The 57,671-nt window shown below is 53.8% G+C and carries 44 protein-coding genes (1 of these 44 running past the window's edge); 11 read left to right on the top strand and 33 right to left on the bottom strand.

Annotation, left to right across the window (positions count from 1 at the left end; all coding sequences use genetic code 11):
• A partial coding sequence (locus tag ABNT34_RS03190) for a hypothetical protein (RefSeq protein WP_348728759.1) occupies positions 1 to 326 on the top strand: 326 nt, incomplete at its 5' end.
• Positions 327 to 427: 101 nt separating this feature from the next.
• Here the strand turns inward: ABNT34_RS03190 and ABNT34_RS03195 are convergent.
• Positions 428 to 748, bottom strand: a complete 321-nt coding sequence (locus ABNT34_RS03195) for a hypothetical protein (RefSeq protein ID WP_348728760.1) — start codon at positions 746 to 748, stop codon at positions 428 to 430.
• Positions 749 to 976: 228 nt separating this feature from the next.
• Positions 977 to 2,059, bottom strand: coding sequence for a serine hydrolase domain-containing protein (locus ABNT34_RS03200; RefSeq protein ID WP_348728761.1), 1,083 nt, complete (start codon positions 2,057 to 2,059; stop codon positions 977 to 979).
• Positions 2,060 to 2,338: 279 nt separating this feature from the next.
• Here ABNT34_RS03200 and ABNT34_RS03205 point away from each other — a divergent pair, with 279 nt between their 5' ends.
• Positions 2,339 to 3,325, top strand: a complete 987-nt coding sequence (locus ABNT34_RS03205; protein WP_348728762.1) for an integron integrase — start codon at positions 2,339 to 2,341, stop codon at positions 3,323 to 3,325.
• Positions 3,326 to 3,481: 156 nt separating this feature from the next.
• On the opposite strand, the gene ABNT34_RS03210 is transcribed toward ABNT34_RS03205, so the two are convergent.
• The 3 genes from ABNT34_RS03210 to ABNT34_RS03220 all read right to left on the bottom strand — a co-directional run bounded on the left by ABNT34_RS03210 (position 3,482) and on the right by ABNT34_RS03220 (position 8,100).
• On the bottom strand, positions 3,482 to 4,483 hold the full coding sequence (locus tag ABNT34_RS03210) for a malonyl CoA-ACP transacylase (protein ID WP_348728763.1): 1,002 nt from the start codon (positions 4,481 to 4,483) through the stop codon (positions 3,482 to 3,484).
• Positions 4,480 to 6,678 (bottom strand): thiamine pyrophosphate-dependent enzyme, encoded by a 2,199-nt coding sequence (locus ABNT34_RS03215; RefSeq protein WP_348728764.1) that lies wholly within the window; start codon positions 6,676 to 6,678, stop codon positions 4,480 to 4,482. The genes ABNT34_RS03210 and ABNT34_RS03215 overlap by 4 nt, the downstream gene beginning before the upstream one ends.
• A gap of 246 nt (positions 6,679 to 6,924) precedes the next feature.
• Complete coding sequence (locus ABNT34_RS03220; RefSeq protein ID WP_348728765.1) at positions 6,925 to 8,100, bottom strand: acyl-CoA dehydrogenase; 1,176 nt, start codon at positions 8,098 to 8,100, stop codon at positions 6,925 to 6,927.
• A gap of 126 nt (positions 8,101 to 8,226) precedes the next feature.
• On the opposite strand from ABNT34_RS03220, the gene ABNT34_RS03225 reads away from it, so the two are divergent.
• Positions 8,227 to 9,063 carry a LysR family transcriptional regulator gene (locus ABNT34_RS03225; protein ID WP_348728766.1) on the top strand — a complete coding sequence of 279 codons (837 nt, stop codon included), beginning with the start codon at positions 8,227 to 8,229 and terminating at the stop codon, positions 9,061 to 9,063.
• Between the two features lie 17 nt (positions 9,064 to 9,080).
• On the opposite strand, the gene ABNT34_RS03230 is transcribed toward ABNT34_RS03225, so the two are convergent.
• Positions 9,081 to 10,538, bottom strand: a complete 1,458-nt coding sequence (locus ABNT34_RS03230) for a sugar porter family MFS transporter (protein ID WP_348728767.1) — start codon at positions 10,536 to 10,538, stop codon at positions 9,081 to 9,083.
• Between the two features lie 192 nt (positions 10,539 to 10,730).
• On the opposite strand from ABNT34_RS03230, the gene ABNT34_RS03235 reads away from it, so the two are divergent.
• From ABNT34_RS03235 to ABNT34_RS03255, 5 genes are all read left to right on the top strand, one after another.
• Positions 10,731 to 12,149 carry a glycosyl hydrolase family 8 gene (locus ABNT34_RS03235; RefSeq protein ID WP_348728768.1) on the top strand — a complete coding sequence of 473 codons (1,419 nt, stop codon included), beginning with the start codon at positions 10,731 to 10,733 and terminating at the stop codon, positions 12,147 to 12,149.
• A gap of 103 nt (positions 12,150 to 12,252) precedes the next feature.
• The gene (locus tag ABNT34_RS03240; protein ID WP_348728769.1) at positions 12,253 to 13,731 is read left to right on the top strand and encodes an MFS transporter; all 1,479 of its coding nucleotides are present in this window, start codon (positions 12,253 to 12,255) and stop codon (positions 13,729 to 13,731) included.
• 17 nt (positions 13,732 to 13,748) lie between these two features.
• A complete protein-coding gene (locus ABNT34_RS03245; RefSeq protein WP_348728770.1) occupies positions 13,749 to 14,762 on the top strand; it encodes a glycoside hydrolase family 43 protein in 1,014 nt (337 codons plus the stop codon).
• 79 nt (positions 14,763 to 14,841) lie between these two features.
• Complete coding sequence (locus ABNT34_RS03250; protein ID WP_348728771.1) at positions 14,842 to 17,379, top strand: glycoside hydrolase family 3 N-terminal domain-containing protein; 2,538 nt, start codon at positions 14,842 to 14,844, stop codon at positions 17,377 to 17,379.
• Between the two features lie 57 nt (positions 17,380 to 17,436).
• Positions 17,437 to 20,028, top strand: coding sequence for a glycoside hydrolase family 3 N-terminal domain-containing protein (locus ABNT34_RS03255; RefSeq protein ID WP_348728772.1), 2,592 nt, complete (start codon positions 17,437 to 17,439; stop codon positions 20,026 to 20,028).
• 100 nt (positions 20,029 to 20,128) lie between these two features.
• On the opposite strand, the gene ABNT34_RS03260 is transcribed toward ABNT34_RS03255, so the two are convergent.
• Both ABNT34_RS03260 and ABNT34_RS03265 read right to left on the bottom strand, forming a co-directional pair.
• Positions 20,129 to 22,780, bottom strand: a complete 2,652-nt coding sequence (locus tag ABNT34_RS03260) for a tetratricopeptide repeat protein (RefSeq protein WP_348728774.1) — start codon at positions 22,778 to 22,780, stop codon at positions 20,129 to 20,131.
• Positions 22,767 to 23,990 carry a hypothetical protein gene (locus ABNT34_RS03265; protein ID WP_348728775.1) on the bottom strand — a complete coding sequence of 408 codons (1,224 nt, stop codon included), beginning with the start codon at positions 23,988 to 23,990 and terminating at the stop codon, positions 22,767 to 22,769. Before ABNT34_RS03265 ends, ABNT34_RS03260 begins: the two co-directional genes overlap by 14 nt.
• A gap of 307 nt (positions 23,991 to 24,297) precedes the next feature.
• Between ABNT34_RS03265 and ABNT34_RS03270 the strand changes: the two genes are divergently transcribed.
• Entirely contained in the window at positions 24,298 to 25,044 is a 747-nt protein-coding gene (locus ABNT34_RS03270) for a hypothetical protein (RefSeq protein WP_348728776.1), read from the top strand.
• A 154-nt stretch (positions 25,045 to 25,198) separates the two neighbouring features.
• Positions 25,199 to 27,127, top strand: a complete 1,929-nt coding sequence (locus tag ABNT34_RS03275) for a sialate O-acetylesterase (protein ID WP_348728777.1) — start codon at positions 25,199 to 25,201, stop codon at positions 27,125 to 27,127.
• Between the two features lie 8 nt (positions 27,128 to 27,135).
• On the opposite strand, the gene ABNT34_RS03280 is transcribed toward ABNT34_RS03275, so the two are convergent.
• Both ABNT34_RS03280 and ABNT34_RS03285 read right to left on the bottom strand, forming a co-directional pair.
• Entirely contained in the window at positions 27,136 to 28,008 is an 873-nt protein-coding gene (locus ABNT34_RS03280) for a TIGR02285 family protein (RefSeq protein WP_348728779.1), read from the bottom strand.
• Between the two features lie 76 nt (positions 28,009 to 28,084).
• Positions 28,085 to 28,882: a cytochrome c gene (locus ABNT34_RS03285; RefSeq protein WP_348728780.1), complete on the bottom strand. Its 798-nt coding sequence runs from the start codon at positions 28,880 to 28,882 to the stop codon at positions 28,085 to 28,087.
• 163 nt (positions 28,883 to 29,045) lie between these two features.
• On the opposite strand from ABNT34_RS03285, the gene ABNT34_RS03290 reads away from it, so the two are divergent.
• Positions 29,046 to 29,762, top strand: coding sequence for a class I SAM-dependent methyltransferase (locus ABNT34_RS03290; RefSeq protein WP_348728781.1), 717 nt, complete (start codon positions 29,046 to 29,048; stop codon positions 29,760 to 29,762).
• 3 nt (positions 29,763 to 29,765) lie between these two features.
• Here ABNT34_RS03290 and ABNT34_RS03295 read toward each other — a convergent pair whose 3' ends face one another.
• From ABNT34_RS03295 to ABNT34_RS03405, 23 genes are all read right to left on the bottom strand, one after another.
• Entirely contained in the window at positions 29,766 to 30,608 is an 843-nt protein-coding gene (locus ABNT34_RS03295; RefSeq protein WP_348728782.1) for a transporter substrate-binding domain-containing protein, read from the bottom strand.
• A 137-nt stretch (positions 30,609 to 30,745) separates the two neighbouring features.
• A complete protein-coding gene (pelA, locus tag ABNT34_RS03300) occupies positions 30,746 to 31,948 on the bottom strand; it encodes a pectate lyase (protein WP_348728783.1) in 1,203 nt (400 codons plus the stop codon).
• Positions 31,948 to 35,022, bottom strand: coding sequence for a TonB-dependent receptor (locus ABNT34_RS03305; RefSeq protein WP_348728784.1), 3,075 nt, complete (start codon positions 35,020 to 35,022; stop codon positions 31,948 to 31,950). Before ABNT34_RS03305 ends, pelA begins: the two co-directional genes overlap by 1 nt.
• 197 nt (positions 35,023 to 35,219) lie before the next feature.
• Positions 35,220 to 36,842, bottom strand: a complete 1,623-nt coding sequence (locus tag ABNT34_RS03310) for an NADP-dependent glyceraldehyde-3-phosphate dehydrogenase (protein ID WP_348728786.1) — start codon at positions 36,840 to 36,842, stop codon at positions 35,220 to 35,222.
• An 86-nt stretch (positions 36,843 to 36,928) separates the two neighbouring features.
• Entirely contained in the window at positions 36,929 to 37,888 is a 960-nt protein-coding gene (locus ABNT34_RS03315) for a sugar kinase (protein ID WP_348728787.1), read from the bottom strand.
• A gap of 13 nt (positions 37,889 to 37,901) precedes the next feature.
• On the bottom strand, positions 37,902 to 38,573 hold the full coding sequence (gene eda / locus ABNT34_RS03320) for a bifunctional 4-hydroxy-2-oxoglutarate aldolase/2-dehydro-3-deoxy-phosphogluconate aldolase (RefSeq protein WP_348728788.1): 672 nt from the start codon (positions 38,571 to 38,573) through the stop codon (positions 37,902 to 37,904).
• A complete protein-coding gene (locus ABNT34_RS03325) occupies positions 38,570 to 40,084 on the bottom strand; it encodes a mannitol dehydrogenase family protein (protein ID WP_348728789.1) in 1,515 nt (504 codons plus the stop codon). The genes eda and ABNT34_RS03325 overlap by 4 nt, the downstream gene beginning before the upstream one ends.
• Positions 40,081 to 41,517 carry a glucuronate isomerase gene (gene uxaC, locus ABNT34_RS03330; RefSeq protein WP_348728790.1) on the bottom strand — a complete coding sequence of 479 codons (1,437 nt, stop codon included), beginning with the start codon at positions 41,515 to 41,517 and terminating at the stop codon, positions 40,081 to 40,083. The genes ABNT34_RS03325 and uxaC overlap by 4 nt, the downstream gene beginning before the upstream one ends.
• 76 nt (positions 41,518 to 41,593) lie before the next feature.
• Positions 41,594 to 43,156, bottom strand: a complete 1,563-nt coding sequence (locus tag ABNT34_RS03335; RefSeq protein ID WP_348728791.1) for an altronate dehydratase family protein — start codon at positions 43,154 to 43,156, stop codon at positions 41,594 to 41,596.
• 107 nt (positions 43,157 to 43,263) lie between these two features.
• On the bottom strand, positions 43,264 to 44,745 hold the full coding sequence (locus ABNT34_RS03340) for a glycoside hydrolase family 28 protein (RefSeq protein WP_348728792.1): 1,482 nt from the start codon (positions 44,743 to 44,745) through the stop codon (positions 43,264 to 43,266).
• A gap of 192 nt (positions 44,746 to 44,937) precedes the next feature.
• Complete coding sequence (locus ABNT34_RS03345; RefSeq protein WP_348728794.1) at positions 44,938 to 45,849, bottom strand: LysR family transcriptional regulator; 912 nt, start codon at positions 45,847 to 45,849, stop codon at positions 44,938 to 44,940.
• A gap of 22 nt (positions 45,850 to 45,871) precedes the next feature.
• Entirely contained in the window at positions 45,872 to 46,387 is a 516-nt protein-coding gene (locus ABNT34_RS03350; protein ID WP_348728795.1) for a DUF2938 family protein, read from the bottom strand.
• A gap of 14 nt (positions 46,388 to 46,401) precedes the next feature.
• Entirely contained in the window at positions 46,402 to 46,632 is a 231-nt protein-coding gene (locus ABNT34_RS03355) for a DUF2798 domain-containing protein (protein WP_348728796.1), read from the bottom strand.
• Between the two features lie 230 nt (positions 46,633 to 46,862).
• The gene (locus ABNT34_RS03360; RefSeq protein WP_348728797.1) at positions 46,863 to 48,449 is read right to left on the bottom strand and encodes an MFS transporter; all 1,587 of its coding nucleotides are present in this window, start codon (positions 48,447 to 48,449) and stop codon (positions 46,863 to 46,865) included.
• Between the two features lie 91 nt (positions 48,450 to 48,540).
• Positions 48,541 to 49,035 carry a cupin domain-containing protein gene (locus ABNT34_RS03365; protein ID WP_348728798.1) on the bottom strand — a complete coding sequence of 165 codons (495 nt, stop codon included), beginning with the start codon at positions 49,033 to 49,035 and terminating at the stop codon, positions 48,541 to 48,543.
• 164 nt (positions 49,036 to 49,199) lie between these two features.
• Positions 49,200 to 49,805, bottom strand: a complete 606-nt coding sequence (locus ABNT34_RS03370; RefSeq protein WP_348728800.1) for a class I SAM-dependent methyltransferase — start codon at positions 49,803 to 49,805, stop codon at positions 49,200 to 49,202.
• Positions 49,806 to 49,963: 158 nt separating this feature from the next.
• Entirely contained in the window at positions 49,964 to 52,369 is a 2,406-nt protein-coding gene (locus ABNT34_RS03375) for a TonB-dependent receptor (protein ID WP_348728801.1), read from the bottom strand.
• Positions 52,370 to 52,595: 226 nt separating this feature from the next.
• A complete protein-coding gene (locus tag ABNT34_RS03380; RefSeq protein WP_348728802.1) occupies positions 52,596 to 53,462 on the bottom strand; it encodes a hypothetical protein in 867 nt (288 codons plus the stop codon).
• A gap of 107 nt (positions 53,463 to 53,569) precedes the next feature.
• Positions 53,570 to 53,929, bottom strand: coding sequence for a YbaN family protein (locus tag ABNT34_RS03385; RefSeq protein WP_348728803.1), 360 nt, complete (start codon positions 53,927 to 53,929; stop codon positions 53,570 to 53,572).
• Between the two features lies 1 nt (position 53,930).
• Complete coding sequence (locus ABNT34_RS03390; protein WP_348728805.1) at positions 53,931 to 54,923, bottom strand: LacI family DNA-binding transcriptional regulator; 993 nt, start codon at positions 54,921 to 54,923, stop codon at positions 53,931 to 53,933.
• 180 nt (positions 54,924 to 55,103) lie between these two features.
• Positions 55,104 to 56,399, bottom strand: a complete 1,296-nt coding sequence (locus tag ABNT34_RS03395) for a TRAP transporter large permease (protein ID WP_348728806.1) — start codon at positions 56,397 to 56,399, stop codon at positions 55,104 to 55,106.
• On the bottom strand, positions 56,399 to 56,899 hold the full coding sequence (locus ABNT34_RS03400) for a TRAP transporter small permease (protein WP_348728808.1): 501 nt from the start codon (positions 56,897 to 56,899) through the stop codon (positions 56,399 to 56,401). Before ABNT34_RS03400 ends, ABNT34_RS03395 begins: the two co-directional genes overlap by 1 nt.
• A protein-coding gene (locus ABNT34_RS03405) for a TRAP transporter substrate-binding protein (RefSeq protein ID WP_348728810.1) crosses the window boundary here: on the bottom strand, positions 56,892 to 57,671 show its 3' portion. 267 nt of this gene lie beyond the right edge of the window; only the last 780 of its 1,047 coding nucleotides appear in the window; its start codon lies off the right edge, out of view; the stop codon is at positions 56,892 to 56,894. The genes ABNT34_RS03400 and ABNT34_RS03405 overlap by 8 nt, the downstream gene beginning before the upstream one ends.

A 57,671-nucleotide genomic window follows, 5' to 3' on the forward strand; every position in this document is an offset into this window, starting at 1 on the left:
CTAACGCTGAGCGCACGCGCGGCAACTGCATCGCAGTTGACGTCGCTGCGGCCGAAGGCCGCAAGTGCCGCGATTTGTTAGCCGAGAGCCCGGACAAGGGCAACGCAAAAAACCAAACAACGCCACACGTGCAAATTAAAAACTTACCCCGCAAACAGCTGACTTTTGCAGCTTGCTGCCATAAAACGCTGAGCGGAACCTGTAAACAATTGGTGAACACCAAACTACCAGAAGGGAAACGGAGAACGCAATTTCCGTTTGCACTTTACTCAAGCAACGAACTGCCCGAACAAAGCCACCTCCCTGGTGTTGGCTGCAAAACCTGACGAAAACTTTAAAGCCGATTTACGGCTAACTATTTGCTTTGTGGCGGACAACGCACCGCGTTGGACGTCCCAGCCCCGCAGGGGCGAGCAACAGCAACTTGTTATACAACTTTTGGTTGTTCATTGAGAGTGTTTTTAAAAGACACTTTGAGCGGTTGAAAGAATGAGTAAATCCATAACCCTGGAACAAGAAACAGCCATATCACGCAGGAGAATACAATCCCAAGTACTGGCCCCATGAAAATGCTGTAGAGAAGACCTTCGACACCAGTACGATAAACTCCATTCCATTGAACGGTCTCAGCTCCAAATATCGCTGCAATGCCACATAAAAGAGAAAAGATAGTTAACCCCACTGTAAAACCAATAAATAGAAGTTTGAAAAGTGATTTTTTAGATATTTTTTTGGCAATTACTTCCACGATACATATTCCCTGTTGTTGTATAACGCTCAAAGCAAGCGCGCGGTACGCGTCGCCTTGCCTTTGCTTGTTAGCAACCCACACCGAACTTGCGAGGCTTGCCGCACTGGCAAACCCGAACAACGGCACGCTGCATTTATTTAAAAACTACTCCGGCCAGCTGCGATACGGCGAGCCAGCCGGAACCTGAAAACTGTTTTAACGAAGCCAAGAAGAATAATGCGACAACTAATTCGGCAATATAATGGTCTGGACCGAACGGACAAGCGTGTGCGACCAGACTCCATCCTTATTACCATTGGTCAAATAGGCGACAATATAATGATCATCCAGATTGTCATCGAACAGGATACGCACCCTTACCTTGGTGCCACCATCATGACCAACTTCGTGCCAACGCCCCCACTTACCATAGTCCCAACCATTTGCAAAAAAACCAGTAGCACCATTTTTAAGTTTAAAGGGCTGCCATAGGCGAAGCAGTTCTGCTTTTGACACAACACGCCCATGCGCTACGGCGGACATAAATTTACCTAAATCATCCAGCGTCATGTACGTCCCTACATGTGCGATGCTGTAATCTGGCCATGAGATCGACAGATCAGGCACAACCTGGCCTGCTCCCGCCCGATAGCTTTTAACAAGCCGTGTCTCAGGCACATCAGCAAGATTGAGCCACGTCTCTTGAAGGTTAAGCGGTTCAATGATTTTCTGGCGTAACAGCTCGCGGTAAGGCGTATGTGTTATGGCCTCAAGTACAGCAGCAATCACCAGATTGTTGGTGTTGGTATAGCTTGTGCGCTCACCCGGCGAAAATGCAAGCGGAACGTTGTGTAACTTTGCAAATACAGAATCCACGCTGGCTGGGAACGGGCACGAGAAATCATTGCTGTCAAAATACTCAGGAATGCCCGAAGCATGATTTAGAAACTGCTCGATACGTATACCACGCCAAGAAAGCGGAAGATTGTCGACATAAAGTGAAGCAGGCGCAGAAAAATCAAGTTTTCCCTCTTCCTGTAACTTCATAGCGAGCGTGATATTGAATAGTTTAGTGATGGAGTAGACCGGAAAGACCGTCTTCGGCGTTACCAGCGCACCATCGTCGACCGCTTTGGTACCAATGGCATTGCGATACAAAATCTCGCCGTTGTGAAGTACAAGCACGGCCTGGCTGGGAATCCCATGCTTTTGTGCATTTTCAAACAGTTGAGCATCAATAGCAGCACTATAATCGATAGTTGACGGCTGAGTGCATGCAGTACAAAGAGTCAACAAATAAGGTGAAACAAGCATACTGAATTTAGTCATTTAACATCCATATCAAAAGAGTACATCGTTATTGCACCGACCTAGGTTTTGCAAGCTAACAATTTCATCAAAAGGAAAAACCACGCTTTTAAGCAGGGGTAACCCTTTTGAGTTATTTAACATCCTGCAACGCTACCGTAAAAATTCATCAATCTCAAGCCTTTGGCTACTCGGGCTTTGTGATGGGCTGCGCAAAGCGGGGATAAACCCGCCAAGCTATTTGATAACATAGTTTTTACATTCTACAGTCTTGTTTTGACCCAACGACAAGGATCTGTCATGGCATCGATGTTTTTAACTCAAGTCCGCGACTACATGATGGCGCGGCGCTACGCCAAACGCACCATCGACACCTATCTGCATTGGATTAAGTTTTTTATCCTGTTTCACAAAAAACGGCATCCGGCGCAGTTGGCTGAACCGGAAGTGGAGGCATTTTTAACCTGGCTGGCAGTTGAGCGGCATGTCGCTTTTAAAACGCAGGCCACTGCGTTAAACGCCCTCGCCTTTTTGTATCGCCATATCGTGCAGCGCCCCTTGTCGTTGCAGCTCAATTTTAATCCCGCCAAAACACCGCAGAAATTGCCTGTGGTACTGACCCGTGCCGAAGTTGCCGCTTTGTTGCGCTGGATAGAGCCTAAATACAAATTGTTAGCCCAATTGATGTACGGCAGTGGTCTGCGCTTGATGGAAGCGGTGCGGCTGCGCGTTAAAGATATCGATTTTGATTATTTGTCGGTGATGGTGTGGCAGGGTAAAGGCAATAAAAACCGGCGGGTCACGCTGGCGCTGGAGTTAACCCCCAGCTTGAAACAGCAAATCACGGCAGTGCAGTTATTCTGGCAGGCCGATTTACAGAACCCGGTCTATGCCGGGGTATGGTTGCCTTTTGCGCTCGCGATCAAATATCCCGCCGCGCCAAAAGAGCTCAACTGGCACTACCTATTTCCGTCTGGGCAACTGAGCAAAGATCCGCAAGCAGGCTGTATCCGCCGGCATCATCTCGACGAATCCTGCGTACGGCAAGCCATCAAAATTGCCGCGAAAAAAGCCGGGATTGGCAAAAACGTCACCTGCCATACATTACGTCACTCATTCGCTACACACCTATTAGAATCCGGCGCCGATATTCGCACCGTGCAGGAACAGCTCGGTCATAGCGACGTAAAAACCACGCAGATTTATACCCATGTATTAAGCCGCGGCGGGAATGCAGTAAAAAGCCCGTTGAGTTTGTTGTTGCATGGGGATGGGGGTTCGGTTTGATTTGGATGGGTAGGCACGATCATATGACCACCTGGCTACCCACCGCGGATGGCGTGTGGCGTATGGCGCAGTAATAGCAAAATGTACGGCGGCGCTTCGCTCGCCGATACCTACGCGCTACCTACGGTCAGCTCAAGACCGCAGGTACGCGCCTCACTACAACTGCAGTAAAAACGGCGAAGCGCTCTCTTGCAGTGCCACAAAGTCGGCTTTGCTGCTCAAACCATGCCAATTAATTTCAATCAGACTTTGCGCCACGGCGCCGCCAAGTGCAGTGCCGGGGCCGAGCAGAATCAGCTGGTCCGGCGCGAATTCGCGCACCGCCACTTGCACTGCGGTTTTAAAGTCGTAATCGCTGCTGACCTGGCTTTGGAAGGTGTAATAGCGCAGCAGCTCCGGGTTCACTGGTAAATCCGGCCAGATATGGCCTTGCCCGTCAATCAGCGGCAGTTTCGGCTGATTAAAATACTCAGCGGAAAACCGCGCTAACGCTTGATCAGACGCGTCCTGCATCAGCGGGCTGTGAAAGGCGCTGTGGCCGGCCAGTTGCATCGGGAAGCGCTCGTCGACCGGCGGTAACTGCGCTAAGGCCTGTTTCACCGCTGGTGTGGTGCCCGACAGCACTGCATAACCGCCGTACTGAATCGAGCGGTACATGCCGGGTATTTGTAGCGCTGCCGCCACTGCAGCTAAGCGCGTCGCATCCGGTTGCCAATGTTCGTTTAACACCGGGTAAATCAACTGGCCGCCGGTATCGCCGTTAATACCTTTGCAGTTGGCGGTCAGGCCCGCCATCGCCGACATCATCTCCGTGCCGCTGTCGACATCCCACACACCAGCACAGCTTAACGCCGTGTACCAGCCCATCGAATTACCGGTGACGGCCACCACTTCGTACTCGTCCGGGTTGATGGCGTTAAACTGACAAAGCCCAGTGGCATAAATCAGTGCAGCGTTATTGACCGGTAACTGATGGCGCGCTGGCAAGTATTTGTCGGCGCTGTCGAGCGCGGACACAGTTTCCAGACCCAGTTGCGCCCGCACCCGGTCGATTTGATTTAATAACGTGCTGTCGTAAAACGGCTTTAAACAACCAAATTCATTTTTCTGATAAGTGCCCCGGCCCGGGCAAATCACTACGGCAGTTTTTTTGCTCATTTTTCTGCTCCATGCAACATCAATGCTGCCTCAACAATGGCGCCTTTTGACGGCAACACGTGATAAGCCGCGGCGCCAAGCGGGATAAAACTGTCTTCGGCGCAAAGCCGGCTGATGTGATAGTGGTTTGGCTTGAGCTCGTGCAGCGCGGTAAATAACTCTTCGCTGAGGCTGCCGCGTTTGCGGCATTCATCGACTATCAGCACTTTGCGGCAATCGCCAATCGCAGCGGCGATTTTGTCGGCGTGCAGCGGCACTAAATAACGGATATCCAGCACTCGGGCGCGAATGCCCTGTGCCGCCAGTTCCTGTTGTGCCTGGCGCGACAGATAAAAGCCGTTGGCGTAGCTGACTATCACTAAATCGGCTGCTGCAGTCGCATCCGCTTCCACCACAGCCGGCATACCAAACTCCGGCAACGCCGCATCTGGCGCTGGCAATTCAAAGGTCCAGCCGTTATCGCCGGGTGCATGTAAATCGCGGGTCATATACAGCGCAATCGGCTCTAAAAACACGATTAAACGGTTGTCGCGATACGCCAGCTCAACTGCCTGACGCAGCAATAACGCCGCATCTGCCCCATTCGACGGGCAAATCAGCAGCAGGCCCGGAATGTCGCGGAACACGGCAAAACTGTTGTCGTTGTGGAAATGGCCGCCAAAACCGCGCTGATAAGCCAGGCCGGCGATACGCACCACCATCGGGTTTTGATACTGGCCATTGGAGAAAAACGGCAGCGTCGCCGCTTCACCACGGATTTGGTCTTCGGCGTTATGCACATAAGCCAGGAACTGAATTTCCGGCATCGCCAATAAACCCTGCTGCGCCGCACCAATACCCAGGCCCAAAATACTTTGTTCATCTAGCAGCGTATTAATGACACGGTTCGGGCCATATTGCTGCACCAGCTGCTGCGTCACGCCATAGACACCGCCTTTTTTACCGACGTCTTCGCCCATCATCACAGCCGTTGGGTAGCGGGCGAAAATCTCGTGCAGCGTCCAGTTAATCAGCTTCGCCATATGCTGCGGCTTGCCGAGGTTATGTTTGTCAAAGCCAAGAGCCGCAGTTCGGTCTGCCAAAGGCAGCGCTGGTTTGCCGCTTGGTGGCGGCACTATGGATTTCATCACCGAAGCCGCATCTGGCAGCTTCGGCCTTTGCGTCGCTTCAAACGCGACGCGGGCAATTTGCTGGTCCAGATGTTCAATCTGCGCCGCCAGCTGCGCTGCGGTTTCGACATTGCGACTTAACAGCAGCGCCGTGGCATACAGCAGCGGGTCTTGCTCCAGTTCGCCTTCGATTTGTTCTTTTTTCCGATACGCCACTTCAGCGTCGGCACCAGCATGGCCAAACAGCCGGTAAGTTTTTAAATGCAGCAGCGCCGGTTTGCGTTTGCTGCGGACAAACTCGACCGCCGCCTGCGCCGCGCTGTACACGTCGCCTAAATCACGGGAATCGGCGGTAAAAGTCTGCATATGCGGCGACAAACTATGCGCTATCCAGCCGCACGGCGTCGGCGTCGAAATACCTAAGCCATTGTCTTCACACAAAAACAGCACCGGCACCGGCACATGTTGGTAATCCGCCCAGCAAGCGGCGTTAATGGCGCCCTGCGCGGTGGAATGATTCGCCGAGGCATCGCCAAAACTACAAACCGCAATAGCGCCATGCGGCCAGTTGCCGTCGATGCCAAGCCGTTCAGATAAATCGATAGCAAAACCAGTGGCGACGGCTTTAGGTAAATGTGAGGCAATAGTTGAAGTTTGTGGCGGCACGCAGAGCGGCAAACTGCCCAATACCTTATGGCGACCGCCGGAGATCGGGTCTTCGCTCGACGCGGCAAAGCTCAGCAGCATGTCATACAGCGGTGTGCTGCCGTTTAACTGCTTGCTGCGCTCGACAAAAAAGGCGCCGCTGCGATAGTGCAAAAACGCCGGATCGGTGCGGTTTAACACATGCGCCACCACCGCATTGGCTTCGTGGCCGCTACTGCCGATGGTGTAAAAACTCTGGCCTTTGGCCTGCAGCAGCCGCGAGCGTAAATCCAGCAGCCGGCTTTGTAACATCGACTGAAAAATTTGCGCCAGCACGGGCGTTGGCAGATGGTCAGCGCCGGAGACAGGGGTTGGCAGGCGGCCATCACGCACGCGCTGGATGTAGCTTAAAGCCCATGGATGGAATTCTTGCTGGCTCATCGGAAGTCCTTGGTTTTATTGTTTTAGTTGCCAAAGCAATCACTGGGAGCCAAGCCCGGAGCAAAGCGGTGGCGGGTTTGTAACGCAGACACGCCGTGAACCCATCCATGGGGGCTCCTCTGCGGCTTCCCTGCCGCAGAGGGTCTGCTTTTACAAATCCCGCACCGCTCTGTGGTCGCGTTATCTTCGTTGAGATTATCCAAACAGCGATTTCACAGCTCACCAGTCTCTCAAAATCAAAAAAGATCAGAAAAACGCCTGCAACCCGGTAATAGCACGCCCCAAAATCAGCGCGTGCACATCATGCGTGCCTTCATAGGTGTTGACCGCTTCGAGGTTCATCACGTGGCGGATGACATGGTATTCGTCGGCGATGCCGTTGCCGCCATGCATATCGCGGGCGATGCGCGCGATTTCCAGCGCTTTGCCGCAGGAATTGCGTTTAATCATGCTGATGGTTTCAACCGGCAGCTGACCGGCGTCCATCAGGCGGCCGGCTTGCAGACAGCCGAGCAGGCCTAAGTTGATATCGGTTTGCATATCGGCCAGCTTTTTCTGAATGAGCTGGGTTTGCGCTAAAGGCCGGCCGAATTGTTGCCGGTCCAGCGTGTATTGGCGGGCGGCGTGGAAGCAGAATTCGGCGGCGCCCAGTGCGCCCCAGGCGATGCCGTAACGGGCTTTGTTCAGGCAACCAAAGGGGCCGGATAAACCGCTGGCGTTGGGTAGTAACTGTTCTTCCGGCACAAAAACTTCGTCCATGACGATTTCGCCGGTGATGGACGCACGTAAGGAGAACTTGCCCTCAATTTTCGGTGCGCTGAGGCCTTTCCAGCCTTTTTCTAAGATAAAACCACGAATGACGCCGTCTAACTTGGCCCAGACCACAAACACATCAGCGACCGGGCTGTTGGTGATCCACATTTTGCTGCCGGAAAGAGAATAACCGCCGTCGACTTTTTTCGCCGTCGTGCGCATGCTGGCCGGGTCTGAACCGGCGTCTGGTTCGGTGAGGCCAAAGCAGCCAATCCATTCACCGGTGGCGAGTTTCGGCAGATATTTCATCCGCTGCGCTTCACTGCCGTAGGCGTGAATTGGATGCATAACCAAACTCGATTGCACCGACATCGCGCTGCGATAGCCGCTGTCGACCCGCTCCACTTCGCGCGCGACCAGACCATAACTGACGTAATTAACGCCGGCACAGCCGTATTTTTCTGGCAGCGTCGCGCCCAATAAACCAAGTTCCCCCAGTTCGCGCATGATCTCGACATCAAAGTGTTCATGGCGGTTGGCCAACAGCACCCGGCTCATCAGCCGGTCCTGACAATAATCATGGGCGGCTTGTTGGATCATCCGTTCTTCGTCGGTTAACAAAGCCTGGAAAGAAAACGGGTCTTGCCAGTTAAATGCGGTTTTGCTCATCAGAAAGGCTCCGGTACGGGCGTTGGGCTGATATTTTCAGCCGCGCTAAGATGTTGATTGCCATCTTATTGACGGCGGGTTTAAAGTTAAATCATATAGAAACTGTCACACCTATAGGAATTCCCTATGGACACACGTCAGCTGGCTTATTTTGTCGCGGTTTATGAGCAGCGTAGCATCAGTGCGGCGGCGCGCCAGCTGGATATCGCCCAGCCGTCAGTGTCCAGTGCGTTGCAGCAGCTGGAACAGCAACTCGGCACTTTGTTGTTTATCCGTCTGCCTAAAGGGGTACAACCGACGGAGGATGCCGAACGCTTGTATGTGCAAGCTTGTCAGTTGCTGAGTCAAATGCAGGCGCTGCAGGCGTCTTTTAACAAACCGGCGAAGCGGCTGTTGTTTCGGCTGGGATTAGTCAAAGCACTGGGTGTCGAGCGGATGAGCCAGCTGCTGAAAGAATTTAACAGCCAGCTGCCAGGGCTGGAGCTACATCTGGTCGAGCCGGACGAGCCTTGTGATGCGCGCATTATTAATATCCGCCAGCTCAAAGCCGGCGAGTTGTATCAGCCACTTTGGACCGACTCTTATGTGCTGGCGCTGCCGGCGCAGCACCCGTTATGCACGCAAGCCGAGATCCAGCTCGCTGATTTTAAAAAGTTACCGCTGATTAAACGCACGCCGTGCGAAGCCTGGGACCAGGTCGCGCTCGCACTCAGTAAAGCCAATATCAAACCGCAAATTCGCGCCAATATTCACACCATCGAATACGCCATCGGCCTGGTCGGTGCCGGTATCGGCTGTGCGCTGCTGCCAGATTTTGAGATGCAGAAATTCCGCCCCGACCTGCAATACCGCGCCATCCAGGGCCCGCTACTTACCCGTGAACTGGTGCTGGCTTTTGATAAAAACCAGCAACATCAGATTGCGGTGAAGCTGTTGTGTGAGATTGCTTCTCGTAGCAGCTAGGAGCTGGCCGTGCAGGCTTACTCCATCTCTTCCAGCTCTTTACCTTTGGTTTCATGCACCAGTTTCAGCACAAAAAACACCGACAGCAGCGCGCCCAGTGCATACAAACCATAAGCACCGGCCAGACCAATACCGGTCAAAAGCAGCGGGAAAGTCATCGTGATCAGGAAGTTACACAGCCACTGCGCCAAACCACTGACGGCAAGGCCCACGCCGCGGATTTGGTTCGGAAACATCTCACCGAGCATCACCCACATCACCGGGCCCCAGGACAGGTTAAAGAAAAACACATAGGCATTGGCACTGACCAGCGCCAGCGTGCCATAGTCGCCGAGCAGCAGGTTGCCGGCGGCATCCTGATCGGCATTGGCAAAGGCATAGACCACCAGTGCCAGCGTCAGCGTCATGCCAACTGAACCCCATAATAACAGCGGCTTGCGGCCAATGCGGTCAATCACTAACAGCGTCAGCACACAAGCCGCGATACTGATGCCGCCGCTGATGACGTTAATCAACAGCGCGTCAGATTCGGAAAATCCGACCGCCTGCCACAGCACGGCGCCGTAATAAAACACCACGTTAATGCCAACTAACTGCTGAAAACTGGCAAGGCCAATGCCGACCCAGACCAGTTTGCGTAATTTGCCGGTCACCGGGTCGAGTAAATCGCTGAGGCGCGGCGCATGGTCGGCTTGCAGCGATTGACGAATTTCCGCCACTTTGCGCTGCGCCGCCGCCTGACCATACAGCCGCTGCAGCACCTCAGCGCCGGCTTGGTCGCGGCCTTTTAACAGCAGAAAACGCGGGCTCTCCGGGATAAACAGCAACATCAGCAAAAACAGCACAGCGGGCAGCAGTTCCATCCAGAACATCCAGCGCCAGGCGTCTATGCCAAGCCACAGCGGTTCAGTCGATGCACCGGCAAATTCGGCTAACAGGTAATTGCTGACAAAAGCCATAAACAGGCCAAGAATGATGGCGATTTGCTGCAAAGTGGTGAGCATGCCGCGATAACGTGCCGGAGCTACTTCGGCAATATAAGCTGGTGTGATCACCGACGCTGCGCCGACGGCAAAACCGCCCAGCACCCGGTAAATGACAAATTCCAGCGAACCGTCGGCAATGCCGGAGCCCCAGGCGCTGACGATAAAAAACACCGCCGACCATAATAAAATCACTTTGCGACCATAAATATCCGCCAGCCGGCCGGCGAAATAAGCGCCCACGGCGCAGCCCAGCAACATGCTGGCGACATTAAAACCGGTGCCGACGCTTTTTGACTGAAAAGCCTGCTGCAGGCCATCCACAGTGCCGTTGATGACGCCGCTGTCAAAACCAAATAAAAAGCCGCCGATGGTCGCGACCAGACTGATAAATAAAATTAAAGCGCCATTCTCTACCAAAGAATCTGCGACCGAAGCATCGTCTGCTGCCGCCGCGACTGGCGGTCGTTGTGCTGTTGTTGCCACTTCCACTTGATGTCCCCTTGTCTGATGTTGTTTTTGTTGTGCTGAAATTTTGTGCTGCAGCCAGCATAAGGCGTCTGTTTGCTGAACACAGCGGCATTGTGAAAAAAGATAATTCTGTCAAAACATTCCGTTAGACCGGACTCGAAGTGGTTCTTGTAAGGTAAAGCGGTCGATTCATTTTCCGCAGATCCGGACCCGATGCCAGCACACCATTTTTCAAATCACCGCCTCGCAGCCACTCTGGCCCTGTTGTTATGGCTGGCGGCTTGTGGTGCCGCCACAGCACCAGTTCCGCCGGCCAAGGCTGTGGCTCCAGCCGCAAACCAGGCTGCCAGCGCGCTGACGGGGCAATACCCGGATTTCTTTCAGGCGCAGGGGCAAGCGGCACAGGCGGTTCGGACCAAACTTGAACAAGCATTTATGCAGCTGTTTCATGGCGACCCGGCGACTCAGGCGCTGTATTTTGCCGATGGCCAGAATAGCCATGGCACCAAGGCGTACATTCTGGATGTGAACAACAACGATGTGCGCTCTGAAGGTATGTCGTACGGCATGATGATTGCGGTGCAGCTGAATAAAAAAGCCGAGTTTGATGCGCTGTGGAACTGGGCTTACAGCCAGATGTATCACACCGACCCGACGCATCCGGCTTATGGTTATTTTGCCTGGTCAGTCAGTACTCAAGGGGTCGCCAACGATGAAATGCCGGCACCGGATGGTGAGGAATATTTTGCCACCGCGCTGTATTTTGCTGCCACGCGCTGGGGCGATGGCAGCGGCATTTATCAATACAAAGCCAAAGCGGATGAGCTGCTGACACAGATGCGCCACCGCCAGATCATCAAAAGAACCACGGAGCGTGGCGAACAAGCCGCCACTGCGCTATTTCATCCGGATTATGCCATGGTGCGGTTTACGCCGGATCTGGCGCATGCCGACCACACTGACGCTTCCTATCATGTACCGGCTTTTTATGAAGTCTGGGCCCGGCTTGGGCCTGAAGCCGACCGCGCGTTCTGGCGAACAGCCGCCGGCGCCAGCCGGGCTTATTTCAGCAAAGCGGCGCATCCTAAAACGGGCCTCACGCCAGAATACGGCAATTTTGACGGCTCGCCCTGGGCCGCGCCGTGGCGGCCGGATTCGGTTGATTTTCGTTTTGATGCCTGGCGCAGTGCGATGAACTGGTCGGTCGACTGGCACTGGTGGCGGCAGAATCCGGACGCTGTGGGGTTAAGCAGCAGATTGCAGGACTTTTTCTTCCGGGCAGGCCTTGGCAGTTATGGCAGCCAATACAGCCTCGATGGCAAAAACCTTGATGCTGCGAAAGCTGCTGGACCAACTGCCGGCCCAACTGCAGGCCCAACCGCCGGCTTAGTCGCGATGAATGCAGTGGCCAGTCTGGCGTCCAATCACCCGCAATCAGGGCAATTTGTCGAGGCCTTGTGGCAACAACCAATCCCAACCGGGCGCTACCGTTATTACGACGGCATGTTGTATCTGTTGGGGCTGTTACATGTCAGCGGCGAATTTAAGGCCTGGCTGGCCCCACAAGCGAAAGCACCACAAATCACAGCGCCACAGGCTGTTGCGGATGTTTTAACCGACAAATCGCAGTAATAGATTGAATAAAAACAGAAAAAACCGGTACAACTAACAGAATAACAGGCGCTGGCATCCGGCACAGCGCCGGCTGCAAACTTCAAATAACAGGCAACAGACGATGCAAACTGCAGGACAAAATTTAAGCGTGACCGAAAAAATCGGTTATAGCCTCGGCGATTTGGCCGCCAATCTGATTTTTCAGACCTTGATGACATTTCTCGCCTTTTTCTACACCGATGTCTACCAAATCCCGCCTGCTGCTGCGGCCACTATTATTTTCACCGGCGGTTTAATCGGCGCCTGTTTTAACCCAATCATGGGCATCATCGCCGACCGCACTCAAACGCGCTGGGGCAAATTCCGGCCGTGGATTTTGTGGACAGCCATCCCTTTTGGGGTGATTGCGCTCGCCGCTTTCAGCACGCCGGCTTTTAGCCCGGAGGGCAAAATCGCTTATGCCTTCGCGACTTATGTCTTATTGGTGCTGGTGTATTCCGCCAATAACCTGCCCTACTCAGCCTTAAGTGGCGTGCTGACCGGTAATATGGCCGACCGCAATAGTTTGTCGGCGTACCGTTTTGTCGCGGTGATGGTGGCGCAGTTTATTATTCAGGCGCTGTTGCTGCCCTTAGTGCTGATTTTGGGCGACGGTGATAAAGCGGTGGGTTTTGAAAACACCATGACGCTGTTTGCCTGCGCCGGCATCGTGTTTTTCCTGATTACTTTTATCACCACCCGCGAGCGGGTGCTGACCATCGCTGCGCAGTCGTCCAGTATCCGCCAGGACATCAGCGACCTTTTACATAACAAACCCTGGCTCATTATGCTGATTTTAACGGTGCTGGTGTTTATCACGCTGGCACTTAAAGGCGGCATGTACATTTTCTATTTTGAGAATTATCTGGATGAAACCCAGGTTGCCACTTTCCTGCAGGACATTGGTTTTAATGGTTTTATTGCCGGGTTAAATGCCGTGCTGGCAAGCTTGGGTTTAACCGAATTTTTATGGCCGAAAGATGCTGCGACTTCAGGTTTTAGCCTGTTTAACGCCGGCGGCATTATCTGCATGATTGCCGGCATCGGCTTTTCCAAACCGCTGGCCGACCGCTTTGGCAAACGTGATGTGTTTGCGCTGGCGCTGTTTATTTCCACGCTGTTTATTCTGGCTTTTTATCTGTTTCCGGCTGACGCCATCGGCCTGGTGTTTTTGTCGCAAATTCTGCATGGCTTTTTCTACGGCATCACCATTCCGCTGCTGTGGGCGATGATCGCGGACGTGGCGGATTATTCGGAGTGGAAAAACCACCGCCGCGCCACCGCCATTATTTTTTCCGCGATGATTTTTGGCCTGAAACTCGGCCTGTCGATTGGCGGCGCCCTGGTCGCCGGCATTCTGGCCCATGTCGGTTATGACGCCAGTCTCGCCACTCAAAGTGCCGCCACCATCGACGGCATCAAATTATCGGTCAGCCTTTATGCCGCGCTGCCATTTTTACTCGGCGTTGGCATTGTCTGCCTGTACGAAATCAATAAACACAAAGAAAACCAGATTGAGCAGGAGCTAAGCGCCCGGCGCGCCGCGGCTGCCACTGAATAACCAAGAGAGTGACTGAGATGTCTGAATACAGCGCTGAACAGCTGAATAAACTCAAGCAACAAGCCATTTCAACCGATTTGGTTGAGCATATTTACACCGCAGATCCATCGGCCCATGTGTTTGACGGCCGCATTTATATTTATCCATCGCATGACATCGACGCCGGCATTCCGTTTAACGACAACGGCGATCACTTTGGCATGGAGGACTACCATGTGCTGTCGCTGGCAGGTCCGGGCGAACCAGTCACCGACCATGGCGTGGCGCTGCATGTCAAAGACGTGCCCTGGGCACAGCGGCAAATGTGGGCGCCGGATGCGGCCTGCAAAGATGGCCGTTATTACCTGTATTTCCCGGCGAAAAAAGCCGACGGTAGCTTCCAGATAGGCGTGGCAGTCGGCGACAACCCGGCCGGCCCATTCAAGCCACAACCTGAACCTATTGCTGGCAGTTATTCGATTGACCCGGCGGTATTTGCCGACGATGACGGTGCATATTATCTGTATTTTGGCGGCATCTGGGGCGGGCAACTGCAGCAGTACCGCAACAACCAATGGCAGGCCGACCATCAGGAGCCTGCCGCAGCTGAGCCGGCATTAGGCCCCCGCGTGGCACGGCTTCGCGCTGATTTACTCGAATTTGCCGAAGCGCCGCGTGAAGTGCTGATTGTCGATGAAAACGGCCAGCCGCTGCTCGCCGGTGATACCAACCGGCGCTTTTTCGAAGCGTCCTGGCTGCACAAATATCAGGGCAAATACTACTTCTCATATTCAACCGGTGACACCCATTTGCTGTGTTACGCCACCGGTGATAATCCGTACGGGCCTTTTACCTACCAGGGCCACATTCTCGAACCTGTGGTCGGCTGGACCACCCATCATTCGATCGCCGAGTTCGAAGGCAAATGGTTTCTGTTTTACCACGACTCAATTTTGTCCGGCGGTGTGACGCACCTGCGCAGTATCAAAATGGCCGAACTGCACTATGACGCTGACGGCCGTATTGTGCCGTTAAAGCCCTATCGTGCATAAAGAGTCGCGCTTGAAAAGTCGCGAATAACGCGCCGGCAATAAAGCGTGGCGAAAACTAACCACAAATCAGGGAGTTGTGATGCGTAAATCTATGCTCAGTGCCGTGTCGGCTGCGTCCATTACCATGCTCAGCAGTGCTGTGGCGGCGCCGATGTTGCCTTATCAGGACCCGGCGCGCTCTGTTGCCGAGCGCACTGAGGATTTACTGCAGCGTATGACGCTGGAAGAGAAACTCGTCCAGCTGCAAAGCCTTTGGCACCAGCGCCGGCAGATGGAAGATGCACAGCTGCAGTTTGTGCCGGCCAAAGCCGCACAGCTGATGCCGCATGGCATCGGCCATATCGCCCGGCCCAGTGAATTTAAAACGCCCAGGCAAACTGCTGAATTTAACAATGCAGCGCAGCGCTGGCTGCGTGAGCACACCCGACTCGGCATTCCGGCGCTGATGCACGAAGAAGCGCTGCATGGTTATGTTGCCTTTGATGCCACCAGTTTCCCACAGGCCATGGCGCTTGCCAGCAGCTGGTCACCAGAAGATATGCAGGCGATGGCCGCTGTCGCGGCGCGGGAAATGCGCGTCACCGGCGCGCACTGGGCTTTGTCGCCGGTACTGGATATCGGCCGCGACCCGCGTTGGGGCCGGATAGAAGAAACGCTCGGCGAAGACCCTTATCTGGTGTCGGCTTTGGGTGTCGCGGCTGTACGCGGCCTGCAGGGCGACAGCGGCTCGACGGGTATGTTTGCCAAAGATAAAGTCGTCGCCACGCTGAAACACCTGACCGGCCATGGTCAGCCACAAGCCGGCGTCAACACAGCGCCGGCGCATATCGCACCGCGTGAGCTGGCCGAAGTGTTTTTAACGCCCTTCGAGGCAGCGATTAAACTGGCCCATGCCGCCAGTGTGATGCCGTCTTACAACGAGGTCGACGGCCTGCCATCGCATATCAATCAACAGTTATTGCAGGAAGTGGTGCGCCAGCAATGGGGTTTTCAGGGCGCCGTCGTCAGTGACTATTTTGCCATTCAGGAACTGCGCAGCCGCCATCAGTTGTTTGAAGGTGACGCTGAGGCTGCGCGCGCTGCACTGCTTGCTGGTGTCGATATGGAAACGCCAGATCCAAAAACCTATCCACTGTTAGCAGAGCAGGTGAAAAGCGGCGCGTTAGATCTTGCCGTGATCGATGGCGCGGTGCGGCGTATTCTGACGCTGAAATTCCGCTTAGGATTATTCGAACAGACACAAGTTGATGCAGCTTATGCCGACGCGGCGCTGGGTAACGCCAAGTCGCGCGCGCTGGCGCTGCAACTGGCGGAAAAATCCATAGTTTTGCTGAAAAACGACAGTGTTTCTGCTATGGGTGGCCACAAAATACTGCCACTGGACGCCAGCAAAATTCAGCATCTGGCAGTGATAGGCCCGCATGCTGATGAAACGCTGTTAGGCGGCTACAGCAGTATTCCGCGTCAGACTGTCACTGTGCTGCAAGGCCTGCAGCAGAAACTAAAAGGCAAAGCCAAAGTCAGTTTTGCCCGCGGTGCGCAGATCAGCACCAACAACTTTCTGCAAAGCAAAACTACTGCGACTGCTGACAGTACTGACACCTCCAGCACCAACGCCTTAGCCACCGCAGCTGCGCTGGCGCTGCAACAGCGCAGCCAGAACGCCGGCACTTATTCAATGCTGCGCTGGAACCATGATGACACTGTCGCAGCAGACCCTGAGGATAACGCCCGGCTGCGCGCCGAAGCGGTCGCTTTGGCCAAAACCGCCGACGCTATAGTGCTGGTTTTGGGTGAAAACGAAGGTCTGGCCCGCGAAGCCTGGGCCGACAAACATTTGGGCGATCGCACCACGCTGGAACTAAGCGCCGATCAGCAATTGCTGGCCACGCAAGTGCTGGCCGCTGCCGGTAACAAGCCTGTGGTGCTGGTGCTCAGCAACGGCCGGCCGCTGGCACTTGGCAAGCTTGCGACAACCATGCCGGCCATTGTCGAAGCCTGGTATCTGGGCCAGGAAACCGGCACTGCAGTGGCAAATGTGCTGTTTGGTGATGTCAACCCTTCCGGCAAACTGCCTATCACTTTCCCGCGCAGCGCCGGCCATATTCCGCAGTTTTACAATCACAAAGCATCAAGCAGCCGCGGTTATCTGCACGACGACATCCGCCCGCTTTATCCCTTTGGCCATGGCCTGAGTTACACCGAATTCAGCTACAGCGACCTGAAAATCGACACCCCGCAGCTGCGCGCCGGCGGCGAAGCCCAAATTCGCCTGCGCATTAAAAACAGCGGAAAGCGTGCCGGCACTGAAGTGGTGCAGCTGTATGTGCAGGACCCGGTGGCGAGCGTCACCCGGCCGGTGCAACAACTGGCTGGCTTTGCCCGCGTCAGTTTAGCGCCGGGCCAAAGCGCACAGCTTCAGTTTCAGCTGCCGGTCAATCAGCTGGCATTCCTCGACAGCCGGATGCGTTGGGTGGTGGAACCCGGTGAAATTCGCCTGCTGCTTGGCAGCTCATCGGCCGATATCCGCCTGCGCGGTAGCTTTCAGATCGAAGGCGATGTCACCGATATCGGCGACGGTCGCGTCTTACAAAGCCGCGCTGTAGTGATTGACTAATCAACAGCAATGAACACTAACGATCAGACGGAAAGCCAGTCGGCTCCGGGAGAACCTATGCAAAAAGAACTCAGCGCCGGCTTGCTGCTGTCTGCCAGTCTTATTATCAGCGCCTGTGGTAAAGCACCGGCGCCACAGCCGGCAACCACTCAACCAGACACACCTGTTGCAGTTGCAGACACTTTAGACACGCCAAAAATTAAGCCTGAAAACTGGCCACTACAGCCATCCCCTATCGCCCGCCAGCCAGCGATTGAGGCCAAAATCAAAGCGTTGCTGGTGCAAATGAGCCCGGCACAAAAAGTTGGTCAGCTGATCCAGGCTGATATCGCCTCAGTCACGCCACAACAAGTGCGGGATTATTATCTCGGCAGTGTGCTCAATGGCGGTAATTCGGCGCCCGGCCGTGACAACAGAGTCGGCCCCAAAGCCTGGTTGGAACTGGCCGATGCCTTCTGGCAAGCCAGCACCGACACCAGCGATGGCCGGCCATATATTCCGGTGATGTGGGGCACAGACGCCGTACATGGCCACAGCAATGTCAAAGGCGCCATTATTTTCCCGCATAACATTGGTTTAAGCGCGATGCGTGAACCTAAACTTTTGCGCAAAATCGGCCAAATCACTGCGATTGAAATGCAGGTCACCGGCCTCGACTGGACTTTTGCCCCGACTATCGCCGTGGTGCGCGACGACCGCTGGGGCCGCACTTATGAATCTTATGGCGAAGATCCGGCGCTGGTCGCATCTTACGCGCCGGAAATTCTGCAGGGTATTCAAGGCGTTCCGGGCAGCGCCGACTTCCTGCGCGGTAATCACATGCTGGCCACCGTTAAACATTTCCTCGGTGATGGCGGCACCATAAACGGTAAAGATCAGGGCGACAATCAGCACAGCGAAGCCGATTTACGCGACCTGCATGGCCTGCCCTATTACAGCGCGATCAAAGCCGGCGCCCGCGTGGTGATGGCGTCTTACAACAGCTGGTACGGCGAAAAAATGCATGGTTTCCAGCCAATGTTAAGCGACGTGCTGGTCGGCCGGATGGGCTTTGATGGTTTTGTCGTTGGCGACTGGAACGGCCATGGTCAGGTTAAAGGCTGCACGCCGACCGACTGCGCCAATGCGCTCAACGCTGGCCTTGATATGTTTATGGCGCCGGACAGCTGGTTGAAGCTGTATGACAATACGCTGGCACAGGTCAAAGACGGCCGTATCTCAATGGCCCGCCTCGACGAAGCGGTCAGCCGCGTGCTGCGCATTAAGGCCGAGATGGGCCTGTTTGAGCAGGTGCTACCGTCCAAACGCCCACTCGCCGGTAAGTTTGAGTTGCTGGGCAGCACCGAACATCGGGCCGTGGCGCGCGAAGCGGCGCGTAAATCGCTGGTACTGCTGAAAAACAACCAACAACTGCTGCCAATCAAAGCCAGCAGCAAAGTGTTATTGGCCGGCGATGGTGCGGATCATATAGGTAAACAAAGTGGCGGCTGGACCTTAAGCTGGCAAGGCGCCGGTAATAAAAACAGCGATTTCCCCAATGGTGAATCGATTTATGCTGGCTTCAAAGCTGCGCTCACCGCCGGTGGCGGCACAGTCGAACTGAGTGAAAACGGCCGTTTTACCAACAAACCGGATGTCGCCATTGTGGTTTTTGGTGAAGAACCTTATGCCGAGTTTGTTGGCGATCGCGCCCATCTGGCTTTTGATGACAGCCGCGCCTTGCAAATCCTGACCGAATTAACAGCCCAGGGCATTCCGACGGTGTCGGTGTTTTTGTCCGGCCGGCCATTGTGGGTCAATCCGGAGCTGAACCAGTCTGACGCTTTTGTCGCGGCCTTTTTACCGGGCACTGAAGGCGGCGCTGTGGCTGATGTGCTGGTGCGGGCGCCGGATGGCAATATCCGTTATGACTTCCAGGGCAAACTGCCATTTTCCTGGCCAGCCGATGCCACCGGCAAGCCACTGAATATCGGCGATGCCGACTATCAACCGCAGTTCGCTTTTGGGTACGGCCTGACTTATCAGGATGATGTGCAAGTGGCTAAACTCAGCGAAAACTCTGGCATCAGCGCCGATTTAGTAGTGAACTTCAGCCGTTATCTACATGCAGGTAAAGCGGTCAGTCCATGGCAGTTGCAGTTACTGGACGGAGATACTGTGGCTGTGGTGACAGATCCGCAGCAGCAATCGGCGAGCGGCGCCCTAGCGAGCAAAGCGACAGACCGGCTACAGCAGGAAGACTCTATGCTACTGACATTCAACGCGCCAGCCACTGCGGCAATAGCCCATGCGCAGCAGCAATCCATAGACCTCGCCCGCCAGGCCAATGGCGACATGGTGCTGGAACTGGAATATCAGCTGCTGGCTATGCCGGCACAAAATGGCAAAGTACAGCTCGGCATGCGCTGCGCATCTGGCCAACCCGGCAGTGAGAGCCAACTCGACTTCACCGGTTATTTCGCCGGCCAACAAGGCAAAGGCTGGCAAACACTGAAGATCCCGCTGCGCTGTTTCACAGACAACAACAAAGCCTTTGACCTGAGCAAAATCAGCCATCCGCTTTTGATCAGCGCCGGCAAAGGCCTGCAACTGCAGCTGGCAAGAGTTCGTTTAACGGAAAACGAAGGCAGCGGCATTTGTGGCGGCTGAACAATCAGATTTACGCTTGTCTCTGCATTAAAAGACCGGCTCAGCAAAATTACTGAGCCGGGCTTTTTTGTGCGAGAACTAAATTCCAGCGTAGATGATCCTAAGTTGGCAAACGCTTTTTTGCATCATTTACGATTTGTTCAGCTAGTAATTGCATTTCCTGTGGCAGATCCTGAAGTTTTGCTTTTGCCCCGGAGAGCATATACAACGCTTGTTGCATGGGTTGTAAGTACTGCCAATGCGGGCTGTCAGCCATCCAGTCTGCCAACCGCTCTGCGAGTCCAAGTCGGCTACATTCCCAAACTTGCTCTCGTAATCTAAATGCTGCCTGCACATGTTTATTATGAGCTTTAAACGCCAGAGTATTTAAGGCCGACAATGCCATTTGCTGATTATTCAGGCACAAATGCGCTTGTAGCAATAATTCATCAGGCTGCTTTTTATCTGGTAATTGAACGACATCCTGATAAAACTTTAATGCCTCAGCTTTTTTATCCTGCTCCCATAACAATCTGGCGAGATTTACGATTGGATAAGGATTACTACTATCAAGCTCGATTGCCGTTCGATAAGATTTTTCAGCGTCGTCATAATGTTGACGATGATGCTGCAAATTTCCCAACCCATTCCAAGGTGCAGCATACTTGGGATCAAAAAGCATCGCTTGCAGATATGCATGCTCAGCTTCGGTATCATTTCCTAAATGATTGCTAAGCAAATTTCCAAGATTGTTCCATATATAAGCGGAATCCGGAGAACCCAACTCGATCGCCTTCAAATAGGCATCCTTAGCCTCAGCATATCTTTCAAGATGGTAATGCAATAGTTTACCTAGATTTTCATACGCCACTGCATCGTCAGGACAAACTTTCAACCATAAATTTATTGTCTGCAATGACCATGAATCTTGAAAAGCAGAAAGGTGCAACATTGACGCAATCCGTAATGCTTTTGGCTTGTTAGAAAAGCAATACTGGATTTGTTGAAAGGCTAGCTTCGAATCTGGAAAATCAGGGAAAAAATCGAAATTCTCAGTTGCTTTACTCAATTGTTCAAGTGCTTCATCCTCAAGCAATTGTTTCAAGTTACGATTAATGTCACTGAAAGTGCTCACTAGGGCTGTAAATTGTTTCTCATTTATCCAAGCCGTCGTATAAGCAAGCTTCTCTTTTTCTGATAATCTCATGCCAATATTGCCGAATATTGTCTTGAACAGCATTTGTTTTTCAGCTTCGTCTTTAGAAAATTGGCAATTTTTCAGAATATCTGCCGCTCTCTTAATCCTGTGTAAATAGTCGTCAGCGCCTTTAAAATCCCTATCAACACCATCAAATTCAAAAATTTTATGTAGCGCCTCCCGTTGTTGCTGTAACTCTTTTAACAACTTCCAGCGCAATGCATGTTTTTCCGGTAAGTGCTCAGGTAAAGCATCTGCCAACGCCTGTTCATATTCCCAATCGTAACTGGATTGCGATGAATAATTCAGCCGATGTTTGGCCCGATCACAGAGTTCCTGGCTGCTAAACCATAACCGCATAAACTCCACCAGCCAGTTCAGCTTCAGGCGTTGACGCCTGGATGACAGCCGCATCAAATACCAGATATTGAAAAATCGTTCGGACACCTGATAACCGCTGCGTGTGGTGCCGTGCAAGCTGGTCTTCTCTATCAGTCCTTCAAGTTCCAGCCGTTGTAATTGAGGACTAATACTCGATTTAACGATTTGCGACATCTCGGCCAGTTTAGCCAGCGAGATTGGCGCCCAATATTCGAGAATATGCGCCAGCAATTTACGTGGCAATTCGGCCAAAGACTCCAACCTGGCTTTATATAGAGGGGTCATACTGTCGAGCAATGCTTCCAAATCAGTGCGAATATCAACCGACTGATTGCTGGCAAGCAGCTCATACAACATAACTGTTGTGCGCGGATTTCCTCCCGACAACTGCCTTAATATTGGCAGCCGCTCCGGCTGATTTTGGATTTGTTGCTGCATTAGTTCTGCAGCAGTTTCTCCACCAAAGGTTCGTGCCAACGCCAGTAGGGCTTGTTGCATCTCAGCAAGTGACAACGGCCGTAATTCCAATACCCGAAAAAAATCCAGAAAAGCATCATGGTACTGGCTATTCGCTTCCAGACTCTGGTAACTGCCACCAACCCACATCAATCGGCTTTCCTGCTGTAAAATCGTGCGTAGGGCCCACTGTCCTTGCTTCCCCAAATTATTTAGTAGCATGTCCGTGTTATCAACGAGTAGTAACAACCGACGCTTTAATCGCTGCGAGGTTTGCACTATGGTGTGCAGATAAGCATCGGCCTGTAAATCTATAGGCATAGCTGCGATAAGGCTTGCTTCCGTATCAAGCTCTGCTGTTGGCTGCCCGATGCGTTCCAGGCTATCCGCCAGACTGTCCAGAACGTTGGCCCAAAACTGTGCCAGATTATTCACCGTGTATTGTTCTTCCGGAAAGCGCAGAGCCAGCCAACATTCGGCCAAATCTGGTTCATCTGAAATTGTCAAAGCGAGGCGTTGCATCAAGGTTGATTTACCCATACCTCTGGAGCCCACCAGCAACATATGCTGCGGCACCGTTTGGTCAGACAATTCTTTGATTGTTCTTGTTAACTCTGCCAATTCAAATTGCCGGGCTACGAAAATCGCCCGCAGTTGCTCGGCACTCCACAAATGTGGATTGTACTTACTGATAGCTGCAAAACCACCAGATGGGGCTAGCGAATTAAAATCCGACATGGTTTCGACTCCACCAATCTCGTAATGGGAAAGCTAAAAACTGTACGCAGCCTTTTTCATTAGGCTGACTGATGTAGCCCTCGTCATTGAGACGAACAATCAGCTTTTGCAAAAGGTCGGCCCGTTTATCCGGATTGATCTCATGAGCCGACAAACGCTGGTTTAGTTGCTGTAAGGTAAAACCATCAGGTTCACGCGACAGTAACGTCAATAATGCCAGACAAAACCCCAGTTCAGGCTCTACCAGCAAATTGCTGAGTCGTTGTTTCCAATGAATAAAACGGGAACGTTGATTCAGCATGTATTGATAAGCAGTTTCTAAATCAGTGGCTGTGAGCTCACCACAGGCTATCGTACCGTCCGCTGGTGCCAGACCGGTTTCTTCATACCTGATTCTGGCGGCTCGCATGGTTTCATCCAACAACCAACAGATGTAGTAAGGAGAGCACCACCCTAGATTAGACATTGCGGTGTCTGCCAATTCTTCATTACTCGTCCATTGTTGCTTATCAGCAAAGTAACACCACATCGCTGTTGCTTCTTTTTTGCGCATCGGCCCCAACGGGAATTCATAGCAGTCGTTCATATGAACAGTCAGGCGATAACTTTCCAGCAAAGACTGCAAGCCGATAGAACCAGTAAAGACAAAACGCCAGTTCCCTTGTTGACGCCATTGGCGAAGCACGATTAGTAGCTGTTCTGCCTCAGTATTGCCATTACGCAACAACCGTTCTAACAAAACAGGAAACTCATCTATCAGTAATAACAAAGGTTGGTTCTGCAGGCGTTGTTGCAATGCCAGTGCTTGGGCTCCCCATGGAATATCAGGACGAGCATTCAGTGCAACACTGACACCACCTCCTCCGAAAATCTCCGGCAATTGAAATTCGACTTGCTTTAACCGACTAAGCCAGTTACTGGCAGCCTGCTTCTTTTCGGAGAGAAAGTGTGTAATCCCTGCAGCCGGAAAGCTTTGATCAATCAACTCGAGGAATTGCTCAACTTTGGTGATATGCGACACATCAAGACGTTTTGCCAGTACGCCTTTTGCACTGGCTTGCTCTGTTATACGAATCATCAAAGATGTTTTACCAAGACGTCTCACGCCGGGCAAAGTCAGATGGTCATGCTCCAAGTGCTGCCAAACATCTCTTAACTCTTGCTCTCGCCCAAAAAAATCATCACCAGTGGCAGGATTACCTACTTTCATTGGTCACTCCCAAATAAGGAATTCATTTCCAGCAGAGCATAATACACATACAAATAAATTCAAATTTGAATTTATTCATTTTTGAATTTATTTGTACTCCAATTTGATTGCTACTCATTCCGAAGCTTAGGAAAGTAAATCTCAACGCCAACCGATGCATCGGCAACGATAGGTGGTTCAGAATACCCCCCAAACTCCTGACATTTGTCACCCGCTCTTGCTGATAGCTGACACTGCAGTGGCAACCGGCAATCCGCCATCATGGTCACAACAACGCCAGGGTGGCGTTACACAAGGAGCACACAGCATGAAAACCACAACTCACACTTTATCTACCCAATCGCTGCGTCTGGCTTTGCGCTCAGTCTTTTTGCTGGGCGCCTTAGCTGTCAGCCAGCTGGCGCCGGCGGCTGAGGCCGTGTCAAATCCGCTGCAGGCGATTGACCTCGCCAGCCAACAGCTGGATGTTCAGGGACTGCAGCAACTGAGTCAGCAGGCGCAGGACGATTATCTGTTTGCCTACGCGCAGTATCGTCTGGCGGTTACCGCTTCGGTGCGGGCGGATGAAGCGGTGTTAAAGCCGGCTTTAACGGCAGCTGCCGACCGGCTGGAGCAACTGGTCGCCAGTGAACCGGCGGCGGGGTTAAAAACCGAGGCGCTGGCCTTGCTGGCGCTGACCCGTGGTATGCAGGCTGGCTTTTACCCATTAAAAGGCATGTATTATGGTCAACGCTCAACGAAAGCGCTGGATGCCGCCACCGCACTACAGCCGGAAAACCCGCGTGTGACACTGGCTGCCGCTATTCTGGCTTATCAGACACCCAGTTTATTTGGCGGCGATAAAAAAGCCGCGTTGCAACATGCCAACGCAGCAATCAATGGCTTTGCGGCGCCTTGTCAAAACATCTGCTGGGGGGAAGCCGAAGCTTATGTCTGGCGCGGTTTAGCCAAAAAAGAAGCCGGCGATCTGGCAGGTGCTAAAGCCGACTGGCAACAGGCACTGCAACTGGCACCTGACTACGGCTGGGCAAAACAGCTGCTCCAGAGCGTCTGAACCAGCTGCCGCTAAACTAACTGCCATCACTTCGCAGCGCCCGCTGTTATGAAATTTCACCGGGCGCTGACCTTTCCTGCCAATACCGTTGTCTGTCAGTACAGACCTGTTAGTCTGGACGCTTCTGCCGGAATAACTTCAACGGAACTGTCTGATGCCAAAGCTGTTTTCGACCTTAATGCCCGCTCTGTGCCTGTCTTTGTTGTGTTCGGCAGCCTGCCAGGCCGACATTCGCCTGCCCAAACTCATCAGTGACCATCTGGTGTTACAGCGTGACCAGCCACTGCCACTTTGGGGCTACGCTACACCGGGTGAACAGGTAACTATCCATTTGAATGGCTCGGCTGCCGGCGCAGTGATAACAGACGCAGCTGGCCACTGGCAACTGACTTTGCCGTCACAACCAGCCGGGGGGCCGCATCTGCTGGAGTTTCAGGGCCAGAACCAGCTACAGGTCAAAGATGTGTATTTTGGCGATGTGTTTGTCGCCTCAGGCCAGTCCAATATGGAACTGACAATGGCGCGGCTGGAAGAGGCTTATCCGGCCGATTTGCAAAACGCCAACTATCCGCTGATTCGCCAGTTTAATGTGCCACAACGTTATGATTTTAAAGCTCCACAGCAGGATCTCCCTGAAGGACAATGGCTGGTGGCCAGTCCGGCGACTATTCAGCATTTCTCCGCATTGGCGTTTTATTTCGCCCGCGATTTACAAGCGCACAGCAAAGCAGCCATTGGCATTTATAACGCAGCGCTTGGCGGTTCGCCGGTCGAATCCTGGCTGGATGAGTCGACACTCAAACAATTTCCGGATGCTTATCAACTGGCGCAGCTGTACAAAAGTGACGCGCTGATCCAACGGGTTGAAGCGGCGAATCAGGCGCAGTATGCGGATTGGCAGGCGCAGCAGCGCAAAAACGACAAAGGCCTGCATGACCAGACGCCTTGGTATTCCACTGAACTCGATGACAGTCAGTGGGCTGATTTCCAGGTACCGGGTTATCTCAAGGACGACTTCACCGGCGTCTGGTGGCTGCGAAAAACCATCCAGTTAACCGCAGAGCAAGCGGCGCAGGCGCGTGTTTTGCGCCTCGGTTCTATCGTCGACGCCGACGAGGTGTACATCAACGGCAGTCAAATCGGCAATACCACTTATATGTATCCGCCGCGGCGTTATCCGCTGCCACAAGGGCTGCTCAAGGCGGGCGACAACCTGATTGCGGTCAGGGTCAGTGTGATGAATGGTGCAAACAACCGCAGTGGTTTTATCCCGGATAAACCGTATTGGCTGGGTACTGACCAGCAGCAACTGTCGCTGGCCGGCCCATGGAAAATGCGTACTTCTGGCGCATCCCCCGCGTTGGCGCCGGATACCGTCGTGCGCTGGAAACCGCTGGGACTTTACAACGCGATGATTGCACCGCTGCAAAAGCTGCCGGTTAAAGCCGTGTTGTGGTATCAGGGCGAATCCAACGTCGGTGCTTATCAACAGTATGAACAGCGTTTTCGCGCCATGATCCGCCAGTGGCGTGCCCAGTGGCAGCAACCGGATTTACCGGTTTTTTATGTGCAGCTCGCCAATTACCTGCCAAAGCAACCAACGCCGCAGCCAAGCAGCTGGGCCGGACTACGTGAAGCGCAGGCCGCTGTGCTTAGTGAGCCCAATACGGCTATGGTGGTCGCTATTGATACCGGCGAATGGAATGACATTCATCCGGTCGATAAACGCACTTTGGGCAGCCGGATGGCTTTGGCGGCGAGGGCTGTGGTCTACGGCGAACCAATCGAATATCGCGGACCTGTGCTGAACAGCATCAGGCGCGAGGGGGCGTCCCTGCAGCTGACCTTTGATTTTGCCGGCAGCGGCCTTCAGCTCAAACCCGGTCAGGCTTTTGCTATTGCCGGCAAAGACGGCCAATTTGTCTGGGCAAATGTGCAGTTAAAAGACGGGCAAATCTGGTTATCGCACCCGCAAGTGCCAGCTCCGACCCAGGTACGGTATGGCCATGCCGACAATCCGGACGCAGTGCTCTACAACAGCGCCGGCTTGCCCGCGTCGCCTTTTAGCGCTGCTCTTCGTTAATGCACAGCTCAGCGCACCCGGACAGTGCCAGCCGGTGCGGCTGTGCCTGTCTGATCAAAGTGCTGGTCAAACATCGGCGACTGCGCCATATAATTTTTAATCAGCAGGCGTGAAGCCGGGCTTAGCCAGTCCAGTAAAGCTGCACGGTATTGCGGATCATGCCGTAATTGCGCTAACGCCTGATTTACCGCTTTGATTTGGCCTTTGGCCTGCTCATTAATACTGCAGGCGACATAGACCTCAACGACAGCCGCCATCCCAAGCACAGGCATCGATTTCAGTTCTACATCAGGCAATTGCTGCGCCAGATAAAACATCCGGTCCGGATATTCCAGCACATAATCGGCGCGTTTGGCTTTGAGCATCTGCACCAGATTGGTATCTGTCGCCGACACCTGCAACAACTCAGGCAAATGGTCAGTGATCTGCGGCGGATAGGTGCGTTGTTGTTCAACCATGCCGCGCCACGCCTGACCAAACAGCCAGTTCAAATCCACAGCAGTTTGCCCCTGCAGCTGGCGCCACAACGGGTGATCGGCTCTGGCGACCAGTTGCAGATTCGGGATCGCCGCCGCAGGTTCAGAGAATTGCAAAAATGTCTGGCGCTGCGGCGTTTTCAGCAAACCAAATAAACAATGCGATTTTTGCTGTTGCATCATCTGCTGACGCATCGTCAGCGTCGAGATATGCAGCTGATGCTCGTACTGCGGCAAAGCCGCAATCAGCCGGTTCAGCATCACATCATATGCGCCTTGCCCCTGTTGCGGTCCCTGCAGAATATTCACCGGCGGCCAATCCCGGATAAACCAGTCCATGGTGTCAGCCAGGGCACTGTGCACAACCGCCAGTGACCCAAACAACCATACACCCAGCCTGTACATGTCAGCCTCTTTGTCATTACCACGCTGTATATAAAGCATACACAGTTTTCTGAAACGATAAAGTCCAACTTTCAGCTCAGCGTTTGATCTTCTGTTGTTTCATCTGTTGCAGATAAGCCAGCACCGCATCGATCTCTGCATCGCTGAAAAAGCCGAAAGCCGGCATTTTTGACTGGTAACGGTAGGATTCCGGATTTTTAATGAAGGCTGTTAAATCATGGCGTTGCCAGTATTCAGTGACATTTTTCGGTGCATTGAGTTCAGGGCCCAGCACCCCGCCCTGCAGATTGATCGAATGGCATTTCAGACAATTCTGTTTAAACAGCGCAAAACCCTGCTGCACTTGTGCTGACGCGCCTGCGGCCGGGATCACCTGCGCATAACGGTCTTGAAAGCGGATTAATTCAATCTTGACCAGCTGATAAGGCCAGGCAAAATGCTCTGCAGCTTTGCCGGCACCGGGCCAGACCAGATAAAACGGCGCCGGCGATATTAAACCTTTGCCTTGCTGCAGCGGCGTGAACTCAAAGTCTGGTTTGTCAGCCTCAGCAAACACCAGCATCGCCTGCTGCTGTTGCAGTTGCGCCGCCGACAGCGTGGGCGCATAACCGTCGCTGGCGGTCAGCACCAGCGTGTCATCGTCCTGCAGCGGCGGAAAACCGGTTTTTTGCAGCAAAGCAGCAAAGTTGAAACCACGGTAACTTTTGTGCTGATTGTAAGACGGGTCATCCAGGCTGACCTGCTGGACCGGCAGTTGTTGTTGCAATTGCGAAAGCGTCCAGTTTTGACTCTGGCCACTGTGGACTGTGGTTAGTACCGGCGTTGCCAGCACCGGCCAGAGCCAGCAACTGAATAAAAACAGCCATAATTTCATCGTTTTTCCCTCAACCTGTTGCCGTGATTATTAAGCCGCCCGGCCGCAACGCGGTCAAGCCTTCATCAGTGAATTATCCCCGTTGGTCACAGCCGCGAGCATCTGTCTGGATTGGTATGCCAGTCTGCCCAACGACCTCCCCTGTTTTTGCAAGGACTGACCGATGAAAGCATTGTACCTGAGTCTGCTGGCTGCGCTGAGTTTGCAGCTGTCTGCAGCCGATCTGAACCTCAGTGGCCGCAGTGCCGCTGATTTAAAACGCGACCTGACCAGCAAGCCGGCTGAGACGCTGGCGCTGCTGCCGGTAAAACCGGGCCAGCAAGTGCTGGATTTATTCGGTGGCAATGGCTATTACAGCGAACTGATGGCGCAGTTAGTCGGTCCTTCCGGCAAAGTATTGCTGCACAATAATCAGGCTTATCTGAAATTTGTCGGCGACGCGCTGCCACAGCGCTTAAAAGATGGCCGTTTACCCAATGTGGTACGTTACGATCGTGAATCCGATGCATTGGGTCTGACGCCCAATAGTCTCGATGGCGTGTTGTTTGTGATGGGTTACCACGATTTTTACCACCAATCCGAAGGTTGGGCAGTCTCACGTGATCAGGTACTCAACCAGATTAAGACCGCATTAAAACCAGGTGGTTATCTGCTGGTTGTCGACCATCAGGCCAAAGCTGGCTCTGGCCACAGCGCCGCGCAGGAATTGCACCGCATCGACAAACAGGATGTGATTGCTGAATTAACCGCTGCCGGTTTTGTACTGAAACAACAAAGTGATGTGCTGCATAACAGCGCCGATGATCACAGTCTGATGGTGTTTGATCCGGCGATCCGTGGCAAGACGGACCGCTTCACCCTAGTGTTCAGCAAACCTTAGTGTTCAACAAGCCTTAGCATCACACCCGGTTGGCGCAGCAGGTTGAAACAACGGGTCCTGCGCCATCGCCAGCCGCAATTCCTGCCGCGACTGCTCGCTGAGCAGTTGCAACCAGGCCTGCTGGTACTCCGTCTTCGTCCGCAGTTGTTGCAGCGCCAGGTTAATTGCCTGAATTTGTGCAGCTGCCGCCGGTGTGTTCTGACAGGCGATATACACCGGCACTACCGGCGGTTCGCCCTGCAACCGGGCATAACGCAAAGCGACACTCGGATGACTCTGTGCCAGATAATGCAGCCGATCCGGATATTCCACCACGTAATCGGCCCGGCCTGCTTTAAGCATCGCGACTAAATCTGTTGAATTATCAGACACCTGCAACAACTCACCGGCATATTGCTGCACGTTTTGCGGATACAGTCTTTTGTATTCGACCATGCCGCGCCAGGCCTGTTGTAGCAATGAAGCTAATTCAATACTGGCGCTGGCCTGAGTGGACTGCCACAGCGGATGTTCGGCCAGCGCAGCCACACGCAGCGCCGGTGAATAAAAGGCGGTATCAGAAAACAGCATCTTTTTTTGCCGCTCTGGTGATTTCAGCACCCCAAACAAACAATGCGGTACATTCTGCTGCATCAATTGCTGACGTTTAGTCAGGGTGGCAAATTGCTGGCGATGTGAATACTGCGGCAAGGCCGCAATTAATTGTGCCAACATCTGATCATAAGAGCCCTGACCTGCGTCCGGCCCCTGCTGGATATTAAACGGCGGCCAGTCGCGCACATACCAGTCAATTGCATACGCCTGCGTGGCATAAAACAACAACACCACCAGCCAGAATTTGTTCATGCGCATCCCTGCATTTTGTTACATTATCAGGGACTAATATATCGGAACACGACGCGCTTACAAGCGAATTCTTCGCGCCTTGCAAAGAAAGGCCAACTGCGCAAATCAGACGACTCCTTCTGGCTCTGCAAGCCCGGCTACAGCGTTACAGGCGACGCACACTGCGCCGCCAGTTCCGGCTTTTTCTTCCAGGCTTTCAGCACGTTTTTGGCGTTACTCTGATACCAGCCGTAGCCTTGCTGGCGCTCCAGCGACAGCTGATTGACGTCGTGGTAGACCTTGCCGTCGCGGTCAAAAAACACCGGCTGTTGTTGTGGCAAACTGTAAAAACGTGCCCAGATTTGCGCACCTTTTTTCTCTACCAGCTTTGAGCCTGCATCATCACGCTGCCAGACTTTGTCGCGGATTTGATGCTGCGCTAGCCAGGCCACACCACTGCACAGCGCCGGCAAAACTCCGGGTTGTTCAGGTGCTTTGTCTAACAGCAGCTGTAACACCGCCGCGCTTTCACTGCTGACCAGACTGATTTGCTCAAACTTACGCGCTGCGACCGGTTCACCGCTCAGCGGATGATGCTGCGCTGTCCAGACGGTGCCTTGACCATTGACGCTGACCTGCGCCGCTACCAGCCAGGCCACGCCTTTGGCAAAACCAGTTTGCGCTTTGCTGCGAAGGTCCGCGTTCAGCCACTGATACTCAGGCGCATTGGCGATATCCCACAGCAAATTCAGCAAGTCTGTCATCACATTGTCGTTCAGCGTCACCGCATCATGGTAACTGCCGCGTAGCGGATAAGACTGGGCAAAACCACCATTGGGATATTGCGCCCGCAGCACAAACTGCACAGCCAAAGTCAGCGCACTGCGGATCTTGGCCTGATCCGCTGCTGTAGCTTTTGGATAATAAGCCGCCAGCCAGCGCATTTGGCTGCTGGTGGCGCCATTGTCAAAAGTCGGAATATAAGCAGGCTCACTCCCCGCCAGCTGACCGGGTTTGCGCACTTGCTGCATATCAGTACGTTTACTCCAGCCGCCCAGCACCGTTTGATAACTCAGCACTGCCTGTAACTGCGCAGAATTGCTGATAGCGTCCAGGCCAAAGTTTTTCGCTTTGACTGCCGGCAGCGGCGCGCTTAACTTTGCGCCCGCCAGTTCGCTGTTAAGCTGCTGTTCTAACAGAGCGAGATCCCTGGCAGACTGCGCATGAAAGGCTTGCCAGTCGGCACTCAAAGGCTTTGGGTGGTACCACAGATCAGGTGTGCCGGCCGCAGCGGCCGGCCCTCCTGCGATCCCAACTGACAACAGACTGGCGAATAGCAGCGCCAGAACACCTTGTTTCATCAGAAATTCCCCCGGATCCCAACCAGATACTGCCGGCCGGTGAGCAGGTATTCTACTGGTCTTGAGGTATACACATCACTCCATTGCTCAGTCGGCGCATTGGTTAAGTTAATGGCTTCAAAGCTCACAGACAAATTGCTGTTAATTTTGTAGCGCGACGAAATATTCAGCTGGCCTTTGTCTTCATAACCGCGGCCCCAGTTACCTTCGTCTTTGTATTTATCCAGATATTCTTTGATATAACGTTCGCGGAAGTTATACGACAGCCGCGCACTGAAATCATTATGCTCATAATACAGCGTCCAGTTGTAATTAAGCCGCGAGGTTTCTTCCGCCAGCAGGCTGATGACGTTTTTGCTCATAGGGTCGGCCACATCGCGGTCGTAATCAATCCAGGTTAAGTTTGATGTCACGCCAAAACGATTCCACGGCTCGGGCAAAAAGCTGAACGGCTGTTGATAAATCAGTTCGGCGCCACGCACACCTTCGGCCGGGGTATTCAGCAGTTGCGTCACATCCCAGGTCACAGCCGCCGGGTCGCGCGAACCTAAGTCGATACCGAGGTTTTTCAGTTGGTCCGCATCTAACACTTCCTGGCGTGAGCCTTTACTCAGGCCAGTGATGTCTTTGTAAAACACCGACAGCGCCAGCAACGCTTCTTCGTCAAAATACCACTCTAAGGCGAGGTCGACCTGGTCTGATTCATAAGGCCGCAGCGTTGGGCCTGCGCCCATTTCGATAGTGGCGGTCGGGTCTTTATCATCCGGTGTGTTCACTTTAATCGCCGAGGCTAAATCAGCAATAGCGGGGCGGGTAATGGCGCGCGACAGGCTTAAGCGGCCTACCAGTTCTTCGGTCAGGTCATAGGCCAGGTTTAAGCTTGGCAGGAAATCTTTGCCGTTACTTTCGGTATAACGCCAGTCGTGACCACCGGCTAACGCCGCACCGGCGCCGCGGCCAGCGGTGTAACCGTCGGCATAGATATGGTCCAGATTCACAATACCTGAGGTATTAGTGTTATCGATATACCGGCCGCCGATATTACCGCGCAGTTCGCGCCCGCCCAGTTCATAACGAAAATCGAGCTGAACAAAAGCACCTGTGACTTTCTCTTCAATGTCATAAGTAGCGTTATAACGTTGTTTGGCTTCAAAGAAGCTTTCGCCGGAAAAGGCTGCCATCACTTTTTGATAGTCAGTGGTCAGCCAGCTGCCGGCTGTTAAGGTGGAATTACCCGGCACATCGGCGGCTTTGCCAAAATGCTGCCCTGCGGCGTCCAGCGAAATACCGTACAAAGCGCCTGCGATGCGCGCCGCCGGTAAGCCCAATACCAGCGATTCTGCGGCGTCACCGCTGGTTTTGTTAGTTGCGGTATTCAGCACTTTCCAGCCATTGTCATATTGCACGTTGTAGGTGGTGAATTCGCGTTGATTCAGGCCCCATTTCAGCGTCAGTTCGTCACTGAGTTCATACTTAAAGTTGACGCTAAAATTAGTATTTTCGCTGTTAATTTGCTGGTTACGGTTACGAACCAGGCCCACTTTGTACAAATCAGGATTCAGCATCAACGCCTGTAATTCGGCCTGGCTATAAGTTTTGCCAAAGGCCTGCCCCGGCGCAAAAGCAAAGGCCGGCATATCCATATGCATGTTGCCGCTACCAATGGCGGTGCCTTTAGTGCCAATCAGGCTGACCGGGTCGATATTGCTGTCATAGCTATAGGCAAAAGTGGAGTTGTTGGCGTCCAAAGCAAAAGTGCGCTGATACGGGATGTCCAAATCTGATTTGCCAATCCCGGCGAGGAAAGTCATCTGTAGCGCATCGCTGATTTGCCAGTCACCGGAAAAAGTCGCCTGATTAAAGTCAGAGGTCGACACATCCTGCCGCGCTTCGGAGCGGATTGGCACACCGGATAAAGTGCCGGCCACCACAGTGTTGTTGGCGTCCACCACCAGATTTTCGGCGTAAATTTTGGTTTTGCTGGAGACGTTACCGCGCAGCAGCGCTGAATACTGGAATTCATCCATGGTGCTGTCGAGCTTGGCGTGCAGCAGGTCAAAGTTCAGCAGCAGATTGTCGTGCGGCCGGTACTGCGCGGCGGCGGTTAAGCCCAGCCGGTCCTGCTGTTTATTAAAAATCGAATACCGCGGAATACGTGGGATCCACAGGCCTTCCATATTGGCGTTGGTATAAGCGCCTTTGGGGTCTAGTTGCGTCACCGGCGCGGCGGTTAATTTATTGCCGGCGTTGCCGGTTTTCCACGACGGGTTATTCACGCTCCAGCGCACTGTGGTCGCGCCTTCACTTTGCACCAGACCTTCGGAATAAGCAGCTGACAACAGCAAACCAAAGTGGTTGTCCCAGTTTTTGCTGAACATCAGTGAAGCGCGCGGCGTGACTTCAGACGCCACATCGTTGTAACGCGCATTGAGGTTATAAGCGAATTTGTCGTCCTGATATTGAAATGGCCGCGCCGTTTGCAGGTTGACGTTGCCGGAAATACCGCCGTCTTCCAGTTCTGCCGCGGCGGTTTTGTTGATATCAATCTGGGTGAATAACTCGGAGGCAAAGACGTTAAAGTCAAAAGCCCGGCTTTTATTAGCGCCGCCCGAGGCGTCGGTGGCGGCGCCGGCGGATGCTGATTCCATACCGTTAATAGTGGTTTTAACAAAAGTGGCACCTAAACCACGCAGGCTGATTTGGCGGCCTTCGCCGGCGTCTTGCTCAATGGCAATACCCGGCACCCGCGCCAAGCTGTCGGCGATGTTTAAATCCGGAAACTTGCCTAAGTCTTCCGCCAGAATGGTTTCTTTGCTGCCAACCGCTTCGCGTTTCGCCGCTAAAGCGACGTTAAGGCTACCGCGAAAGCCTGAGACTTCAATGACTTCAATCTCATCGGCTTTGGCTTTATCAGTTTTTTGCGCGCTGCTTGCTTCGGCGCTGGTGGTGGTTGCAGTTGCCGTTTGCTGCGCCAGCGCTGGAGCCGCCACCAGACCAAGGCCTAGCCAGACCGCGTGACTAAGCACTTGCAGTGTGAAATGTGGGGTTAAATGGTTTTTTTTCTTCTGTGTCATACCCTGTCGTCCTTTCTTGTTGATTTATATTGTTTTTTATTTCTACGTCCTGCGTTCCCCCGCTGCTGCGACAGGCAACTGCAGCAGCGGGTTTTTTACTTCTCTGCGGTTTGTACCGGCTTAGCTGTGATTTGTCACAGCTAACTGCCACCGGTGGCAAATTACCGGTAAACTGGCACAGCAATATCTAACAATGGCTAGAACAAAAAGTCCGTCGCCAAAAACGCTGAATCGCGTTGCCGCACCATGTCGCGCACTAAGCTGATGCCCGCTTCATTGCCTTTGGTCGCGACCAAGGTCGGGATCGAAAACTGATGCAAAGCGTCCTGCACCGACAAAGTGCCCTCCGCCGAATCTTTGCGGCCAGTAAACGGAAAACTGTCCGGGCTGCGCTGACATTGGCTGTTGATATTGATGCGGCCTACTTGATTGGCGAATATGTCGACTAAAGGGCCTATCGCGCGGCCATCGGTGCCGAAAATACTCAATTGCTGGCCAAAATTGCTGTGAATGACATAGTCGATGACTTCCGAAATATCGTCATATGGCACCACCGGCACTAAAGGCCCGAATTGCTCTTCCTGATACAACCGCATCGCGGGCGACACCGGATACAGCAGCGCCGGGCGCATCAGACTGCCGGCAAAATCGCCGCCGCCGTGATTCACCACTTGCGCACCGTGCTCGCGAGCATCAGCAATCAAAGCCGCCATAGTTTCGGTTTTGCCCGGCTCCGGCAATGGCGTGATTTGCGCGCCGGCCTGCCAGGGCATCGCCAGTTTCAGTGCATCGATTTGCGCCGCCAGCAACGGCAACAAAGCGGCAGCCTGGGCGCGTGGTACAAAAATGATTTTTAACGCGGTACAACGCTGACCATTAAAGGCCAAAGCGCCGGCAATGATTTCTTTGGCACTGGCTTGCAAGTCTGCACAAGGCAACACAATCGCCGGGTTTTTCGCATCAAGGCCCAGCACCGCTTTTAACCGGTGCGGTTTTGGGTGCAGCCGTTTTAAATCACTGGCGCCTTTGTTGGTGCCGATAAAGGCCAGTACATCGACTTTACCGCTTTGCATCAGCGCACCAACTGTTTCACGGCCACGACCATAAATCACGTTAATGACACCGGCCGGGAAACAGTCGCGAAAGGCCGCAAGCAAAGGCTCAATCAACAACACGCCGTATTTCGCCGGTTTAAATACCACAGTGTTGCCCATCATCAGCGCCGGGATCAGCGTGGTGAAGGTTTCATTCAGCGGATAATTAAAAGGCCCCATACAAAGCGCCACACCCAGCGGTACACGGCGGATTTTGCCGAGCACACCCTGCTCGGTAATAAAATGACTGTCGGCGCGGTCTTGTTGCTTCAGCGCCTGAATAGTGTCGCGAATGTAATCGCAGGTCCGGTCAAATTCTTTCGCGGCATCTGCCGCATTTTTACCGATTTCCCACATCAGTAAGCGCACCACTTCGGTCCGTTTTTGCTGCATTGCGCCAAGGAATTGCTCGACATGGCGAATACGCTCAAACAGCGGCATTGTTGGCCATTCACCGCGGCCCAAATCATAAGCGCGCACGGCAGCGTCCAGCGCTGTCAGTGCCGCCGCGCTGTCCAGCAATGGCGTAGCGCCCAGCCGCGCCGGTTCAATGTCGCCGCTGGTTTCAGCGCGGATTTGCACCGGACTCAACACTTCCGCCAGCTCGCCAGACCAATGGCAGAGCTCACCATCAATCAGATAGTGCCGCTGCGCCAGATAAACAGGCGCCGGAAATTCCGCCGCGACTTGCGCGGCGCTCGGGAATAACAAAGTTAACTCAGACATACACAGTTCCTCATATAGTAAAGCGTGTCGTGTCCGTGGTTGAAAATGCTGGTCGCGTTTAGCGCAACTCTTTTTAAATCAGCGTATTACAAACTGTAATGCGCCTTAAAAGTGCGGAAATTATCCATACTGACAATAGCGCCGGTGTGTTCGACGACAAAACCAGCCAGCGCCGCCGCCAACTGTGCCGCCGCTTTGGGTGATTGCCCGGCGAGACGCGCCGCCAGATAACCGCCGTTAAAAGAATCGCCAGCTGCTGTGGTATCCACCACTTTTTTTACTGTCACTGCCGGCATCACAAAACGCTCACCGCCGGCCCAGACCACAGCACCGTCTTTGCCGTTTTTCACGATAATTTCGCCAGTGCCGAGCGCTTTGAGCTGCTTAATCACATCGTCACAGTGCCCGGCGTTAAAAAGCACTTTATGGTCATCAAGGCCAGGCAGCGCGATGTCTGACAGCGCATAAGCGCGTTCAAAGGCGTCGCGGCATTGCTGCACGCTTTGCCACAGCACCGGGCGATAATTCGGGTCAAAGCCAATCCTGACGCCGGCGGCTTTTAATTCCGCTACTAAGGCGAATAAATCTTCGCGGTCCGCTGCAGATAAAATCGCCAGGCTAATACCAGAGAAATAAAACCAGTCAGCACTGGTCAGCGGGCTGATGTCGTTGCGGGCGCGAAACAGCTGCAACGTTTGTTTGGCGGCTGAACTATCGCGCCAGTAGACAAAACTGCGCTCGCCAAAAGCGTCGGTATTGATCATGTACAAACCGGGCCGGGCGGTTTTGCTTCTGAGCAACAAACTGCTGCCGAGTTTTTCTGCTTCCACCGCCGCCAGCAATTTATCGCTGATAAGGTCAGTACCAATCGCCGAGAAAAAATCGACCTGCAGCGCCGGATTAACCCGTTTGAGGTACACCGCGGTGTTAAACACATCGCCGGCGAAATTCTGGTGGTAGACGTTTTCCACGAGCTGATACAGCTCGACCATACATTCGCCGAAAATCACCACACGTTGTGATTGCTGTTGTTGCGTTGTTGCCATCAGCAGGCTCCTGTCAGGCCGTTTTTTTCAGTTGTGGCGCTTGTTTATCGGCTAACACATCTGCCGCAATTTGCAGCGACTGTTCGGTCAGCCGGCGCACGGCGTCATAGTCAGCGTTTTGCAGCGCTGCGGCTGGGGTCAGCCAGCTGCCACCGACGACAAACACGTTCGGTAAGGCCAGATAAGCGGCCAGATTGTTGATACCGATGCCGCCGGTCGGGCAGAACTGCACTTCGGGTAAAATGCTACGTACAGCCGACAACAAGCCCGGACCGCCACTGAGATGCGCCGGGAAAAACTTCAGCTCGTTTAAGCCCATTTCATGCGCAGCAGCCATTTCAGTGACGGTCTGCACGCCGGGCGCTAACGGCAAGCCGGTCGATAACATCGCTTCCAGTAATTTCGTTGTGGCAGCCGGACTCACCAGAAACTGCGCGCCAGCCCAGGCACAGGCCTGTGCCTGTTCCGCGTTTAACACAGTGCCGGCACCGACCAGCAGCTCCGGCAAGGCAGCGCGAATGGCGGAAATCGCTGCTAAGGCTTTTGGCGTGCGCAGCACCACTTCCACAGCTTTCACGCCACCTTCCTGCATGGCACGGGCGATAGCGACCGCCTGCTCCGGCTGTTCGGTCTGAATAATAGGCAGCAACGGGCTGCCGTTTAATAAGGTCGATAAGGCCTTCATGCATTAACTCCGGAGATAAACTGCGATAAATCGGCGGTAGCGCCGCTCAGGATTGGGCTCAGCTGCTGATAGGCCTGCCAGAGCGCAGAGACAAAAGCGGTCTGATTAACAAGGTCAGCGGCAAAAATACTGTCGAGCGCCAGCCACAGTGGCACATCGGTGCGGGCATCACCGGTGCACTGCGCGGCGGTAGCCAGCAACAGCGGCGCCAGCGGGTCGACTAATGCCGGTGCCTGCTCGCCAAGCTGCTGCGCCTGCTGGGCGCGCAGACGAATAAACTGCAGCCAGCTGCCGATGGCCAGCGCCAACAGCTGCACCGAGCGGCCGGCGGCTAAATTGTCGCGGATCACCGGCAATAAACGCATTTGCAGCTTTTGCGAGCCGTCCCAGGCAATTTGCGCCAGTAAATGCCGCACGGACGGATTTTCAAAACGGCGGAAAATATCGGCGCTGTATTGCGCCAAATCTAAGCCATCCACTAACGGCACTGATGGCAGAATTTCATTGTTGACCAGCGCCTGCACCAGCTGGCTTAACTGCGGCTGCGCCATCGCATCGAACACCGTCTCGATCTTCAGCAGCGAGCCGAGATAGGCCAGCGTGGAATGCGGCGCATTTAACAACCGTAATTTGGCTTTTTCAAAGGCGGTGACGTCTTTGGTGAAAATCACCCCAACCTCGCGCCAGGCCGGCTGGTCGGCCGGCAGAATATCTTCCACCACCCACTGGCAAAAGGCTTCGCGTTTGACCGGCCAGGCGTCCTGCACGCCAAGCCGTGTGGCAACTAAATCACGCAGCGCGTCGTCAGTGGCCGGTGTGATGCTGTCGACCATAGAACATGGGCAAATCAGGTCGGTAAGCTGCAGTAAAAAGTCGACATCTTTGGCGAAAACAGCGGCATTGGCGGCGAAACAACGCACAGCGGCTTTTAACTTATGGCCGTTATCGGTCAGGTTGTCACAGCTCATCAGCGTCAGCATGGGCAAACCGGCCTGATGACGCAGCCACAGCGCTTGCGTCAGCAAACCAATGGCGGATTTGGCTTGTGATACTGCATCCGGCAGCTGTAAATCGGCGGCGATGTCGGCATGGTTTACATCCAGTGCACCGCTGCTGTTCAGGCAATAACCTTTTTCGGTGATGGTCATAGTCACATATTTGCAGCTGGCTGACGTTAAGCGCGCCTGCACTTTGGCGTAGTCCAAAGGTGCCACCAGCACTTCAGCGATGCTGCCAATCAACGATAACTGCGTGTCTTGTTCCATCTGCGCTAAAGCATAGAGCCCATCCTGCGGGTTCAGCGCTTCAGCCACGTCCTTGCTTCGCATCGACACAGCACAAATGCGCCAGTTGCCACCGGCTTTGGCCATCGCTGCATCAGTGTAAAACGCCTGATGGCCACGGAAAAATGCGCCCGGGCCTAAATGCACGATACCGATCTGCGGACTTTCGCCGTTTTTTAAATAGGCCGGTAACAAGGTGCCGGCATTTTGCAGATTTAACCGCTTCATAACTGGTACGCCTGTTTTGCTAAGCGGTACGTCAGGTCATAAGCCAGTTCATGCGCTTCGTCTTCGTTTAGACGGTGTTCAGCCACCAGTTGGGCGAGGAAACGACAGTCGATGCGCCGCGCCACGTCATGCCGCGCCGGAATGGACAGGAAAGCGCGGGTATCGTCGTTAAAACCACAAGTGTTGTAAAAACCAGCAGTTTCAGTCACCTGATGACGGAAGCGCAGCATGCCTTCCGGTGAATCGTGGAACCACCAGGCCGGGCCTAGTTTTAACGCCGGATAATGGCCGGCCAGCGGCGCCAGCTCGCGGGCATAGGTGGTTTCGTCCAGCGTAAACAGAATAATGTTGAGGCGCGCTTCGTTGCCGTATTTTTGCAGCAGCGGTTTTAATGCCTGCACATATTCGGTCGGGCTGGGAATATCAGCGCCTTTATCCGGCCCAAACCGCTCAAATATCACTGCGTTGTGATTGCGGTGTGCGCCCGGGTGAATTTGCATCGTCATGCCATCTTCCAGGCTCATGCCGGCCATTTCAGTCAGCATCTGGCCGCGGAACAGCTCAGCATCGGCGGCACTGGCGCCTTTGAGGCAGCGGGCGAATAAGGCTTCGGCCTCGGCCAGCGACAAATCAGCCGTATTGGCGGTCGGGTGGCCGTGATCTGTTGCCGTCGCGCCATGGTCGCGGAAAACGGCGCGGCGAATTCGGAGCGCCTGCAGATAACCCTGCCAGTTGCTTGTATCTTCGCCGGTGATCTCCCCCAGTTTCTTCACGTTCGCGGCAAAATCAGCGCGGTCGGCATCGACCACATCGTCAGGCCGGAAGGTGGTGATCACGCGTTTTTCAAAACCAGTGCCTTTGAGTTTGGCGTGGTGTTTTAAGTCATTCAGCGCGCCTTCGGTGGTGGCAATCACTTCGATATTAAAGCGGTCTAACAGCGCGCGCGGTTTAAAGGCTTCGGTCGCGAGCGCGGCATTGATATGGTCGTAATACAGATCCGCCGTCGCCGGGCTCAGGCTTTCGCGCAGGCCAAACACGTCGTGAAACACGGAATCCAGCCACATCCGCGACGGGGTGCCGCGGAACAGATGGTAATGCGCGGCAAAAATATGGAAGATTTTGCGGTAGTCAGTTTCCACCGCCACGCCATCACGGCGGCGGATGCCAAGTTGTTCCAGCGTGATGCCCTGGCTGTACAACATGCGGAACACATAGTGATCCGGCAGCAACAACAGGCTGGTGGCATTATCCCAGTTCTGGTTGTCGGCAAACCAGCGCGGGTCGGTGTGACCGTGCGGGCTCACAATCGGCAAATCTTTAATCCGTGCATACAAGCGCCGGGCGATATCACGCTGCAGCGGATCGGCGGCAAACAGCCGGTCGGGGTGTAAGGCTAAAACTTTACTTGATGCTGTATTGCTCTCTGCGCTCATCTTTGTTCTCTTCGCTGTTTGCCCGTATTTATTCAAGGGCCAATTAATTTCTGCCGTTGCGGCCTGTAAAGTGCTGTTAAAGCGTCACGCCGTTTTTCCAGATGGCGATCTCTTTGTTCTGATAAATTTCATTGCGTGTCCGCTGCCCGGACGCCACAGCAACCAGATAACGGAAAAATTCTTTTGCAAATTCAGCGGGTTGTACGCCCGGTTGCAACATGGCGCCGGCGTCATAGTCAATCCAGGTCGGTTTACGCACCGATAAGGCGGTGTTGGAACTTATTTTGACGGTCGGCACCGGAAACCCCAGCGGTGTGCCACGGCCCGTGGTGAATAACAACAAGGTCGCACCGGCGGCGGTTAAGGCAGTAGACGACACAGCGTCATTGCCCGGGCCTTGTAACAAGGTCAGGCCCGGCACTTTGGCGCGCTCGCCATAGCCAATCACTTGCTCGACCACAGCGCTGCCGCCTTTTTGGATGGCGCCTAAGGATTTTTCTTCCAGTGTGGTGAGGCCACCGGCTTTATTGCCAGGGCTGGGGTTTTCATACACCGGCTGGTTATTGGCGATGAAATACTGTTTAAATTCATTGACTAAACTGACGATGTCGCCAAACACTTCCTCGGTGCGCGCCCGCGCCATTAACACTTGCTCAGCACCGAACATTTCCGGTGTTTCGGTCAGAATCACTTTGGCACCGGCACTGGCGGCTAAATCGGCGATTTGGCCGACCAGCGGGTTGGCAGTCAGGCCAGAAAAACCATCTGAGCCGCCGCATTTCATGCCAAAGCTGAGTTTGCTGATAGGGCAAGGCTTACGCGCGTCAAAGGCCATCAGCTGCAACAATTCAATCGCGGCACTCAAGCCTTCTTCGTCTTCGTCGGTGACCTGCTGGGCGTTAAAAGCGCGGATACGCGCCGGATCCAGATGCTCCAGCCCCATTAACAAAGTCGCCAACTGATTGTTTTCACAGCCCAGGCCAATAATCAGTACAGCGCCGGCATTGGGGTTTTGCGCAAGGCCAGCCAATACGCTGCGGGTATGGGCTAAATCGTCGCCCAGCTGCGAGCAACCAAACGGATGGGTATAAGCAAACACGCCGTCGATATTGGCGAGCTGCTGTGCGTCAACATACTGCTGCGCAGCTTTGGCGATGCGGCTCGCCGCCTGATTGACACAACCGACGGTATTCAAAATCCATAGCTCATTGCGAGTGCCAACATCGCCATTGGCGCGGGGATAACCCATAAATTCAGTCGGTAAATCCGCAGGATAATTGCCGTTGTCGGTAGTTAAACCGCTGTACTGATAAGCCAGCTCACCATCGAGCGCCGTTTTTAAGTTATGGCTATGGATATGACCACCGGCCGGCACGTCCTGTGTCAGCACGCCGATGGCATAACCATATTTGATCACGCTGTCACCAACCTTTAAGGCCGTCAGCGCAAATTTGTGGCCGGCCGGTACTTCTGCCGGCAACCGGATGTCGCCACTGGCGGTGCTTAATACCAGACCTGCGTCGAGCTGCTGCAAGGCGACAGCGACATTATCGCGTGCATGCACCTGCCACAGCAGGATGTCCGGCGTTTGTAAAAGCGGCGCGCTGCAGCCGGGTTTTAAGTTTGCTTCGATTGCCATTACGTCAGCACCTGTGTTCTTGATTGGTTGCAGCGGCTTCGCTGCGACCGGTTATTTCGTTTATTTTTATATGCTGTCTATCGGTAGCATTCCCGACCGACAAAAAATCAGACTTTTGCCGTTTCAACCTCAAAACGCCAATGCTGACCATTGACCAGCACTTGCTGACAATCCAGCTGCCCGACCGCTTCCAGCACACCGACACTCTGGCAATTCACCCGCACACTGGATAACTGCAGCGGGCCTATTTGCGCTTCGGGAAAGCCACGCAGCTCAAACAGCCTGTCGGCTTTGTCGACCTGTAAGTTGTGCACCGAAATATTGCGCACTGTCGGCAAAAACGCGCCATCCCGGCCTTCTTCATAAAAGTAGTTCACGACGATGACGTCTTTGACCTCACCGATGACGATGTCCCTAAGTGCCACGGTATCAATCAGACCACCGCGCAACGCGTTGGTTTTGATACGCAGGCCGCGGTCGAGCTCGGGGCTACTCATCAACAAACGGCGGGCAAAAATGTGATTGGCGCCGCCGGAGATTTCGCTGCCAATCACCACACCACCATGACCGGCTTTCATCGTGCAATCCTGGATCAGCACTTGTTCGACTGGTCGGTTGATACGCCGGCCATCGGCATTGCGGCCGGATTTCAGTGCGATGCAGTCGTCACCGGTATCAAATAAACAATGCTCGATCAGCACGCGGCGGCAGGATTCCGGATCGCAGCCATCTGAATTTGGCCCGTGCGATACTACGTTCACGCGGCTAATCCGTACATCTTCCGACAACACCGGGTTTAACACCCAAAACGGCGAATTCTGTAACGTCAGGCCTGCCACCAGCACTTGCTTGCACTGATACACCTGAAACAGCGGCGGGCGCAGAAAATTCTCCGGCAATACCCGATCGGCAACAGCTTTGCCCTGCTCCACCCACTGCATTAATAAATCACGGCCGGCATGCTGCACTTTGTTGTCATCGACCGGCCAGGGCGTGTGTTTCCACTGGCCTTTCCACGGCCACCAGGCGCTGTTACTGCCACCACCATCAATAGTGCCTTCGCCGGTGAGGCCAATATTCTGCGCACCAAAAGCATATATCAGCGGCTGATACCCCATCAGTTCCATGCCTTCCCAGCGGGTAAACACTAACGGCAGGTAAAGTTCTGTCGCCGGATGAAAAGCCAACAAGGCATCTTTTGCGACATGCAGCTCAACATTAGATTTCAGTGTTAAAGCGCCACAAGGCCAGCTACCTGCCGGCACCAGCACCCGGCCACCACCGGCCTGATGGCAGGCGTCTATGGCGCTCTGAAAGGCGGCTCTGTTATGGCGCGCGGTATTGAGATCGCCGGGCTTACCGGTATGGGCCGCAAAAGCGCTGACGTTAAACACCCGGGCAGGAAAGCTGGTGCGGGCCAAATCACGTTCAATCGCATCAGCCTGATCCCATAACAAGTCCAGCGCTGTGCGTGGCGGATAGCTGAAAGCTGCCACGGGATCTGCTGCTGAGCTGCAACGCCATAACGCCAATGGCAGCGCGGCAGCAAGGCCGGCTTGAAGAAATTGGCGTTTTGGCATATTCGGCATCGGTGATCCCTGCTTTAACTGGTGGCCTGCAAATAAACCTTTGACAAGTTTGAATTGCAGCCTGAATTAAAAAGCAGCATAAGACAAGCTGCCACCGGTGGCAATAGCAGGACAAAAAATTTTGCCACCGCAGGACAGAAATCAGACCAGCCAGCCAGACATCACCACAATCGGAGATGCCGGGCCTATCGTCTAATTTGCGTAGCTATGCGCTGTCTCCTCGGCGATTTGCGCCATCAGCTGCAGCACCAGTACTAATAGAGGCTCTTGCCGGCGGCGTGCCAGACAGCCAAATACCAGCTGCACTTGCTGCAGCACAGGCCCGATTAACCGCACTTCGCCTTTCGCGGCGGCATCCCGTGCCGTAGGCGTATGCAGCAGGCCAATCCCCACTCCGCTGCTAATCAGTGCCCGCACTAGATGCTCCTGATCGGCTTCAATCATTTTCGCCGGCCGGAACTGTTGCCGGACAAACAAAGTCTCCGCGGCGCGGCCACAACAACTGCCTGCCGGCGCGCTGATCCACGGTAACAACGCCAGCCACTGCCAGTCCGGTTCCGGCTCCGCCCGAAAAGTTGACGGTAACAGCTGTGGCGACACCGCCAGCTGAATACCAAAACTGTCCACCGGCGCACTGAACAGCAGCTCCTGCTGCTCATATTCGGTGTAAAAACCGGCGTCGAGCCGCCCTTCGCGCAGCGCCGTGGCGATGTCAGCCGGGCTGCCAAACTCTAAGCTGACATCCAATTCCGGCGCGGTTTCACTGAGCTGCGCCAGCAACTTGCCGAGTAACACCGCACTGGCCCCACGATTTGAGCCCAGCCGCAGCCGGCCACTAAGGCCACCACGTAAGCGGCGTGCTTCGTCCAGTAAATCGTGCTGTTGCGCCAGCAGCTGCTCGGCTTTGCTTAAGATCACCACGCCATGTGGTGTCAGGCTCATGCCACGCACTGTCCGGTCAAACAACGCCAGGCCTAATTCCTCTTCCAGCGCTTTAATTTGCGCACTGACCGCCGGCTGGCTTAAGTACAGCTGTTCCGACGCTTTGGTCACTGCCCCGCTTTTGGCGACAGTAACAAAAATCTTTAACTGATAGAGTTCCATGCGGGCACCTCTGTAAACAAAATCAGACCGGCAATAAGGCCACAGACCAGACGTTATACAGCAACGCCGACAGGTACAAGCCAACACCAAACACCAGATGACTGCTCAGGCTTTTCAGCCGGCCCGCCCAGGGCGCCGGTGTTTTTGCCGCCGCAACCCCTAAGCCAAAAGCCGGCTGCATCAGAAAAAATGGCAGCAGCACTGTGACGGCGCCCAAAATCAACGCCGGTGCCAGGGTTGGCGACGCCAGCCATTGTCCGCCCTGCCACCAGAGCAAAGGCACTGCGAACACAACGCCAATGGCATAATGCGCAGTCCAGCCGAGCGCACATTCACCAGGCTGCGCCGGCGCTTTACCAATGCCATTGTGGCGGAATTGGCCATGGCGCATCAGCGCAAACCAGCGTCCAACCAGACAAAAGCTCAGTGATTTAATCCCAAAACCTTTATTCAGCAGTAGCGACCACAGGTCCAACAGTGCTGTCGCCCCGATACCCAGCACCAGCGCGGCGCCGCTCAGTTGCCATAAAGTTTCCATCATCATCTCCTGCCTCAGGCCTCTTTATCCACGACGGCATTGACCAGCATCCGCACCAGTGGCGTCACGGCGACGATAGTTGGAAAAGCGACGATAAAGGCCATGCCCCAGGCATGTAACCAGATGCCGGCCAGACCTTCGACCGGACCCAGATTCAGCAGCGTGATGACCAAGGACATAATGCCCGACATCAGCAGCGACATAAAAAACGAGAACACATAAGGGGTATGTTTGCGTGCGATCACTTGTTGCTCCCGGCGCCTGCAGCGGCACCTTTTTTCAGATTTCAGTTGGGTTGCTGCCGGTTTCTGCTGCAGTTGTCAGTGCAAGGGCCGGCGATGTGCACAGTGTGCAGCGCCGGGCTGGCGCCGTCTAATTGTCATTTCAGATAGGGGTATCAGTTTTTCTGAGGGTATAACAAAAAAGCCCCAATCTATAGTTGGGGCCTGAGTAGTTTATTGATTAAAGCTTGGTGTCAGCGGGTTTTCTCCAGTAATGCCTGATGCATATCTTCCAGCGCTTTACCGCGGGTTTCAATACCTTTGCGCTGCAGGACCAGCGCCGCAACCAGCAAAGCCAGACCAATTGCCAGCGCTGAACCACCGATATGGCTAAACCAGCCTAATACACCAAAACCAGCCCCAAGAATGCCACCAAACTTTGAACTGGCGGCGACAAGGCCTGAGCCGGACGCGCGTAAATGCACCGGATAAATTTCAGCGGCGTACGGGATCAACATCGCAATGACTCCACTGGCGCTGACCAGTAACAACGCGATGGCCAGCGACAGCCAGAACGGCTGATAAAACTGCAGGAAATCAAACAGCACAAAAGAGCCCAGCGACAACGCGGTCAGTAGCAGAAACAACCATAAGGTCTTGATACTGCTCCAGCTGTGATACAGCCAAATCACCAGTAACACCGCCGGGATCGCCATCAGCGCCGACTTGGCAATAATAGCGCTGGCTTCAGCGGCAAATCCCAGCTCACCGAGATTCACCGGCAACCACAGCAAAAAGCCAAAATTGACCAGGCCCCAGGCCACACCAGCCAGCAATAAACCAATGCTGAGACCGGCATAAGGCGCATGAAACAATTGGCTGATACCACCGCGCGCTTGCGGTTGTTGTTCAATAACTACATCCTGCTCGCCATGACCAGCGCTGCCAAAGCGCGCCAACACGGCACGCGCCTGCCCGCTCAGGCCCTGACTGGCCAGAAATCGCGGTGATTCCGGCATATAGCGGTTCAGCACTATCAGCAATAATCCGGTCGGTAAGCCGAGCAGCCACAACACCCGCCAGCTGAACATTGGCTCCAGCACGGCCGCAGAGCCGGCAGCGACCAGATAACCGCCGGCAGTGCCAATCCCGCCTAAAGCGACTAATAACCAGCCGCGATGCGCTGCCGGGATAGTTTCTGCCATCAGGGTAAAAGTGATAGGCAGCAAGCCACCGGCTGACATCCCCATCAGGAAACACATGATCAGATTCCATTCAAAGGTGGGCATAGCGCCGCAAATAGCGGTACCGATAAACATCAGCGCCGACAATAAAATCGCCGCACGCCGGCCAAACTTATCGGCAACAATACCCCAAATTACTGAGCCTATGGTGGTGCCTGTTAAGGCAACCAGGGCCAGGGTCCCTGCGGTCTGGCTATTGATTTCATATTCTTTTTTGATCCCAGGCATAACAAAACCCAAGGTCGCCGGCTTCATCACATCGACAATCACCGCCGCCAGCAAAACCCAGACTAAGGTCCAGTGCTGCCGGTTTAACGGGATTTGATCAGCGATATGAAAATACAGCGGGCTTTGTTGCCCGCGCAGGGCATCAAGCCGGGGCATCAGCCCATACATCGCCAGTAAAAGCCCGAGCGGGATCAAGGCCATACCGCCCAGCATCATATTGTCCATCGGCATGCCAACCATCTGATAGTCCATGTAGGACGCATGGATAAACATCGGCACATGCGCGAGCACGCCGGCGGTGATGGCCAGACAGCCCAGCCAGAAGGCCAGTGGATGATAAAATTGTAAGCCTGAACTCTGCGAAGACATCACAACTCCTGTAGTAAACTTTCAATCAGCATACGGAGTTCAGCAAACCCGCACAAGCCGGTACCGGACCTGTTTTAACACCAAATTCAGCTTAATAAGGCGTGCCGTCTTTGTGGCTGAATTGCCACTGGCCCGCGACGAAATCAGCGCGCAAGTCATTATCCGGATAAGTCACAGCATCGCCGGCACTGCGATCGCCGACTTCCAGATACCAAACCACAGCGTCACTGCGGTTTATGAGCTGATGGCCATCGCCGTTGCCGGCGGCAAAACCAGCGCACATGCCGGGCCTGAGCAAAGTCTCGCCGGCATCGGTGACAAGCGTCGGTGTGCCTTCGAGGATATAAATAAATTCGTCCTGCATCTGGTGATGATGACGCAGCGCCGACATCGCGCCCGGCGCCAGCTCGGTCAGATTGACACCAAAATTCTGCAGAGCAAATAAATCGCCCAGCACCCGCTTCTGCCGGCCCTGCATCATGGCGGCAAAAGGCGCAGGATAAATCGATGGTTTTTGCCGGGGGGCGACGTCCTGTGCTGTCACTGCCAATGGGCCGGTAGCACGCGGTTTGGTTGATTCAGTCATTGGGGGTTCCTTGCAAGGAGTCAGGCGTTAGTCAGTGGCTTTCACTGCGGCTGGCAGTGGCCAACTTCACCGGACAGATATTGCTGGAGCGCGGCGGCCAGCGCAGCAAGTTGCCTGGCAACAATGTGTTTCTGCAAATCTATCGACAAAAGCATCCGCGCGTTTTAGCCGCGCCGGCCCGTTAACAAAAACACCGGATACTGGCCGTGCGGTTTTTGCACCACACTGGCATCAACCACCTGCACCTGAGTAAAACCAGCGGCTTGTGCTTTTGCCGCGATGTCGGCACGGTCAAAACCACAATGGAATACCCCGGTGTCTTCAGTGTGAAAACTGCCATCCTCGAGGTCTAAATCGGCCAGCGCGATAAAACCGCCGGGTTTGAGCAGTCGTTGAAACTCACACAATAACGCCGGGATATCCGCAATATGATGCAAGGTCATCGAGGAGATAATGCCGTCAAACTGGCGCTGTAGCGGCGTTTGCAGCAGGTCTTGTTCCAGCACTTCCAGCTCGCAAGCGATGTCTGGCGCTTTGGCGCGCAGCTGCGCATTCATTGACGGAGAGACATCCACAGCAGTGATTTTGCCGACCTGCGGCGCGATTTGTTGCAATAACAAACCGGTGCCGGAGCCAAAGTCGAGTAGTTGCATGTCGCGCTGCAGCGTCACTTGGGTTTTGATGGCATGGCCAATCGCCACCACATTGTCGACCCGCTGCGGATTTTGTTCGTAGGACGCCGCTTTCTGGGCGAAAAAATCGTGGGACATCGCTATCTCCTCAAGTCTGACCGCTTTGTTTTATCAGACCCGTCGTCTAATTGGAATCTTGCTGTCTTGATGTTGGCGTTTTGCCATCAGACGACAGCCCGGAAAAAACAAAACGGCTTCAAGATGAAGCCGTTTTTCAGTCAGTGATCGATTTGCGATTAGAAGAAGCTGTAATCAACCCGGAAGGTAAAACTACGCTCCGGCGCATACAACACTGTCAGATTGTTTGTGCTGTTTGTCCGGCTGCGTGCCTGCTTAAACTCTTCGATTTCTTTATCCAGCAAGTTGTTGATATAGAAACTCAGTTTCAGATTGTCATTCAGCTCGACGCGGCTGGATAAATTGACGCGTTCATATGCATCTGAGGTATCAGAACCATCCGCGCGGGCACCGAAGTGCGATTTGTACTCGCCATAGGCTTCCACATCCAGCCGCACGTTAGTCTGCTTGTTATACAGCGTAAAGCCTTTGTCCAGACCGATATAAGCGTTGTACTTCGGCACTTGTGTCATATCCTGGCCTTTCTTCGCGCTCAGTGCTTCCACATCATCCAGCATTTTGGACGAGGTGTAAGAGGCGTTAAATACCAGATCTAACTGATCATCAAATGAATATTTGCTTTCCCACTCAACCCCACGTGAACGCGCTTTTGCTGCGTTCGCTGTGTAACTGAAACCACAGGTTGGCATGTAAACACTGGCCCAAACATCAGACCAATCGATTTGATAGACCGCAGTAGAGAACTGCAAGTCACCCATCCGGGCTTTGTAGCCTACTTCATAGTTGTCGATGCTGTCAGATTTGTAACGCTGGACATAACCTTTCGCGAATTCATCGGCGCGGCAGGCGTTTGCTAGTGGTGCGTTGTTGCCACCCGGACGATAACCCTCTGAATACAGGGCATAAACCGATTTATCCCCACTTTCCGGTAACCAGGCAATACTGAGTTTTTTCCGGTTGCCGGTTTCAGTACCTTCACTCAATACTTTACGGCCTTCCCGCGCTTCCCAAATCCCGCTGTAACCGTATGATGCATAGTCTTCCAGATCATAAAAACGGATACCGCCGGTCACTTCAAAATTGCCCACACCGGTTTCGAAGGTGTAAGACACTTCGCCGAATGCCGCCATTTCTGTAGCATAAGACCCGTTGTAATACAGGTTGTAGTTTTTGCTCTTATCACCATACAGTTTCTGGCCTAACTGGCCGACGTTAAAAATACCGAGCTCGCCCCAGTAGCCTTCCCAATCCACCCAGTCGTTCCAGGCGGAAAAGATCGCAATACTGCGGTCATCACTTTCGTGATATTGGTATTGGGTGTTTGGAATGGCACCGCGCCAGTCTTTGTCATAGAAGGCACCCACTGTCCACTTCAGATTCTTCACGTTGCCAAGATCCTGCAGACGCAATTCGTGTGTGGCCCGGGAGGTGTAGTCGTAGTTGATGATCCAGGTTTTAACCAGGTCGTTCATATCCAGCCGCGACCAGTTATCCAGCGAATCTTCGCGGATAGTACGGTAAGAACCGGCATAGGACAGACTGGCAATATCGCCCAGATTGTCAACATCAGCACTCAGAGTGATCAGATTGGTCCGGTCCTTCGCCCAACCATCTAAACTTTCCCAAAAATGATACTTGCTGACACCTTCGGGCGAACGGTTGCCAAAACACTCGGCGCGGCTCTGACCCGTTGCGCATTTAGTTGTACCAAAATCGACGTCAAAGCCATAGATTGAATCCGGATTGGCTGTGGTATTGGCATACATCCGGCTGGTGGGCTTAGATAAATCTGCAAAGCGGGTACCCCGTGAGTCGGACAACACGCTGTAGTAACCGAGGTTGAAACTGATGTCTTCTGTGGGTTTCCATAACAACTGACTGCGGATGTACTTGTCTTCAACTTTGTTCTGCATGCCGGTGTTGGCATTGATGATCGGGCTTGGTTTGGCCGAACTGTGGGTAGTGATCCGCATCGCCAGTTCATCGTCAATCAGTGGCAGGTTAACCGCAGCCCACACCTGTAAATCAGTACCGTCCACGCTACCGGTTTCTTTGGCTTGTAATGACGTGGCAAATTCAAAATTGTTCAGCTGTGGCTTTTTGGTAATGACCCGCGTAGTACCACCAATCGCATTTGACCCCCACAATGTACCTTGTGGACCGCGCAGCACTTCAACCGCTTCAACGTCATATAAATCAACGAAGTTAAACGGAATATCGTCAGTAAAAGATGAAGTGGTAGACGGCGCGGCACTGTTGCCACCAGACAAACCACGCAAAATCAAGGTTCCGGTTGGCGATGCAGCGCCAGCTAAAGTACGGTACAAATCATCTTTGGTAATGAGGTTACGATCATTAATTTCCAAAGCGGATACTGAGCTGACGTTCATCGGTACTTCGATTAATGTCTCTTCCCGCTTACGCGAAGTGACTTTGATGACTTCGATGTCTTTTTCTGCGTTAGGTGTTTCAGTCGCTTGCTGTAATGCCTGCGCATTAAACGCACTCAGTGACGCCAGTACTGCCAGATACATTGCTGATTTCGGTAGTTGAAGGTGTTTCATTGCATATCCTTATATTTATTATTTCTGGTATCAACGCATTACAAATGTAAATATTTGTAAGCTTCAGTAACAAAATATCGGCATGAATGAAGTTTTTCAACTTAAAAATTAAGCATTTTATGAATTAGATATATTTAATTGTCGAGACTTTTCCAACCTTAAGCCGACAGTAAATCAGACAAATTGATCTATTGCGGAACGATGAAGAGACAGACAGATGCAGAGCTCAACAGACACGCTGCCGCAGCCATAACGACAACCCCAGCATCAGGCCAAACCCCAACACTGGTGCAGCGCCGTAGCCTAACAGCGGTGCCGGTGTGGCGCCGGCGACTGAGCCGCCGTATAACACGGCATAATAAACCGCCACTGCGGCCAGCCAGGGTTGGTCCAGCAGGCTTTGCCGGTACAGCACCAGTAATAACAGGATGGCAGCGCCAATCACTAAAGCGCCACACCACCAGGCCACACTGAACGCCAGCGCAAACACACCTTCGACATAAGGCACACTTTGCAGGCCGTCCTGTTGCTGCAAAGCCCAATAACACAAGGCCAGCAAAGGCATAAAACAACCCAGCGGCAACCAACCTGCGCTGACACCGGGCCGGCAGGCCTGCAAATATAACAAAGGGAAAGCAATAGTCAGCGCCAATAGCTGGGCAGCGTCAGGTTGCAATGCGAGAAACAAAGCACCAGCCAGCAAAATGCCACAAGCTGCGGCACGGCTTGCTGGTTGCTGGAACAACACCGCCACCAGCACCAGAATGGCCGGCAGTAACAAACCACCACTATAAAGTTGCAGGGTGCCAAATTGCAGCCAACGCTGCGGCTGATTTGCTGAGAAAGTGCTGAATTCCGCCAACAGCGGTGCGCCAAGCAGCAACACCAATAAACAGGCAAAGGCCTGCAAAGTGCCGGGCATCACATCGCCATCACTGCGCGCACCAAGCCAAATCAGCGCTGCCGCCAGTAGCAAACTGCCGGCCTGCACCAGATACAACTGCGGCGCCACGCCTGCCAGCGCCAACACGGCAAAACCAGCCAACAGCGGCGCCATGCTGAACCACAATCCGCTTGCTCTGTCTGCCATCATGCTGCGTATCCTTTGCTGTGTTACCGCAGGTGCATAGAAAAAGACTGCAGAAAAATTCAGCAGAAGTAAATGGGGGCAAGCGGGAATTTGTCAGGAAAAACAGCTGGTCAGCGCTCAGGGCGACGCCATAACCAAATCAGCACCAGCGACAGGATGGCGCTGACCAATAACTGTAGCCACAGCGCCTGGCTGCTGTACCACAGCAGACTCAGACTCAGTGCCATCATCAGACTGGCCAGCCATTTGGCACGGCGCGGTACGGCACCGTGTTGACGCCATTGTTGTACCGGCGGTCCGAAGTGTGGATGTTGCAGTAACCAGCGCTCAAATTGTGGCCAGCCTTTACCGGCGGCAAAAGCAGATAACAACACAAAAGGCACGGTTGGCAGGCCTGGCAACAGCACGCCAATCAGCCCGAGCGCTAAACTGCCGAGAGCTAATAGCCGCCAACACCAGTTGAGCAACATATCAAAGCCGTTTAGTCGATTCCCGCACCACCAGCGTCGGCGCGACTTTGGCCGCGACATGGCCGGCGCCGTGGCGGTTATCTTCGATATCCATGATGATTTTGGTGGCAGCGAGCTGCGCCATTTGCCGTACCGGCCGGCGAATGGTGGTCAGCGCCGGAATGATCCGGCTGGCCAGTAAGTTATCATCGAAACCAGCGACCGACAGCTGGTCCGGTACTTTGATGCCAAGCTCATGCGCGGCTTTGAGAACGCCGGCGGCCATCTGGTCATTGTTGGCAAAAATCGCTGTTGGTTTTTCGGCACCGCTCAGTAGTTGCTGCGCACATTCGATGCCGGTTTCAAAACTGTTATTACCTTCGATGATCCAGTCAGGCCGCAGTTTGATGCCATAGGCCGACAACCCGAGCTGAAAGCCTTCCATCCGTTCGGTGGACGATTTATAGCGCTGCGGCCCGCTGATAAAGGCGATGTGCTGATGACCAAGCTGTGCAAAATAACGTGCCATCTCAGCGGCAGCAGCGCGGTCGTCCGACACTACCGAATGATAAGTTTCATCCAGCAGCACCGACGTTAAACGCACATAAGGCCGCTCGGCCTGTTTCAGCGCGCTGGCCAGATGATCGAGCTCCGACACCGGCGGCAACAAAATCACGCCGTCGAGTTTGGAGCGGTTGATAAAAGCAAAACAGTCCTGCACCAGGGTCTCGCTGCGGTAGCGGCATGGATGCACCACCAGTTCATAACCGAGCTGACTACAGACTTCCAGCACACCACGCTGCACATCATCGAGGTATAACGCATCGGGGTTGTCGTAAATCAGCCCGAGCAAATAAGAGCGGCTGGACGCCAGGCCACGCGCCTGTGGACTGGGGGAATAATTCAGCTCAGCTATCACTTTTTCCACTTTGACCCGCGTCGATTCCCCGACTGCCAGCGAGCCGTTAATCACCCGCGACACCGTGCGTTTGGACACACCGGCTAAGCGGGCCACGTCATTAATAGTGGATGATTTCAGTGTGTAAATGATAGTTCTCCCGGGCGGTCTGAGCTGCTGTATTGGCGCTACCAGCCTGTTCCTGTGCGGATAAAGGACCGGTAGCGCCATTCTAATGAACAAGCGATGGAAGTGCTACACCAACCAGCGGTGTTACTGCTTTGACCAATTGCGCCATTACAAACCGACAAATGCCGGCAACCATTCGCTGATCGCCGGAATATAAGTCACCAGCATCAGCACCACAAACATCGCGGCATACATTGGCAGCAGCGGCTTGATCATCTGCTCCAGCTTCACTTTGGCCACGGCACAGGCCACAAACAGCACACTGCCGACCGGCGGCGACACCAGACCAATCGACAGGTTCAGGATCATCATGATGCCAAAGTGCAGCGGCGACACACCAAGCTCCACCGCCACCGGCAGGAAAATCGGCGTGAAGATCAGCACCGCTGGTGTCATATCCATAAATGCACCGACCACTAACAAAATCAGGTTAATAATCAGCAGGATAATCAGCGGGTTTTCACTTAAAGCCAGTAAACCTGTACTGATGCTTTGCGGGATATTTTCATAAGACAAAATCCACGACATCGCGGCAGAAGTGGCAATCAGCGCCAGCACAATGGCGGTGGTTTCGGTTGATTTCAGCAGAATTTTACCCAAATCGGCCCAGGCCACTTCTTTATACACCAGCACCGCCAGTACAAAGGAATACACCACTGCGATAGCGCCGGCTTCGGTCGCGGTAAAGGCGCCTTTAATGATGCCGCCAATTACCACGATGATCATCAGCAAACTCGGCACAGCAGCAGCGATTTTACTGACCACCAGCTTCAGTGGTAAACGCGCCCCGACCGGATAGCCTTTGACGCGGGCATAACCGGCACAAACAATCATCAGCGCCACACCGAGTAAAATGCCCGGCAAATAACCGGCGACAAACAGCGCAGCAATAGACACCCCACCGCTCGCAATCGCATAGACAATCATGATATTTGACGGCGGGATCAGCATACCGGTGGTGGCGGCGGCGGCAGTGACCGCTGCGCTGTAAGAATCGTCATAACCCTGTTTTTTCATCTCCGGCAGCATAAAACTGCCAATCGCCGAAGTGGCCGCCACGGCCGAACCGGAAATAGCGCCAAACAACATACAGGACAACACGTTCACCAGCGCCAAACCACCCGGCAGCGCGCCGACCAGCGCCATCGCACATTCAATCAGCCGTTTGGCGATGCCACCGCGCCCCATCAACAACCCCGACAACACAAAAAACGGGATGGCGAGCAAAGCAAAACTATTCAGACCACCGGCCATGCGCTGTGCCAACGTCGTCAGCGCCGGCAGTAAATCCATACTGAGTAACATTGTGCCAAGCGTGGCGAGGCCAATACAAAACGAAATCGGCACATTTAAAAACAGCAGGACAAAAAAGATGCCCAACAGCACCAATGCAGACATTTCCATTATTCGCAGCCTCCGGTGGGCGTCAGCGTGTCGCCACGCCATAAACAAATCAGCTGGCAGACGCCATAAAATGCAATCAAAAACCCGGCCAGCGGCAAGGCCAGATAAATCCAGGCGACGCGAATACCTAAAGCTGCCGACATTTGATTGAGCTCAAACGTAAGCTGCACCAGCGCCCCACCGCCACCGACCATCACCGCCAGCGCAAACAACACCACCAGCGCGGTCAGTAAAATCGCCACCCGGCGCTGCCACTGCGGCGCGAATTTAGAGGTCAGAATATCCAGGCCCAGATGCTGGCCGGTGCGATAGGCCAGCGCCGCGCCGAGCATGCCAATCCACAGCAACAGCGTGCGGGAAATTTCTTCGGTCATTGAGCTTGGCTCGCCGAGAATAAAACGCGACACCACCTGCCAGCACACCACCAGAACGATGGCCGCCATCAGGCCAATCAGCAGGCGTTTTAACGCTTCATCCAGCCAGAATACGGTTTTATTCATGGTGATCCTCCTGCGCAGCTGGCACTGCAGCAGCCGGAGCTGTTACAGGCGGTAAAGCAGCAATTTTTGCCATCAAAGCGCCGACCGGCGTGTCTTTTAATGCCTGATGCAGCGGTTGCACTGCAGCGATAAAGGGCTGTTTATCCGGATAAATGACTTCCACACCGGCCGCTTTGACTTTATCAAGCGCCTCACGGGTTTGCGCCTGCCAGGCGTCACGCTGCCAGGCTTGGGAATCAGCAAAAGCCTGCTCCAGCCAGCCTTGTTGCTCAGCGGTTAAGGTATTCCAGATATGCTGGCTCATCAGAATCACATCCGGCACCGCGGTGTGTTCATCCAGCACGTAATATTTGGATAGTTCGTAATGGCGCGACAGGTAAAAACTCGGCGGGTTATTTTCGGCGCCATCGACTACGCCTTGCTGCAGCGCAGTGTAAAGCTCACCCCAATCGACCGGTGTGGCGGCGCCGCCTAAGGTTTGCACCATTTGCACCGCAGTCTGGCTATTTGGCACGCGGAATTTTTGCCCGGCTAAATCCGCCGGCGTGGTGATTTTTTTGTTGGTGGTATAAAAACTGCGGCTGCCGGCGTCGTAATAACCGAGGCCTTTGAGCCGCACCGGCTTAAGCTCTGCCAGCAACTGGCGACCAATGTCGCCCTGTAGCACTTGCCACAGCTGCTGTTCGTCGCGAAACACATAAGGCACGCTGAACAGCTGCATATTGGGCGCAAAACCTTCCAGCGGTGCGGCGGACACTTTGGTCAGCGCCAG

The organism is Rheinheimera texasensis (genome assembly GCF_964031785.1).
GTDB classification, from domain to species: domain Bacteria; phylum Pseudomonadota; class Gammaproteobacteria; order Enterobacterales; family Alteromonadaceae; genus Pararheinheimera; species Pararheinheimera texasensis_A.

Excerpts from the sequence above, each read along its gene's own strand:
- ABNT34_RS03200 (WP_348728761.1), bottom strand. The coding sequence starts at position 2,059 with ATGACTAAATTCAGTATGCTTGTTTCACCTTATTTGTTGACTCTTTGT.
- ABNT34_RS03205 (WP_348728762.1), top strand. The coding sequence starts at position 2,339 with ATGGCATCGATGTTTTTAACTCAAGTCCGCGACTACATGATGGCGCGG.
- ABNT34_RS03210 (WP_348728763.1), bottom strand. The coding sequence starts at position 4,483 with ATGAGCAAAAAAACTGCCGTAGTGATTTGCCCGGGCCGGGGCACTTAT.
- ABNT34_RS03215 (WP_348728764.1), bottom strand. The coding sequence starts at position 6,678 with ATGAGCCAGCAAGAATTCCATCCATGGGCTTTAAGCTACATCCAGCGC.
- ABNT34_RS03220 (WP_348728765.1), bottom strand. The coding sequence starts at position 8,100 with ATGAGCAAAACCGCATTTAACTGGCAAGACCCGTTTTCTTTCCAGGCT.
- ABNT34_RS03225 (WP_348728766.1), top strand. The coding sequence starts at position 8,227 with ATGGACACACGTCAGCTGGCTTATTTTGTCGCGGTTTATGAGCAGCGT.
- ABNT34_RS03235 (WP_348728768.1), top strand. The coding sequence starts at position 10,731 with ATGCCAGCACACCATTTTTCAAATCACCGCCTCGCAGCCACTCTGGCC.
- ABNT34_RS03240 (WP_348728769.1), top strand. The coding sequence starts at position 12,253 with ATGCAAACTGCAGGACAAAATTTAAGCGTGACCGAAAAAATCGGTTAT.
- ABNT34_RS03245 (WP_348728770.1), top strand. The coding sequence starts at position 13,749 with ATGTCTGAATACAGCGCTGAACAGCTGAATAAACTCAAGCAACAAGCC.
- ABNT34_RS03250 (WP_348728771.1), top strand. The coding sequence starts at position 14,842 with ATGCGTAAATCTATGCTCAGTGCCGTGTCGGCTGCGTCCATTACCATG.
- ABNT34_RS03255 (WP_348728772.1), top strand. The coding sequence starts at position 17,437 with ATGCAAAAAGAACTCAGCGCCGGCTTGCTGCTGTCTGCCAGTCTTATT.
- ABNT34_RS03260 (WP_348728774.1), bottom strand. The coding sequence starts at position 22,780 with ATGTCGGATTTTAATTCGCTAGCCCCATCTGGTGGTTTTGCAGCTATC.
- ABNT34_RS03265 (WP_348728775.1), bottom strand. The coding sequence starts at position 23,990 with ATGAAAGTAGGTAATCCTGCCACTGGTGATGATTTTTTTGGGCGAGAG.
- ABNT34_RS03270 (WP_348728776.1), top strand. The coding sequence starts at position 24,298 with ATGAAAACCACAACTCACACTTTATCTACCCAATCGCTGCGTCTGGCT.
- ABNT34_RS03275 (WP_348728777.1), top strand. The coding sequence starts at position 25,199 with ATGCCAAAGCTGTTTTCGACCTTAATGCCCGCTCTGTGCCTGTCTTTG.
- ABNT34_RS03280 (WP_348728779.1), bottom strand. The coding sequence starts at position 28,008 with ATGTACAGGCTGGGTGTATGGTTGTTTGGGTCACTGGCGGTTGTGCAC.
- ABNT34_RS03285 (WP_348728780.1), bottom strand. The coding sequence starts at position 28,882 with ATGAAATTATGGCTGTTTTTATTCAGTTGCTGGCTCTGGCCGGTGCTG.
- ABNT34_RS03290 (WP_348728781.1), top strand. The coding sequence starts at position 29,046 with ATGAAAGCATTGTACCTGAGTCTGCTGGCTGCGCTGAGTTTGCAGCTG.
- ABNT34_RS03295 (WP_348728782.1), bottom strand. The coding sequence starts at position 30,608 with ATGAACAAATTCTGGCTGGTGGTGTTGTTGTTTTATGCCACGCAGGCG.
- pelA (WP_348728783.1), bottom strand. The coding sequence starts at position 31,948 with ATGAAACAAGGTGTTCTGGCGCTGCTATTCGCCAGTCTGTTGTCAGTT.
- ABNT34_RS03305 (WP_348728784.1), bottom strand. The coding sequence starts at position 35,022 with ATGACACAGAAGAAAAAAAACCATTTAACCCCACATTTCACACTGCAA.
- ABNT34_RS03310 (WP_348728786.1), bottom strand. The coding sequence starts at position 36,842 with ATGTCTGAGTTAACTTTGTTATTCCCGAGCGCCGCGCAAGTCGCGGCG.
- ABNT34_RS03315 (WP_348728787.1), bottom strand. The coding sequence starts at position 37,888 with ATGGCAACAACGCAACAACAGCAATCACAACGTGTGGTGATTTTCGGC.
- eda (WP_348728788.1), bottom strand. The coding sequence starts at position 38,573 with ATGAAGGCCTTATCGACCTTATTAAACGGCAGCCCGTTGCTGCCTATT.
- ABNT34_RS03325 (WP_348728789.1), bottom strand. The coding sequence starts at position 40,084 with ATGAAGCGGTTAAATCTGCAAAATGCCGGCACCTTGTTACCGGCCTAT.
- uxaC (WP_348728790.1), bottom strand. The coding sequence starts at position 41,517 with ATGAGCGCAGAGAGCAATACAGCATCAAGTAAAGTTTTAGCCTTACAC.
- ABNT34_RS03335 (WP_348728791.1), bottom strand. The coding sequence starts at position 43,156 with ATGGCAATCGAAGCAAACTTAAAACCCGGCTGCAGCGCGCCGCTTTTA.
- ABNT34_RS03340 (WP_348728792.1), bottom strand. The coding sequence starts at position 44,745 with ATGCCGAATATGCCAAAACGCCAATTTCTTCAAGCCGGCCTTGCTGCC.
- ABNT34_RS03345 (WP_348728794.1), bottom strand. The coding sequence starts at position 45,849 with ATGGAACTCTATCAGTTAAAGATTTTTGTTACTGTCGCCAAAAGCGGG.
- ABNT34_RS03350 (WP_348728795.1), bottom strand. The coding sequence starts at position 46,387 with ATGGAAACTTTATGGCAACTGAGCGGCGCCGCGCTGGTGCTGGGTATC.
- ABNT34_RS03360 (WP_348728797.1), bottom strand. The coding sequence starts at position 48,449 with ATGTCTTCGCAGAGTTCAGGCTTACAATTTTATCATCCACTGGCCTTC.
- ABNT34_RS03365 (WP_348728798.1), bottom strand. The coding sequence starts at position 49,035 with ATGACTGAATCAACCAAACCGCGTGCTACCGGCCCATTGGCAGTGACA.
- ABNT34_RS03370 (WP_348728800.1), bottom strand. The coding sequence starts at position 49,805 with ATGTCCCACGATTTTTTCGCCCAGAAAGCGGCGTCCTACGAACAAAAT.
- ABNT34_RS03375 (WP_348728801.1), bottom strand. The coding sequence starts at position 52,369 with ATGAAACACCTTCAACTACCGAAATCAGCAATGTATCTGGCAGTACTG.
- ABNT34_RS03380 (WP_348728802.1), bottom strand. The coding sequence starts at position 53,462 with ATGATGGCAGACAGAGCAAGCGGATTGTGGTTCAGCATGGCGCCGCTG.
- ABNT34_RS03385 (WP_348728803.1), bottom strand. The coding sequence starts at position 53,929 with ATGTTGCTCAACTGGTGTTGGCGGCTATTAGCTCTCGGCAGTTTAGCG.
- ABNT34_RS03395 (WP_348728806.1), bottom strand. The coding sequence starts at position 56,399 with ATGGAAATGTCTGCATTGGTGCTGTTGGGCATCTTTTTTGTCCTGCTG.
- ABNT34_RS03400 (WP_348728808.1), bottom strand. The coding sequence starts at position 56,899 with ATGAATAAAACCGTATTCTGGCTGGATGAAGCGTTAAAACGCCTGCTG.